Here is a 56,274-nt window from a genome sequence, read left to right on the forward strand (position 1 = left end):
GCATTGAATATTGCAGGACGGGGCAACCGCCAAATGCAGCCGCCCGAATTTATGCTGCGCTTCCGGAGAATAGCAGGGATGCTCGGCAATTTTCCGCCGCGTCTCATCGCTCATACAACTTTTCAAAATCATTCACCCCGTTTTTGAATTTTATGTTTTTAAGCCTGACTTTATTTTTTTGGCATTCGTTTTATGTTTTTACAGTTGTTCGTATATGTTTTATGTTTTAGCTTATGCTTCATCTATGTCTTGTGTTTATATTAATTGTTTGCCGATTTCTCTTGCTTTTTCCAACACACTTTCGTCTTTTAAAAGTTCGTCCGTGTTGTGAACGCCGGCGGCAGTCACGGTTCCGACAGGAACAAATCCGTATCCCTGAAATATGTATTCGATCCGTTCCGGTGTTTTTGCATAATGTTCCGGCATCGGTGCGCCCTGCGTGATGACAACCGCTAACTTTTTGCCGGCGGGAATCAATGAATTGCGTTCGGCATCTTTTAAAGCAAAACAGCGGTCGATGAACGTTTTCAGCTGGCCGGTCATTTCGCCCATGTAAATCGGCGTTCCGATTACAACGGCATCCGCTTTTTTCAGCTCGTCGTAAAGCAGGTACATATCGTCTTTACGAACACAGGATCCGGTTTTTCGGCAGGATTCGCAGCCGAAACAGCAGCCGATATTCATCTTTGCCAAATTGAAAATTTCAGTTTCGACACCTTTTGTTTCGGCACCTTTCGCTTCAGCTTCTTTTGTTTCGGCACCTTTTGTTTCGACACCTTTTGCTTCGGCTTCTGTCGCTTCGACTTCTTTCATCATTTCGTTCATTAAATATTTCGTACTGCCGTTTTCGCGGGCGCTGCCCAAAATTCCGATAACCCTCATTTCTTTTCCTCTCTAATCTTTGGTTTTTGATTTGCCGATTTTGTCCGTCTCTCCGGCAAGTCTTCTCTTTTATCGTTTTTCATTTATATTATACTTCTCTTGGCGAATATTGTATTTCAAAAAGCAGAAGTTTATGTCATATTTTTATAGTTGTTCATATAATTATATCTAAGCTTTAAAAACGATAAAATGGTAAAAACGAATCTAAAGGTGTTATTTTGTCAATCGAGTATCTTTCAAATCCCAATCTTCCGATCATTAAAAACGGGTGGAAAGGAAATCCTGTCCGAAACGGCTCTTTTTTAAATGATCGCCCTTCCCAGATCAGCATAACGAAATTTGCGAAGTCCAGATTGTATAATCCGCAGCGGACAGAACGCAAAAATGATACGTTTCGTCTCGGGTTCTGCCCGAATGATGATTTTTTCAAATCCGATGAAGACATGATTGTCTGGCTCGGCCACGCTTCTTTCTTTATCCGGCTCGGCGGCGTCACTCTTCTGACCGATCCGTCTTACAACAGTTTCCCGACACGCCCGCGTATGGTTCCGATTCCCTGCGACGTGGATGTTTTCAAGTATGTCGATTACGTTCTCATCTCTCACATGCATCATGATCATGCCGATATGCGCTCGCTTCGGAAAATTTTCAAAGGAAACAAAAAAACGCAGGCGCTTTTGCCTTTGGGCGGTCATAAATATTTGAAATATTTCACTTCCAATTGGCAGGAAGCCGGCTGGTACCAGCAGTACCGGACCGTTCCCGAAATCGAAATCTATTTCCTTCCCAGTTTTCATTGGTCGCGCATGGGTCTTTTTGACAACAACAGCACGCTTTGGGGCAGTTTTATCATTCGCGGCAACGGCAAAACCATCTATTTCGGCGGCGATACGGCCTGGAGTTCTCATTTTGAAACCATCTCCGAACTCTTTCCGTCAATCGATTACGCGATTCTGCCCATCGGCGCTTACACGCCCCGCTCCATCGCGGGAACCGCCCACATTTCTCCCGACGAAGCCGTCAAAGCCGCCGGGATTCTCGGCGCGGAAAATTTGATTCCGATGCATTACGGCACTTATAAAATGGGACAGGAGCCGCTCGGTGAACCGTACCGCAAAATCTGCCGAATGAATGAAGACGGCGAAATCTGCGGCTGTTTGAATTGTTTGGATGTCGGCGAAGAATTTTTGATTTGATTCGATTTGGTTTGGTTCGATTTGGTTTGGTTTGATTCGATTTGATTTCGGATCAAATTCATCTTCTCGAATCTGCTTTTCCTTTTTTCCGATAGGTTTATAATGTTATCTTCGTTCATTTTGAATAATGATTTTTAAATAACAGGAACATTTGAAATGACGGATGCAGAAAAACAAAAAATTCAATACATTTTTTCGGATATGGACAACACGCTTTTTGATTTCGTTCACGCCAAAGTCAAGGCCTGCGCGGCTGTTGTCGATCATATCGGAACCGGGGATCCGCATGAAATGCTTTCTTATTTCCTGCGCGGTATTTACGGATTTGAAAATTTGGAAAATATCGAAGATTTCCTGAAAGAAAAATATGTTTTTTCCGAATCTCTTTTTGAAGAATGCTGCTGCATCTATGAAGATGTCAAAGTCGAAAATGTCGAACTCTACGACGGCGTCCGCAAAACGATTGAAACCGTCAAAGACATGGACCGCTCTTTTATTATTGTGACCGACGCGGATACGGAAAACGCTTACCGCCGGATGAAACGCGTCAAGCTGGACGGCCTGGTGGACGACGTGATTGCTTATGATATGTCCGGCAAAAAGAAACCCGATCTCGGCGCCTTTGAATTTGCGCTGAACCGTTCCGGCGCGAATGCTTCCGAATCTATGTATATCGGCGACAGTCTCAGGCGCGATATTGCGCCCGCCAAAAAAATCGGCATGGTAACAGCGTACGCCGCTTACGGTGACCGAAACGACCATGACCGTGATTTCTATTTTGAACCGGATTACAAATTGGGCAATCTCGGCGAAATCATTGACATTATTCAAAAAAATCCGCAAAAAACTTCACGGCAGCCGCAGAAATCATCCGTTTCAAAACAGGCCGATGAAAAGGCAGCCGTTTCGGAAAATTAATTTTTTGTCTGATCGGATTGTTTTTCTTTTGTGTTTTTGCTTGTCTATTTTTGATTTGCTTGTTTTTGATTTGTTTGTTTTTGATTTGTTTATTTCTCTTTCATTTGATTCAATGTATATTATTTTACAAAGTTATTCTTTTAGAGAATGTCTCATTTAATTTTTGATCCGTGCATCAGATATATATAGGATACTCGATTTCTCAAATTTATGGTGGAACTCATCTCTAATTTTGGTTTTTTGGCGGTTATCTATCTTGTTTTAAACATTATTGCATTTGCCGCATATGGTTTGGATAAGACGAAAGCATCGCTGAACAAATGGCGCGTCCCTGAAAAAACACTCTTGATTCTGGCTTTTTTCGGACCTTTCGGGGCTTATGCCGGCATGCTTGTTTTCAGACATAAAACACAAAAGAAGCCGTTCACATGGGCTGTTCCTTTGTTTATGCTGATTCATTTGATTTTAATCGGAATTTTTATTTTTTTCTAAAAATTCCTTATTAATTTTTTAAATTTATTATGTCATATTACTTCATGAGTATTACTCATATATCTTAAAATATTCAGTATGTTCCTAATAAACTTTATATATCTTTGACTATTATGTTTTTGATATACTTTCAAAAACGAATTATTGTACAATTCATATGAAATTTCATTGTCGGTAAATAATATGCTGTCTCAATTCAAATTTTGCCTCCTTTTTATTTTGCTTTTATCCGTTTTCGGAACGGGACTTGCAGCGGCAGCGGATGATTTTGATCCCGATAAAAATTCTTTAAACTCAATTCTGAGCGGAAATCTGCATATTCTGGATTACCAAGAAACCATATACGTCAACGGAGAAACCGTCACAATTGTAAACAATTTTGAGTCTGTCAGAGACGGTAATATGGTTCGAACTTACAACGGAGCCACATATTCCGCAAATTCCGGCATATTCAATGTTCTTGCCGTGAATGTTATTCAATTTAATTTGTCTGATATAACTTTAAACGACGACGGCCAATTTGTCATTTATTTATGCGGTTCTTTCAATGAAACCGATACGAATGTCACTCATCTTGACCGCGAACTGACATTTAAAGTCGAATCAAAAGAAGTTGAAAAATTAAATACGGAAGACCCTGAAAATGCAGATCCGGATGTCAAAAAGATTGTTTATCCGGTTACCGGCGGATTTACACACGATTTTAATAAAAAACCGTATTATATTATTGATTTTTCAACGTATTTCAATGACGGCTCTTCCGTCTATCCCGATTTTAAAGAAACAGTCTTGTATGAAAATAATATGATTTACTCTTTTGAACAAGGCTGTCTTCGAATGATTTATTGGTATGAAACCGAAGACGAAAACGAAGAACTTGAAGACGGTGATGCAAAAACAGATTTTATTCCGTATGAACCGGAATTTATTATGAACTTATCTTCGCAAAATTCATTTTCTCTGAACCACGTTTTCATTTGTCCTGTTCACGATTCTTATATCGGATATGATTCCGATTCCCGAACTGAAAAAGTGAATGTGGCCGGCACTCTTCTTTCCGAATGCTCTGAAACATATCAATGGAATATTTTGATTAACGACGACGAAAAAGACGGTTTGAATTATTTATGCACATATCAGGATTCTCATACGGATGAAAATTTAAATGACGATTTTGAAGAATTACCTGATGTGAATGATGAAAATGCTGCATTGTATCCGCATTTCATGTCTTTGAATTCGGATGCGTTGAGAAGCGATTTGCTGAAAAACCGCAATTTGGCCGTCACTTTCTATCCGTATAAAGTGATTCAGACGGATGACAATACGCCTGATGAAAATGCAGATCCGAATGAAATCGGCAATGAAGACGAAAAAGAAAATGTCGTTTCATATCACGATGCTGCTTATTCTTTTACATTTAAGCGTGAATTCCGCAAAATTTCATTTAATCCTGTCATTGAAGACGGAAAAATCAGTATTTCCGTTAAAAATGATTTGTCTTCTCCCGAAGTTTCCGGCTTGTCCGGCATTTCTTTCCCGGGAAGCGAAGCACTTTTGGAAGTGCTTCAAAATTCCGAACTGATTGTTGAAAATTTAAATTCGGAAGTCTTGAAAAGTATTGAAAACGAATATCTTGGAGACGAAACACCTGTTCATGCGGTTGTCAATATCGATTTCAGCAACAAAGATGAAATCAACGCGATATTGTCTGAAACTGAAGGCAGGGTTCTGCTGGAGTTCGAAGTTCCGATGATTGATTCGGAAGGAAACGTCATTGAAAGAGATGAATTAAACATCTTCCACATTGTCGAAGAAAACGGCGAAACAAAATTAGTGCCGCTTAAAATTGAAAGTGTTTCCCGGATGGATGATTACTATATTGTAACAGCGGGAACGCCGAGTTTTTCTTCTTTTGCGGTGGCATCCCTTGAACCTGAAGCCAAAACATCCCGTTCAGGCTCGAATTCATTCGGTTTTGCCGCGGAAATTCCCGTAAACGAACCTGAAACAAAACAGAACGACACACCGGAGCCTTACAGTATTGATATCCCGCAAAACCCTGTTACCGATATCATTCAAAAGGTGCAGGGACATTTGTCCGTTTTCTCAATATTGGTTGTTCTGACATCCGGCTTGTTCATGTGGGATTATATCCGCAGAAGAATTTAATTTCTTCATCCGATATTCTTTTCATTTGATTTTCTGCTTTCTTTCTCTTTTTTTCTTATTCTTCTTTCTGTTTTTTTCTCTTTTCTCTCTGTTTTCTTTTCTCTGTTTTTCTCTTCTCTGTTTTTCTCTTCTCTGTTTTTCTCTTCTCTGTTTTTCTCTTCTCTGTTTTTCTCTTCTCTGTTTTTCTCTTCTCTGTTTTTCTCTTCTCTATTTTTCTGTTTTCTTTCTGCTTCCTCTCTTGAAATTTTCATCATCTTAAAATAGAAAGCCGTTATTCATTTTGTATTCGATTTAATTTAATCCAATTAAATTTATTTAATTTCATTTAATTTTTGAGATGATATTTTGGAATCTTTTAAAAATACGGCATTAACGGTTATCGGCGGCGTCGGATATGATTCTCTGTCCGAAGACGGCGCGGCGCGGTCTGAAATTAAAACACCTTACGGGACTGTTTCTGTTTCCGCCTTTTCAAAAGACGGTTCGGATATTGTTTTTATTTCCCGTCATCAGGGAAAACAGCATGTTCCGCCTCATAAAATTAATTTTTTGGCGCTTGTTGACGCGGCCCGCCAAATCGGCGCTCCTGTTTTGTCCGTCAATTCCGTCGGATTAATGAGAAGCGTGCCGCTGACCGGGAATTTCGAAACAAAAGACCGGCTCAAAGACAAGCCGGCCGTATCCCCTGAGAACTTTTTGGATTTTCCTTTTTTTGTCCCGACCGATTTTGTGGATTTGACGAAAAACAGAATCAGCACATTTCATGATGAAGACACGGTTCATGTCGACATGACGGACCCGTACTGCGTGTACATTCGAAGTTTGCTGTACGGCATTTTAAAAGACAGATCTGTTTCTTATTCGGAAGGGGTCTATTTGTGCACGGAAGGGCCCCGGTTTGAAACAAAAGCGGAGATTCAGATGTTTGCTCATTACGCGGATGTTGTCGGCATGACGGGCATTCCCGAGGTTGTCCTGGCAAAAGAAGCCGGCCTTTGTTATGCTTCGTTTTGCACGATTACAAATCCGGCGACCAGTCTCAGCGGAAATATGGTGACGGCCGATGAAGTAACAGCCGCCGTTGAGAAAAACCAAAAAACTGTTTTTGAAATTATATTCGCTTTAGCATCCGTTTTATCGGATTGCAGAAATCATCCCGATCAAAACAAATGTCATAAAAACTGCCGGTGCCAAAATGCAGTCGTCGGCGGCAAACTTTGATTGCCCCGATTTTTGATTTTGATTTTTAGCTTTGATTTTTACTTGAAATTTCGTTTTGATTTTTATTTGAAATTTCGTTTTTGATTTTTACTTGAAATTTCATTTTGATTTTTATTTTTGAATTTCGTTTTTGAAAAAAGTGTGTTTTGCTTTCAGATTTTGTCTGAAATCTTAAAGTTAAGTTTAAATTTAAAATCAGCTCAATTTCGTTTAAACCGAATTGATATCGAATTCGGGTTTGACAGATTCAATCGGCTGCGCAAACCAGGCAAAAGCCGCCATTGCGCCGATGATGCCGTTTCCGTCTAAAATGATGTCCACGTGATTGTTTTCAGCGGTTTTCAATGTTGTTTCGCGGGAGACGCGCATTGTTCTTCCCTGCCGGCTGTATTCCCTCAGGTCGTCCGTGACGTCAAAACCGGTGTAGACAAGCATTCCTGTATTTTCACTGACGCTGTATTCCAAAAGAAGTTCTTTGATGCCGGCAATTAATTTTTCTTTGGCCGCTTCGGTTGTGCAGCCGAATTCCAAAACCGTTGACATGCAGTTTTGTGTTTTTTCGGGAACGGGGAATAATTGAACGAGCGCCTGTGACAGATAAACAGCGTTTTCATTGCTCACTGCTTTTCCGATATTGTGCGTCAGTGTCCAGGTGGCGCCTTCGTCACAGGAATCTGTGTCGTCGATTGCGATTAAAACGCGCTGCCGTTTCGGGACAAATATCTTTCCGGTTGCCGTTTTTCCGCCGCCGGATTCTGAAATATCGTATCTTAAAACACCGTCGGCATAAGCCCGGCATTTGGTTGCGCCGATGCCGCCGCCGCCGATTCCCATGTAAGTGATTTGAACTTCATTTTTGGAATCGTCGCAAATGACGGATTCAATTCCGGCTGCCGCAACGGATGATTTTAATTCAAGGGTTGAGGGTCCGGTTTTAACAGAATAGCGGATACATTCGCCCAGCGCCCGGGCGCTTTTGACTGCCGGGGATTTTGCATAATGATGCAGAGACCAGCAGGCACCGCCCCAGCAATTTGAATGTTCGATAATTTCGGCGTTTTCACCGTTTTCATCGCAAATTGCATAGATGCCTTGATAAGGAACTGTATACGGCTCGTCCATTAAAGATATACCTCCGGCATGTTTCTTTTTGTAAAAGAATCAGCCTGTTATAAATGATGTGGTGACAAGTGTCTTTTTTTATTTTTTTATTCCACTTTAAGGCAAAATTATATTATTTTCACTTCCTTCTGACGTGCATTTATCCTTTTTGTGCTTTTTTTGCTTTTGTGCTTCTTTTGCTTTTGTGCTTTTTTACTTTTTGTGCTTCTTTTGTTTTTGTGCTTTTTTAAAAATTCTTTTTTCCGATTCGTTACCCGATATACTCACTTTCGTTCATGCTGACGTAGCAGCCGTCTCCGATAATTAAATGATCCCACACACGAATTCCCAGCAGTTTACCGTTGTCGATGATTCTGTTGGTGATGACAATGTCTTCCCTGCTCGGTTCGGGATCGCCCGACGGGTGATTGTGAATCAGCACAATCGAGGCGGCCGATTCCAATAAAGCAGCTTTGAATATCTCCCGCGGCTGAACAATGCTGCAGTCAAGGCTTCCGACAAAAATCGTGACATCTGAAATGATTTGATTTTTCGTATCCAAGCAGAGAATCATAAATTTTTCCTGTTTCTCTTCCCGGATTTTCGGATAAATGTATTGAAAAATGTCATCCGGGCCGTTTATTTTTCTTTTCGGTTCTTCCGAATAAGTTTCCAGCCGCCTTGAAAGTTCAAAAACAGATATGATTTGGCAGGCCTTCGTTTGGCCGATTCCCGGAATTTTCATCAGTTCGGCAGCAGAGCTTCGGCTCAGTTTTTTAAGCGACATATTTGAAAATATGTGTCGGCAGACGGTGACAATGTTCATCCCTCTTGTTCCTGTCCCGAGAACGACAGCCATCAGTTCCGCATCGGAAAGCGATTCCGGTCCGTATTTTAAAAGTCTTTCACGCGGCCGTTCCGTTTCCGGCAAATCTTTCATTCGAATTTCTGTTTTCAGCATAATGTCGAATTTTCCCGCAAAGCATATAACCGCTTTTAAAAATTTAAAAACCAAAACATTATATAGGGATGTAAAAAAAGAGTCAGGCGCCGGAATTATAACCTAAATAAAACCATTTTTTTGTCATTCAGTCATTATCATTCGGTCATTGATTCCATTCTTATTCATCATTCAGTCATTAAAAAAGAAACCCGGCGCCGGTTCAATTCATTTTTAATTTCTTCAAAAAACACGCCGTATCCGGCAACGGTTTTATTTTCCGGGGCGTTTCCGTCTTTGACGCTTGTCGTCAAAACCCCGCAGGAAGGACTTTTGGGCATCCCCTTTATTATAATCGCATATCCCTCTTCGGAAAACATTTCAATCATTTCGACAGAAGGCGCAAGCAAATTCCGGCAGAATTCTCTGTAATCCGGCGTGTCATAATCTTCCCGCGCTTTTTTATCGCGGTCCGGCCCGGCATATATCAGTTCGGGACAAGGCAATTGAATGATCTTTTTATCCCGGGCGTCAAACAAAGACGGTTGCCGGATGCCTTTGACGCGCGCGGCAGGATTTAACAGACAATGGGCGACAACGTATATGTTTTCTTTTTGATTCATGTTCCGGCCTTTTGTCCCTGCTTTTTGTCTTCCGGTTTTTGTCTTCCGGCTTTTGTCTTCCGGCTTTTGTCTTCCGATTCTTTATCTTTTGAATTTTTTATTCAAGATTTTCTTTTCTGTTTTCTTTTCTTCCTTATTTGCATCAATTTATTTCAATGAATGTATTAATTCCAAATCATGTGTTTCCAAATTCATGTGTTTCTAAATCACGTATTTTCAAATTTATATGTTTTTAATAATTAATATTGTTTTTTCAAAAAAGTATATAGATTTCAGCAGAGTTTTTATATTTGTACTTATATATCTCTAAGTGTTGCTTCCGCAACAAATAATCATTTATAAAAAACAATAACGGAGAGTTAAAAACATGGCAGATATCAATTTCATCCTCAAAAAAGGATTTGACGACGTCAAAAAAAACCCAATAATGGCTTTACCATTCATCATTTTAGGCTTAATTGAATTTATACTTGTGACACTATTCGGCGTTTATTTTACCATTTCATTTTTTGAAAAATCGGGCATTATGACTTCCATGATGGAGAACCCCGAGCTTTACATCGACCCGGATTATATTTTAAATATGTTCGGAAACATTCCGTCGGGAACAATAACCATGTTCTTTGTTTTAGGACTTGTGATTTTGGTTGTTGTTGTTTTGGCCACGGCTTTCCTTCGGGCCGGCTTAATCGGAATGTCTAAAGAAGCTATCCTGAGCGGAAAAACGAATTTTTCCGACATGATGCGTTACGGTAAAAAATATTTCCTGAAAGAACTCGGCTTGTCCGTTCTGATCTATTTGATTTTGTTTATTCCGTCCATTCTGATCGGAATTATCGGAGGCGCTGCCGCGGTTTATGCAAGCGTCGCTTCGACAAGCATCATATTCATGCTGCTGATGATTCTTTATTTCGTTTATCTTATCATTTGCGCATTCCTTTTCTATTTCGCAGAATACGCTTTGATTTACGATGATTTCGGAATTATTGACAGTCTGAAAAGATCCTATCACATTTTCACGGAAAACAAATCCGCTGTCGTTATTTTTGTGCTTGTGATGCTTATCGTTTACTTCGTTGTCAGTCTTTTAATGTGGCTGCTCGGCATCATTCTTGCTTTCATTCCGATGGTCGGCATTCTGCTGTACGGCATCATTGAATTGGTTGTTTCCGCATTCATCCTCGCGCTCGTTGCCGCATGGTCCGGCCGCAAGTACATCGATTTAAAAATCATGGACAGACTGGAAGACGGCGTCACAAGACCCGTAATTGTCGAAGAAACAATTTATGAAACATACAGCGATGGAAAAGAAGATTAATTTCAATTTTTTGAAATCCGAGAGATTAAACTTTTGAAACCGGTCCCGTTTAAAAGACTGAATTTTAAAGTTTAATCCTTTTACTTTTTACTTTTTACTTTTTAATTTTTATTTTTTATTTTTTTATTTTTTTATTTTTCATTCTTCTCATCCCTTTTTATCCCTTTAACTCTTTATATTCCTTTAAATCTTTTTCAATCCTTTCAACTCTTTTATTCTTTTATTTTTTAATTTATGTCTTAAAAATATTTTTTCCTTTTCAGGAATCCGATTTTGACGAGTTTGAACCAAATTATCTTTATTTAAAGAACCTTATTCTCTTTTACTTCGAAATTTATTTTTAATTCTTTGAAATAGTTGAATTATTTGGAATTGTTTGAAATTCTTTGAAATTCTTTGAAATTCTTTTATTTCAAAACATTTCATTTCTGAAGAAATCCCATTTTTGTCGGTGCGCCTATGATTGAAAACATATTCATGACAATTGTTAACGGGTTGAAAAATCTGAAAAAACATCCGGTATTGTTCGCGCCGGCCGTCCTTTATTATCTTTCTTTCATTTTTTTGCTGATTCTGTTCAGCATCCTGCTGACGCTTGATTTGAAAAATCAATGGGGGTACCAACTGTTCACCCTGTTGTCCGTTGCTTATCTTTTTCTGATTTTGCTGCTCTCCTCATTTGCGGCGGCCGGTTCAATCGGCATGGCCAAAGAAGTCGTTGAAACGGACGGCACAAAACTTTCGCATATGCTCCGCTTCGGGAAAAAATACACATTGAGATTGGCGGCAGCATCCGTATTTATTCATTTGCTCCGTTCAATTTCCGCTTTATTCTGGACGCCCGTTCTTCAGATTTTCGGAAACCCCGAATACGGGACGGATTACGTTACCGACGCGCTGACAAACGACCCTTCCCTGCTGATTCCCATGATTCAAGAATTGGCGGCGCCCGTCCTTTTTGCGACGCTCATCTCTGCCGTTTATTTGCTGATCGTCTCTTTTATGTTCTATTTTGTTTCATACATTATCGTCATCGATGATGCGAAAGTGTTCAAAAGCTACCGGAAATCATTCCGTCTGCTCCGGACGCATCCGATCCGCATTGTTTCATTTGTGCTGCTGATCACAATCATTGAAGTTTTAATTTCTTTTATCGGCATTTTAGCAGCGGCAGCGGCAAACTATTACGCTTTGCCTCTTTATTTCGGAGCGTCCGTTCACCTGATTCTTTTTCTCTTTTTGACAGCGGCGGCGAACATTTGGACGGCGCGGTTTTATATCGTTCTTTCCGAAGGTGTCACGGCGCCTGTTGATTAAAAATCATGACGAAGGTTTTTATAGGCGAGCGTTTTATTTTTTATGCATTAACATTGAATTATAAATGTTAAATTCAGGATAAACGGCAGCTTTCGGGCCGGCGCGAATTAAGCGGCGGCGGCTCAATCAGAATTTAGTTTCTGTCTGTTATTTGCCGTTTTGTAATTTCCTGATTGTTATTTTGGTAAACGGATTTTTAAATTCGAATTTAAATTCTAAAAATGGAGTTTTTTTAATGACCGAGTCTATGAATACACTTCTTTCAAAAGGCTGGAATGATTTCAAGGCAAATCCTGTTTTGCTGATTCCGTCTTTACTCATTATGATTTTGACTTACGCATTTTTGTTTGCGGTCTTTTTCGCATTTTTCGGCGATTCACTTCCTTTGGGAATGATTTTCGGCTCTGCCGTAATCGATCCTGCATTTGTTGAAACATTCGACCCGAGTTCGATTGATTTCGGCAGGTTTTTCCTAATCATGATCGTTTCAACGATTGCTTTTTTCATCCTTTCCGTCTTTTTGACGGCCGGATTAACCGGCATGGCTAAAGAAGCCGTTACGACAGGTTCGACCAAATTCGCGGATTTGATTTCTTACGGCGCCCGATATTTCTTCAAAATGCTTATTCTTAACATTTTGCTGATGCTGATTATTCTGGCTTTCTCAGTCGTTGTCGGTATCATCTGCGGCGTGTTAATCGCAGTTGTCGCGCTTTTATTCTCTTCAACGGCAGGCATTCTGTTCTCTTTGCTTTTGCTCTTCATTCTGATTTTCGTCATAATGGGCTTGGCAATCATTTTTTCGATGTTTATCTTCTTTGCCCAATACGCGCTTGTTTTGGATAACCTCGGCGCCGTTGACAGTTTGAAAATGTCTTACAATCTTTTCATGAACAACAAAGGCGATGTCTTTGCTTTTGTCCTGATTATGATTTTGATGTCTGTTGTTGTCAGCATGATTCTGCAGTTCGTCTCAGCCGTTCTTTTGTTCATCCCGATATTCGGTTTGGTTCTGACGGCGGTTTTGTATGTTGCTTTGATGTCAATCGTTTCAACATTGGTCACTGTTTGGTCCGTCCGTAAATATTATGATTTGACGCAGGAAAAAACAGAAGAGCCTGTCATCGAATCCGGCAGCGAATTCTCCGAATACGCTGAAATTGAAAAAGGCATTCTTAATTCCGACGGCAGCATCGTTTCCGAAGAAATCATTGAAGAAACAATTATTGCAGAAGACGAAACCAAAATTGATTGAGAACACTGTTCTCTCTCAATTTTATTCATTTTATTCCTTTAACATTTTTTGATTTTTTCGTCTTTTGATTTTTTCGTTTTTGATTTTTTTCGTCTTTTGATTTTTCGTTTTTGATTTCTTTCCTCATTTGATTCTTTTTTCGTTCTTTTTTTTGAATTTTCAGAAAATCAAAACATCGAATTTTCATAGATTATTAAACCCGAACCCGCAATAAAACCCGAAAAAAGAAAAAAAGAATTGAAAAGAAAATCAAGCAAAAAACGTGGTTCGTTTTTCTTTAATTTTAAAAAAACGATGTTTCATTTGTAATATTTTATTTTAAATCTCAACAACCGTCTTTTGTGAGCGCAGCAAGCATTAGGAGGATTGGAGATTCGCTCAATGATTCTCAATTAAAACAAAAAATCGTCTTTCAATTTGTTCTCCTGTGCTCCTCAATGCCCGTCTTTGCTTTTCTTTGCTTTTCTTTGCGTTTTTGCCACTGTTTTCATGCTGTCATTTCTGCTTGCGATGCCGGATGCGTTTTTGCGTGCATCATCTCATTCTTATCACATCCGCTCGCTGCGCGAGCGTGGGCACAGATTACCTCCTGTTTTCCGTTTTCCACTGCTGCCTTACTGTTTCCGTTTTCCACTGCTGCCTTACTGTTTCCAAATACAGCTGCCGACTTGCCGGCCTATTTGCTGCCGCGTCCATGTCGCGCGCGAGCTGCACGTTTTTCAAAAAAACTCTTAATCTGCCCTTGTTTTTTGAATTTTTCTTTTTTTTCGTTCAATTATATTTTTCATTTTTGGGAAATATTTTTATGATTCAAAACAATTGAAAATATTCGGATAGATTTGATTATTTGATTTATTTTCTTTATTCTCAAAAATGAATTTGTGATTTTATGGAAAAAACATTCAAAGGAAAAGTTTGGAAATTCGGCGACGACATAGACACCGATGTGATTATTCCCGGCAAATATCTCCGGACAACGGATATGCAGGTGTTTGCCGACCACGCGATGGAAGGCGTTGATCCTGATTTTTCAAAAAACGTTCAAAAAGGCGATATTCTTGTCGCGGGTGACAATTTCGGCTGCGGCTCGTCCCGCGAACAGGCGCCGCTCGCATTGAAATATGCCGGCGTTTCCTGCATCATTGCAAAATACTTTGCCCGCATCTTTTTCAGAAACGCGATTAATGTCGGTCTTTTGATTATTGAAGCCGATGTCGAGGCTCAAGACGGTGACTCGATTGAAGTCGATCTGGAAAACAATTTGATTCGCGTCATCCCCAAAGACGCGCCCGATGAAATCAGAGAATATCCGACCGGCAAGCTTCCCGATTTTCTGCTGGAAATTTTAAACGACGGCGGATTGGTCGCGCACCGGAAAAAAGAAAGCGCGCCGCAAAATCCGGAATCGTTCAGGTGATTTAATGAGAGCGGCAATTATTGAGGGCGACGGAATCGGAAAAGAAGTCATTCCCGAAGCAGTTGCCATTTTGGATTATTTTAACGAAACATACGATTGGGGCATTGAAAAAGTTCCCGTTGAAGTCGGCCTCGGCAAATGGGAAAAAACAGGTTCTGCCATCACCGATGACGATATTTCTCTTCTCAAAACCTGCAATTTAATTCTGTTCGGCGCGATTACAACCGTGAACGACCCGTCTTACAAAAGTGTTCTTTTAAGAATCCGTAAAGAGTTGGATTTGTACGCCAATGTTCGGCCGATTCTTCCGATTTCCGGCATTTACAAACTTTTGAAAATCAAGGATCACAAAGAAGAAAATGTAAACATTGTTATTGTCCGCGAAAACACGGAAGGTTTGTATTCGGGCGTTGAAGAAATCGGCGCCGAAAAGTCAATGACAACGCGCGTTATTACCAAAAGAGCATCCGAAAGAATTGCCGCATTCGCTTCGAATTTGGCATCGGCGCGCAAAAACAAATTGCTCGTCGTTCACAAATCCAATGTTTTGAAATCCGACAAACTTTTTTTAGATACTTGCCGGCAGACCGCCGAATCCCGCGGCGTTGATGTTTCCGATAAATTAGTGGATATTTTTGCTTACGATTTGATTATGAATCCCGAAAAATATGATGTCGTCGTCACGACAAATCTTTTCGGTGACATTTTAAGCGATCTCGGCGCTGTTCTTCTCGGAAGCATCGGCCTTGCGCCGAGCGCGAATATCGGTGACAATCAAGCCTTTTTTGAACCGGTTCACGGCAGCGCGCCCGATATTGCGGGAAAAGGAATCGCCAATCCGATTGCCGCGGTTCTCAGCTTAAAAATGATGTTTGATTACATGGGAAAAACCCGTGAAGCCTGTTTGGTCAGCCGCGCGGTTACGGCTGCGGTTGCCGATAAAATCGTCACGCCTGATCTCGGCGGCAAATATTCGACAAAAGAGGTCGGCGATTTCATTTTAAGCAAAGTCCGCCAGCTGGACGCGGCTTCTTTTTGTTTGGAAGATCCCGAGGATATTTCAAAATTGAAGCCTTAAAATTGAAGTTTTAAAATTTAAATAAAGCTTTAAAATTTAAAATTCAGTTTTGAAATTTAAATTCAGTTTTGGAATTTAAATTCAGTTTTGAAATTTAAATTAAGTTTTGAAATTTAAAAATAAAAATGGAATGAACAGGTTCATTCCTCACATTTTTTTGGAATAATAGTGGAATAAAATAATTCCCAAAATGAAAGAAGCGGCAAGAAACAGCCATAAAATGTAGGTGATTGTCAAATCAACGCCTGCAAATATAAAAATCATATTCAAGACAAATAATCCGGCCATCATCCACCCGTAAGCGGCTTGGCCTGATTTTTGACGAATCATAATTTTTCTTTCATCTGAAAATCTTATTTTTTCTTCCTGAAGCAAATTTTCATGCGCTTTTTTGTTTTTATTCCAATACAGGAATTTGGCCAAAACAACAAAATCTGCAAAAATTAACCCGACACCGATTGAAAAGATCATTCCGGAATGAACAAATTTGTCCGAAAAAACGGTGCCGAGAATGATGCAGACAACACTTGCGGCAAATATCAGAGGTATGCCGATTGTATAGGATTTTAACGCTTCTTTTCTTTTTTGATCAATATATTCACTCATTTTTTTCCTCCTCGTAAATGAAAACGCTTTCAATATCCGTTTCAAAATACCGCGCAATTTTAAACGCGAGAATGATAGACGGATTGTAACGCCCGTTCTCTAAAGAACCGATGGTCTGCCGGGAAACTTCTAAGGCGGCTGCCAGTTCTTCTTGATTTATTCCTTTTTGTTTTCGAAGCTCTTCTAATCTGTTTTTCATTTCTTGTCTCTCACTTTTGATTCCGGGAAATGATTTTGAAAATAATGGAAAGTATACTCTACAAAAGGAAAGTGTGCTTTCCATTATATATACTTTTGTTTTAAATTAAAAGTTCTGAAAAGGTCAAATGAAATATTAAAAATAGGGGCAGTTGTGCTTAGTTTTGTCGTTTTTGTTTTATTTTGCCGTTTCGTATGCTGTTTTTTGTCCGGTTATCTGTGTTTTTGCCGTCCGTTCTGCTTGTGTTTTTGCTGTCCGTGCGCTTGTGTTTTTGCTGTCCGTGCGCTTGTATTTTTGCTGCCCGTGCGCTTGTATTTTTGCTGCCCGTGCGCTTGTATTTTTGCTGCCCGTGTGTTGTCTCCCATTTGCATCATCTTATTTTTATCACATCCGTTCGCTACGCGAACGGGGGCACAGATTACCTTTTTGTTTCCGTTTGCACGGCTACCTTCCGTTTTCCGTTTGCACGGCTACCTTCCGTTTTCCGTTTGCACGGCTACCTTCCGTTTTCCGTTTGCACGGCTACCTTCCGTTTTCCGTTTGCACGGCTACCTTCCGTTTGCTGTCGCTGCCGTCGGACTGCTGTTACTGCGCTGCCGCCGTGCGCGCGAGCCGCATCAATTAAAAAAGGATTGAAAAGCTGAAATCGGGTTTGAAATTGTTTGAAAATCGTGGTCCTTCTTTTTGTTTGTTTTTCAGTTGTTTTCCTGTGTTTGCGGCATTTGTTTTTCTTTCCGGTTTCCGTTTTTATCAAAATGTTTCTTTAAAGCAGATTCGGTAATCGGTATTGTTAAAACAAAAACAATCGTTTGCACTGTCAGGACAGCAATGCTGAGAACGGCAATTGTATCGGCATCGGCCGACCAATAATGTCTTATTGAAATCAATGTCGGAATGAGCAAAACAATGCCGAGAATCAGATAAAGCCGGGCGGAATAAACATGCGCAAAATTCCAGGCTTCCGGACTTGACGTCGACCGGGCTGTCCGATATCCGTAAATGCCGTTGATTTGTTTCGGCCCGTTCTTTCGCCAAAGAAAACCGAGTCCGATCATCAAGGCCGGCAGGATCAGCATCGAAAATAAATAAAAAAGATTCATGCCGCTTGTTTAGCGGCTTATGCTATAAAATCGTTTAAAAAAACTAAAAAAAAAAATCTTAAAAATTTAAAAAAATCTTTAACAAACCTTAAAAAATCTTTAACAAGCCTTTAAAAAATCTTTTAAAAACCTTTTACATTATTCTTTTTCGGGCTCGAACTCAAGCGACAAAGAATTCACGCAGTGACGGATGTTTTTGGGCGTCAGATATTCGTCTTCAAAAACGTGTCCCAAGTGCGCGCCGCAGTTGGCGCAGATGATTTCTGTCCGAAGACCGTCTGGATCGGGGGAACGGTCAACGGCGCCGGGGATTTCGTCGTCAAAAGACGGCCAGCCGCAGTTTGAATCGAATTTGTCTTTCGAATAATAAAGCGGATTTCCGCATTGCTTGCATTTGTAAACGCCTTTTTCTTTATTGTTCAGCAAGGCGCCTGAAAACGGCGGTTCGGTTTCTTTGTACAGAATGACTCTTTCTTCTTCGGGCGTTAACGTTTTGCCGTATCCGGATTTCTCGTTTTCGGTACCGATGATTTGAGCGGCTTTGTCATTCGAAACTTCGTTGTATAATGTGTCTGTGTTGACGGGTTTATAAGTTGACATACTTATTATTATATATTTGCTAATATAAATATTTAAAGCCCGATGAAACAATACTTTTTTATGGATTTGGCGAGGAAATGAAAGAACTTTACGAATTAATTGAAATTAACAAATTGGTAAATTTAAATTAAGAATTTGTCAATTCAAATTATAAATTCAAATTATAAATTCAAATTTCAAATTCAAATTTCAAATTCAAATTATAAATTCAAATTATAAATTCAAATTATAAATTCAAATTATAAATTCAAATTTCAAATTCAAATCATCAAATCAAAAACAAATTCAAGGGGATTATCATTTTGGGAACGATCAGTGAGAAAATATTCAGCCGCGCGGCCGGAACCGACGCTGCTGCAAATGATTTTGTTTCGGCGGATGTGGATTACGCCATGGCGCACGACGGCACAAGTGTTCTTGCCGTTAAATCTTTCAGAGAAATGGGCACCGAAAAAGTCTGGGATTCTGAAAAAATCGTCATTCCTTTCGACCATCTGATTCCGGCAAGTACGGATGTCGCGGCCGGTCTTCAGAAAGATATTCGGGAATGGGTTAAAGAACAGAAAATTTCTCACTTTTATGAAGGCGGGGAAGGAATCTGCCATCAAGTGCTGCCGGAGCAGGGCTTTGCGCTTCCCGGAAAACTGATTGTCGGCGCCGATTCGCACTCCTGCACCTACGGGGCGTTCGGCGCGTTCGGAACCGGTGTCGGGGCAACCGATATGGCGGAAATTTTCGCGACCGGAAAACTTTGGTTCAAAGTTCCCGAAACCATTAAAATGACGGTCGACGGCACTTTGAATGACGGCGTTTACGCCAAAGACTTAACGCTTTATCTGATCGGAAAAACAGGTATTGCCGGCGCCACTTACAAAGCCGTCGAATTTTACGGCGATGCGATTGCCGATTTGTCCGTTTCGGGCCGAATGACGCTCTGCAATATGGCCATTGAGATGGGCGCAAAAGCCGGCATTGTTCCGCCTGATGAGAAAACATTCGCCTATCTCAAAAACCGCTCACAAGCCGATTTTGAACCGGTTTACGCGGATTCTGACGCAAGTTACTGCCGCGACGTTTCCTATCACGCCGACGACATCGAACCGCAGATTGCCTGCCCGCACGAAGTGGACAATGTCGTTCCCGTCGGAAAAGCTGCCGGGACACATATTGACCAGGCCTTCCTCGGCACCTGCACCAACGGGCGCCTTGAAGATTTGGAAATTGCCGCCGGTATCTTAAAAGGCAAAAAAGTCACGGTCCGAACGATTGCCGCCCCTGCTTCAAGAACAATCCTTTTGGAAGCTGTTCAAAGCGGCATTTATGAAACGCTTGTCAAAGCCGGCGTCAGCTTCATTACGCCCGGCTGCGGCCCGTGTCTCGGCGCGCACCAGGGAATTATTGCCGAAGGCGAAAACTGCATTTCCACCGCCAACCGCAATTTCAAAGGCCGGATGGGCAAAGGCGGATTCATTTATCTGGCGTCACCCGCAAGCGTTGCGGCAGCGGCGCTGAAAGGCGAAATTGTTGATCCGAGAGAATATCTCTGATCATTTTTTATTTTACAATTCCAATGCTTACAATTCCATGCTTGCTTCAATTCATTAAAATTCGATGAATTTCATTGAACCGTTTTGTTTTTTAAAATTGAAAAAATGAAACATCGTTTTTCATTAATCTAAAAAAAGCGAACGCCCCTTTTTATCATTTTTCTGTTTTAAAGGCGGCGTTCGGGTTTGAAAAGTGAATCAAACCGATGTTTCGGTTTTTTGATGTTTTTATCTTTTTCTGATTTGATTCTTCTTTTTCTGATTTTTGATGTTTTCATCTTTTTCCGTTTTTGTTATTTTCATCTTTTTCTGATTTTTGGTTTGATTCTTCTTTTTTTGCGAACGAATCAGATAATTCCCAAATCTCTGAGCCGATCCGGCAAATAAGTATCCGTTACGAAATCCAAACCTTTGCCGGCAAACGCTTGCTGTTCGGCTTTCTTGCCGATTTCAAGCTGCAGATTAATCTGCTCTTTCCAGTAGCCTGATGCAAAACGCGGGTCGGAAAGCTCGCTTCGAAGCGCCGCGATATCCTGCTCCGACAATTTGTCGGTCGCCAGCTCGTATTCAACAATATCGGACGGCTGAACGCCGATGAATTTGGCTTCGGGCGTTGCCATGTATTCGGAAAGGTGCGCGCTTTTAATCGCCCCGTACGCAATCGATGAAAAAATACGGTACGACCACGGGTCGCCGTCCGTAAAAACGGTTGCGGGAATGCCGAGTTCCGTATTCAGGCGGCGGATAATCCGGCGCGTCGACCGTGCCGGCTGACCTTTGAGGTGAACCAAAATCGCATTGTATTTTTCGTCAAATCCGTTTTCAATCAGACGCGCGTACATACCGCCCGTCTCAACCGCGATAATCATTGACGCATCATGCTTTAAAAATTCAATATTTTCAACATTGAACGGAATCTGATACCCGCCTTCGCCGATGTCTTTCTGACAGTGAATGTCGCGCGACCCGCGCTTTGTTTCTTCACGCAGAAGCAGCGGGCCGTACATCGTTGCCCCGTCTTCTTCCGGCCGGACGTGGAAAAACTCGCGCTGCGCGCCCGTAATAATTTCCAAATCCTCAATCAGCCGGTCACTCTCAGACTGCGCGTGGAATTTGGCCGCGCCCCAGCCTTCCGAGATGTAATACAACTCTCTTAACGTTGAGCTGCGGTTGTTTTTCAAGTGTTCCGATACAACGAAGTCCGAGACCGAAACCGTTCGAAGCAATTGATGAGCGCCTTTCACGGTTTTGGCGGAGCGCTCGCTTTCAATGTCGCCGTAAACCCAAACCTCGCTTTCGTCGCTGTACGCCAAATTCTTTTTCGTACGCGACGGCATTAAAACGTGCGGCACCTGCCCGTTGTCAAACTGGTCGTAAAACGTTTCGGCAAGCCCGATGAGTTTGCGTTTCGTCCATTCGTCATTTTCAAGTTTTTTGTCGGCGACTTTCTTTTTGTATTCTTCCGAATTTCTGTCAGCCGGCATCGACTCCGCTTCCAGCCGCTTCAGCGGCGCGGTGTCGTCTTCAATTCTTGATTTCAATTTGCCCGACGCGTCAAACAAATCCGGCTCGGGTTCCAAAAACTCCTCATCTTCGTCGCTGCCGAATTCATCCTCTTCGCCGTCGCCGGCATAACTTTCAGCTTTTGCCGACTGATACGAAGATAAATCGTCTTCGCCGCCGTCATACGTTTCGTTTTCTCCGTAATCGTCAAAAGCCTCAAACTCGGCTTCATAATCATCAATATCCGAAACATAACCGTCGTCTTCTTCACCGGATTTTTCTTCTCCGAAGTTTTTTCCGCCGGATTTTTTTTCTCCGAAGTTTTCTTCATCGGAATTTTCTTCTCCGAAATTTTCTTCTCCGGCATCTTTTTCGTTTCCGATCTTTTCTTCAGTCATTTCTTCGGATTCTTTCTTGCTCTTGCGGACCATTTTCATCACCTCAGAACATTTCATTGAGGGCTTTTGCGCCCGTTACGTCTTCTTCGTCCATTCCTTCGACAATCACTTCGTCCATGTGCGCCAGTTCATTGTCATCCGCGCCGTCCAGCGTAAAGCGGAAAACTTTAGACGCGCCCGCGGCCAAACTGACTTCCCAAATATAATCGTAGCTGCTGCCGAGATTGACAACAGACGACGGCGGCGGACTCGGCGACGTGATTTCGCACGGCAGAATCTGGTGGACTTTGAATTTCCGCTGTGCTGTGCCGTAATTGCGGACCGCAAGCGATACAAAATTTAAATGCGACTGGCTGCCCGTTCCCGCATCAATCGTTCTGTTCACCAGCAAATTGCCCATAATGTTGGCAACCGCCGGCTGAATGTCCGGGACCGGCTTTTCAACCATTGCGGCGACTTTTTCGGCCATCTGCGGCAAAAGTTTGGTAATGATGACTTCCTTCTCGCGGCGCTTTGCCAAGTCGCCCTGCTTCCCGAGATATGTTTTCAGCTTGCGGGCCACTTCCTTGACGGCCAGTTCCGTTTCTTCCCGAATGATATCAATGTCGGCAATCGCATCTTTGGATTCGGAGGTGAACGGCACATTCGTTGACGCGATGTGAATCAAAATCACAAACGGGCCGAACGGAACGCCGCCGCCGGGTTGGCTGATGCCGTATTGTTTCCATTTTATGCTCTCAATGGCGCGCGTTGACGCGCAGGCGCCCTGCTGATACAAAAGCGGAACACGGTTGGCAAAACGCATAATCTGCGCTTTGTCATCTTTGGGGAAATTCCCGCCGTAAGCCACGCCGACTTCAACAACGAACGGGTTGCCCGAATAAATCGCGGGCTTTCTTGAAGCCGTCGCGATAAAGTCAACGCTGAATTCCTTTTTCAATCCCTGATAAATCAAATCTTCCGTAATCGGCGACAGACAACTCGTCGACGGCACCGCGATTTTCGTTTTCTTAAACGCGTTTAACAGCTTCACCGCGTCGTTTCTGTCCAGATTGTGCGGGTCTGCTTCCTTGTCAAGTCCGGCCGCATCACAAATCTCATCCGCCGTCTGAAGGCCGATTTTTGAAAAAGAATAGCGCAAAAACGGCGCCAGCTTCTGACGGTCCGTGTTCTGAAGCATTTTCATCAGCGTTCCGAGCTCCATGCCGTGCGGGTGCGGCAGCACTTCTTCGGCTTGCTTCGGAATCTGATCCGTTGCGCGTTCAAAAAGGATTTCGTTGCCGTCGGGCTCGACCAGCCGGATGCGCGCGTGCGGGTTGATGATTGCCGTTGATTTCAGGTATTCGGAAACGGACTGCTTGCGGCCTTTAACGTAGGAGGCGGCCATTTCAATTTCAATGCGCGTTCCGTGCGCATTGGGCCAGTCCACGATTTTGTCTTCCAGAATGGACGGCTCGTTCGTGCTTGTGTCAATCATTAATTCATAATAATGGGCGGGCGACTTGTGATCCACTTTGGAAATGATTTTTGTGAATTTGCCCGTTGTGATCTGAGAGTATAAAACGGCGGCGGAAATGCCGATACCCTGCTGACCGCGGCTTTGTTTCAGCGCGTGAAAGCGGGAGCCGTAAAGCAGTTTGGCAAAGACTTTCGGAATCTGCTCTTTAACAATACCCGGACCGTTGTCCTCAATGACGATTTGAATATAATCGCCTTCGCTTCGGCTGACTTCGACCAATAAATCCGGCAGAATACCCGCTTCTTCACAAGCGTCCAGCGCATTGTCAACCGCTTCCTTGATTGTTGTAATCAATGCGCGGGGGGCTGAATCAAAGCCGAGAATGTGGCGGTTCTTTTCAAAGAACTCGGCGACGCTGATTGATTTTTGTTTTTTTGCCAGTTCTTCGGCAATCGGGGTTTTATCGAATTCTTCCATAAAAAACTCCTTTTGAAAAAGTTGAATGTGTCATAAATTAAATAAAAAATGGAATAAGATGAATTGTAGAAGATGTTATTGTTTTTAAAGTAATGCTTTAAAGCTTTAAAGTAATGCTTTAAAGCAATAACTTCATGCGGCGCAGGTCGGCGGCAATCATGTCCGCTTTGGACTTTTCAATTAAAATATTGCCGCCGGTCATGATGTATGACGGAAACACACGAATATCGCCGTAATAAAATTCTTCATGTCTTAATTTGTAAGTCGACCCCGTGGGAATGACATTCTTTTTGGTCTCTTTCTTCGCGATTGCGTTAAACGCTTTTTTGGCGACATCGCCCATCAGCATCACCGCTTTCAAATTCGGAAACAAATGAAATTCCGCTTCCAAGATCGGAACGTGTTCCATAATGGTTTTTGTTTCAATCGCGTATTCCGATTTCGGGGTTTTAACGGCGTTTGTGACATAAATTCCCATATTCAGCAAATCTTTTGCTGTTTCGATACGAATGCCGGCAGAGTCAAACAAAGCTTGAGCGGATTTCAGATAGTCCGGCGTTTTGCCGTCTCCTTTTCCGTAAAAATCATCGGCCGCGTTTTTCGGGGAAACTTCGTTAATCATCATCACTTTTATTTTTTCCGGAGAAACAATTACGTCCGGGAGAATTAATGTTTCCGGATTTTCAAAAAGACGGTTTGACGCAATCAAATCACCCAAATACAGTTTCATGTCAGCTGTCATAGAAATCCTTTCAAACGATGATAAATATATTAATTAATGCTTTGTATAGAGAGTGAAAGTATTAAAATTCAAAACCGATTCAAAATAAACAAAAAACAAACTAAAAAAAACAAACTAAAATCAAACTTAAAATTAAATCAAATTTAAATCAAATTAAAAACAACCCGACTCTGATTAAAATGACTGTTTCCCGTTCACTTTTTCCGATACTTTCCGAAACGGATGTATCCGATTCCGATCCAACTCTTCAAATTGAAAATTTAGGTTTTCGTCCGTCCGATAATATTTATGCAAAAATCAGAACGGAGGAAAACGCCGAAAAAATATTTCGCCTTTCCGTTTTTTTAACGCATTCGGGAAAGCTTCTTTTCACGGTTCCCGCGGGGCCCGACATGAATACAAATTTGGATGAGCTTGAATTCTGCGCCGAAATCGGGGGCGCCGTTATTGAAAAACTCGGAATCCGGTCCGACATCGGCATTATTTCGGGCGGGCGCGCCGGCGACATCGGGCGAAATCCGGTTGTCGATCAAACCATCCTTGACGCCGAAGCGCTGGAAAAAAAGCTGAACGGTAAGGGAATTCTGGCGAAGCATTACACCATTTTAATCGAAGATGCCGTCAAAACCGCAAACTTTTTGATTATACCCGATTCGCTTTCGGGTGAAATGATTTTAAAAACCGTTGCCGGTGTCGGAGACGGCGCTGAAATCGGAAACATTCTTCTCTTAAAGCGGGCGGATGAAAAAAAGGCGGGCGGCGGGAAAATTTATATCGAACAGCTGACGAAAAAAGCGGATCCGAATGATTTAATCATTTTAAAAGATGCGCTGACGGCAGCATTTTCAAGACGGAAAGGTGAACAAAAATGACGGAAACGATTCGGCCTGACGGTTGGAATGAATCTGATTTTCAAATGGTTCTTTCGATTTTTGAACAAATTTCAAGCATTCCGCGCTGTTCCAAAAACGAAGAACAGATTGCCGCATGGCTTGAAAAATTCGGCAAAGACCGCGGTTTTGAAACCAAACGCGATCACTGCAACAATGTTTTAATTTCAGTGCCGGCATCGGCGGGAATGGATAATCTGCCCGCCGTTATTTTGCAGGCGCACACAGACATGGTCTGTGAAAAAGAGTCCGGAACAAATCATAATTTTACCGCGGATCCGCTGAAACTTCAATATTTCAAAGAAGAAGGCATTTCCTGGCTGACGGCCGAAAACACAACGCTCGGTGCCGACAACGGCATCGGGATGGCGTACATGCTGGCCGCAGCCGCATCCGACAGCATTGCACATCCGCCGCTTAAATTGCTTTTTACGACGGACGAAGAAATCGGGCTGACCGGGGCCCAAGGAATGGATTCGGATTTTGTTTCCGGGGAATACATGATCAATTTGGATTCGGAAGAAGAAGGCACAATTATTGTCGGATGCGCCGGCGGCACGCAAATTTGTTTTAAGCATTTGGTGGATGTTGAAAACGCGTATGATTCGGACGATTCCGATGACATCGGCGGCAGCTCAAGTATAGATTCCGCTGCTGATTCTGTTGTTGATCTCGTTGTTGCTTCCGATGATGATTCTGTTCCAGCCAAACCTTACACCATTGTTGTTTCCGGCCTGCTCGGCGGCCATTCGGGGACTGATATTCACATCGGCCGCGGGAATGCCAATCTGATTCTGATTCAGTTCTTTAAGCGGCTGACGGAAAGATATACGCAGAATGTAATTAAATTGATTAAAATCAAAGGCGGAACCGCCGCAAACACAATTCCGAGACGCGCGGAACTTTCGTTTGTGACGGACATTCCGGCCGATTCCTTGAGAGCAGAGGTGGCTGATTATGTCATGCTGATTTCATCCGTTCCGAGTTTCAATGACCCGAATGTTTCGGTTGAAGTCGCCGATGCCGATTTATCAAATATTAAAAAGTCCGGTTTAAAATCATTTTCCGCAAAAAACACGGGACGGATTCTGAATTTTTTAATCGCGATTCCGAACGGTGTTTTTGAAATGTCGGCGTCTATTCCGGATTTGGTTTTAACGTCCGGAAATTTGGCAATCATTAAAACCCGGTCAAACGCCGAATATTTCAAAGGCGCGGAAAAAGAAGCGGAAAGCTCGGACCTGGATATTTACACCGAAAAATCCAAGCGCGAATTGGAAATCATTTACAGCCTCCGTTCCGGAAACGAGCTGAGGCTCAAAGAAAAAATAAAAGAAATGATGGCGCTTTCGGAAAAGCACCATTTCAATTTTGAAATCACGCATACCTATTCCCCGTGGGAGCCCGATTTCAATTCAGAATTCCTAAAGAACTGCGCCGAAATTTACCGAAAAACATTCGGAAACGATGTCCGGATTTCGGCGATTCATGCGGGTTTGGAATGCGGCGTTTTTCACAGACAGTTTCCTTCAATGAAAATGATTTCAATCGGCCCCGACATAACGGCGGCGCACACGCCGGGCGAAAAACTGAATCTGGATGCCGCCGAAAAAGTTTGGATTTACTTGAAAGAAATTTTGAAATCGTTCGGTGAAATGCCGCAGTCGGATGGAAATGTGACCGAATGAAAACACAGCTGAACAAAAACAAGCTGAATGAAAACACATCCGATAAAACACAATCAAATGAAAACAATTAAATGAGAAGCGTGTCGTTTCCGTATCTGAGGAAGAATTATGGGTGAATATAAACAAGTCATCGTCATGCGGACGGATTTAAAATTGTCTCCGGGAAAGCTTGCGGTTCAGACGGCGCACGCGGCGGTGTCGGCGGCGGACTGGACGGATAAAAGGGAGCTGGACGCCTGGAAAGCGGGCGGCCAAAAGAAAGTCGTTCTCAAAGCCGCGAATTTGCAGGAACTCTTCGAACTGAAGGAAAAAGCAAGACGCGAAGGGTTGCCGACAGCGCTTATCACAGACGCCGGCCGCACGGAAATCGCGCCCGGAACGATTACGGTTCTCGGCATCGGCCCCGCGCAGGAAGAAAAAATCGATAAAATTACAGGGCATTTGAAAATGCTTTAATTCAAACGGCCTATTGCAAAATAAGAACGAGAAACATGACAGAAATAAATACAAAAGTGCCTGATTTGGAGAAAGAAATCGGAATCAGTCTTTATTCGACGACAACGCCGGGCGTTTCGGGCATTCTGCGCCACCGGCCCGACGATTTCATTGTCCGGGAAATTTCAAATTATCCTTATGAAGAGAATGATGTGATTGACAAAAACCGCAAATATCTGATGGTGGAAGTCACAAAGGAAAACTGGGACACCAATCACTTCTTAAAAGCGTATTCAAGTGCGCTCGGCATCAGTCACAAAAGAATCACTTATGCCGGAACAAAAGATAAAAGAGCCGTCACGGTTCAGAAAATGAGTCTTTACGATGTGCCGAAAGAAAACGTTGAAAACGTTCATCTCAAAGACATTTCCGTTCGCGTCCTCGGCCGCTCTCAGCAGCCGATCGGCCTCGGCGACCTGGAAGGAAACGAATTCAAAATTGTCATCCGCGACATCGCCCTCTCGGCTGATGAAACAAAAGCCGCCGCCGACAAAACAACCGCCGAAATCATCAAAGCCGGCGGCGTTCCGAACTTTTTCGGCATCCAAAGATTCGGTTCCAAACGCCCCGTCACGCACCATGTCGGCGCCGACATTTTAGAAGGCGACTTGGAAAAAGCAATCATGCGCTACGTTTCCGAAGTTTATCCCGACGAGCCCGAAGACACAAAAGACATCCGCCGATACATCGCAGAAACCGGCGATCTCAAAGGCGGCGTTTCAAAACTTCCCGACTATCTCGGACATGAAAAAGCCCTTCTCAATCATCTCATCGCACGCTCCGGCGACTTCAAAGGCGCGTTCATGATCCTGCCGAAAAACCTTTACACCATGTTTATTCACGCTTACCAGTCCTGGCTTTTCAACCGCATCATCTGCGAACGCTTAAAAGCCGGCCTTTCCTTAAACCAAGCCGTCGTCGGCGACATCGTCTGCTACCGCGCAAAAGACAAAACCCCCGACCCGTCCCGTTTGGAAAAAGTCGATGAAGACAACATCGACGGCATCAACGCCCTTTTAAAACGCAGACGCGCTTTTATCACCGCCCCGCTCTTCGGGACCGAAACACCGCTTGCCGAAGGAGTCCCCGGCGAAATCGAACGCCGCCTCATCGAAGAAACCGGATTCACCGCAGAAGATTTCAAAGCCCCCGCGTTTCCCGAAGTTGCTTCCCGCGGCCTTCGAAAAGAAATTCTGCTCGAGGTTGAGCCCGCCGTCACCGTTGAATCCGATGATCTCTTTGACGGAAAAACAAAAATGACATTGGAATTCAAGCTCCCCAAAGGCAGTTACGCGACAACCGTCCTTCGGGAATATATGAAAACCAATCCGCTGAATATGAGCTGATAAAAATCAGTTTTCAGCATTTTCTTTTTTTAAAAACAAATTTAATTCTTTTCAATTTCTATTTTTTGAATATTAAATTCAAATGCTAAAATTCGAACACTGGAAATCCGAGCGAAGCGAGGGGAGGCAAAGCCTCCTCTCAATCGCGAAGCGATTCGCAAACACCTGATGAAATCGGCGGCGAAGCCATAAAAAATTGCGAAGCAATTTTTTCTGCAAACACCGCCCTCCCCCCGCCCCTGAAAAATTCCGAGCGCAGCGAGGAATTTTTTAATACATCTTAGCGATATACACGATCTGCTCGGCGTCTTTACCGCAGGCCGGACACTTGCCTTTTCTGATTTCGGTGTCCATGTTCGGTGTTCCGAGAATGCTGGCATTCGTTTCTTCTTCGATTTTCATGCCGCATTCTTCACAGCCGCACCACGGAATCGTTGCAACGCCGCCTTTAATTTTTTCGGTGACTTCATCCAACGTTTCGCACGGCGTAATCATGGATTTCATCTTTTCGTCGGCTTTGGCGTAAAGGTCGTCGCCCATCTGTTTCAATTCGGCCGTAACGGTTTCGGCAATGCCGTCTAAGGAAACAAACTGTTTTTCACCTTTGTCTCTTCGAACCAAAACGGCGGAATTCTTTTCCAAATCACGGGGGCCGATTTCAATGCGCAGGCAGCTGCCTTTGAGTTCCCATTTGTAGTATTTGGCGCCCGGGCGCAGGTCGCTTGCATCCATTTCAACGCGAATGCCGGCCTCTTTGAGAGAGGAAACGACATCATTGCACGCTTTCATGACGGCTTCCGTTGTGTCTTTAAACAAGACCGGAATCACAACAACCTGAGTCGGCGCAACAGCCGGCGGCAGCACAAGTCCTTTGTCGTCGCCGTGAACCGAAATCAATGCGGCAATCGAACGCTCGGAAATGCCGTAACAGGTCTGGTTGACATATTCCTGCTCGCCCTCTGCGTTTTCATACATGATGTCGTACGTTTTGGCAAAGTTGGTGCCCAGGTGGTGCACGGTTCCGATTTGAAGCGTTTTGCCGTCGGGCATAATCGTGTCAAGCGCAATCGTATAATCGCCGCCGGGGAATTTGTCCCAGTCGGGGCGCTTTGAAATCAAAACGGGGACGGAAAGTTTTCTGTAAATATCCGTGTAAAGGCCGACAGCTTCGTCCACCTGATTTTTGGCATCTTCCCAGGTCGCGTGAACGGTGTGCGCTTCTTTGAATGACGTGATTTCGCGCAAACGGATCAGCGGGCGGGTGTGCTTGGTTTCGTGACGGAATGTGTTGACCACCTGATACAGTTTCAGCGGCAGATCGGCATGCGATCTCACCCAAAGTTTGTACATCGGATAAATCGCGGTCTCGCTCGTCGGGCGAAGGGCCAGGCGCACATCCAAAGGCGTGACGCCGCCGTGAGTGACCCAGAAAACTTCGTCTTCAAAGCCTTTGATGTGGTCGGCTTCTTTCATGAATTCTGTTTCGGGAATCAAAAGCGGGAAGAGTGTTTCCTCGTGTCCCGAATTGTCCATGATGTCGCGGATGATGCCGTAAACGCGCTTTCGGATGCCGAAGCCGAACGGATACCAGACATAAAGGCCTTTGACGGGATAGCGGACGTCCATGATCTGTCCGATGTCGATAATTGAATTAAACCACTCGCTGAAATCGGATTTGGGGGGCAGAACCGCTTCTTTTGCATCGGTTTTGCCGGATTCTTTTTTATTTTCTGCCATAAATTCACCAATAATGATTCGATTATAATTGATTAGATTGTGATTAAATTGTGATTAGGTTGTGATTAGATTGTAATTGATTTTATGAATGGAATGAGATCCCGGAATTAAAATTCAAAATCAATCGCCGCTCTTTCTTCAACGGCTTTTTTGACGTAAATCGCAGCTTCTTCGTGAAGCGGATTCTTTTGATAAGCGGTCATCGTTTCAAAAGTTTCGAATTCGGCAATGAGCGCGATATCGTAATTTCCGGCGCCTTCAAGCGTATTTTTTTGAACCTGAATACTTTTAATTTCCGGAATTTTGCCGTAAAGCCCTTCCAGCTGCTCTTTAATAATGCCGGCATTTTCCTCGGCGGTCTTTCCTTCGGCCGCGGGTTTTAATTTCCACAAAACGATGTGTTTAATCATGTTTGACAAAACGGGTTTTTGATATATAAGGTTTTGAGAAAATCTGCGCTGTGCTCCGCGCGCGAACCGTACATATTTATCAAATTCAAATCGGATTCCCGGTTTTAAACCTTTTCTTCACGGACGGTCGGTCCTCTCAGATAAGACAAAACCGCGCCGGCCAGACAAAGTCCGGCGCCGATGAGAAACGTGGTTCTCATGGCGGTCAGGAAAAGCGGAATCGTATCCGTTCGAATCATTTCCGTGCTGCCGAGGAAAACGGCAATGACGCACATCGCAATCGCCATTGACAAAACCATTCCCGATTGGCGCATAATTGAGAGAGACGCGCTTGCCGTGCTGTAATCTTTTTGGCTGACGCATCCCATAATCGTCGAGGTGTTGGGCGACGCAAAGAACGCGAAACCGATGCCGACGACAATTTCGCAAATCAACAGATACAAAATCGAAGAATCCGGGCCGAGGAAAGCCAATCCGATTAAACCGCCTGTCAGCAGAAGCATTCCGAATGTCGAAAGATAGCGGCTGTCAAAGCGGTCGGACAGTCTGCCGACAAACGGGGAGAAAACGGCCTGAAGCAGCGGCTGCGCCAGCAGGATGAACCCTGCCGCAGCTGACGGAAACATCTGGACGCGCTGCAAATACAGGCTGAGGAAGAACACAATCGCATAGGTGCCGGCATAATTCAGAAAGGCCGCCGTGTTGGATCGGGAGAAATGTTTGTTTGTAAAAAACAAATCGACTTTCATAATCGGGTACTGTTGTTTTCGCGTGTAGGCGATGAAAATGGGAAGGGTGATTAATCCGACGGCAAGCAGCCCGAACGCCCAGGTCTGCGGCAGATTGCTGAGGCCGAATAAGGCGAAGAAGACTGTAATCATGTACAAAAGCGCGCCGGTTTTGTCAAACGGTTCGCCTTTGCTTTCGATAAATTCAATTTTCATGGCGCGCGCAACCAATACCGCGCTTCCGGCCGCCAGCGGAATCAGCAGCAAAAACAAACTGCGCCAGCCGAAATACTGTGTCAGGATGCCGCCGACAACAGGGCCGAGGGACGAACCGATGTAAATCACGCTGATATTGATGCCGAAAACGGATCCGCGTTTGGAAGCCGGGTAGATGGAGCTGAGAATCGGGAGCGATGTCGCAAAAACGCATGACATCGAAAGTCCGTCCAGCGCCCGAAGAAGAATCAAAACCGCGAAACTCGGGGAAAAAAGCTGCAAGGTTGCTGAAATTGTCGCCAAAGTCATGCCGGCCAAAAATATCTTTTTCCGGCCGACCAAATCGGAAAGGCGCGCCATCGGAACTAAAAACAGAACGGATGACAGCAAATAAGCGGTTGAAATCCAGCCGAGCGCATGGGCGCCGACATTGAAATCGGCGCTGATCTGCGGCAAGGATAAATTCAGCATGGAAACGCCGAAGGGCGTCATAAAAGAAGCGAGTGAAATGCCGATGAGAACCAGTGTTCTTTGTTTGGGCGTCAAAGATGTCATTTTTTCGGATTCAGATGTCAAAGAATTCGAATCAGAATTGAATTCTGTCTCAGCCGTTTTCGTCATTTCAATCGAACCTGGAAAAAATAAAATGAGACGGGGCAAACAAAATGTTGTGCCCCTGCGTCAGTTGAAGAGTCAGCTGAAATTCGTCCGTTTCAAAAACATGGACAAAAGCAGAATAATCGCAACGATGAAGCCGCCTGTGATCAGCGCTAAAATGATTGTTTCGTCAAAATTGAAAATGGATTCGATGTCCGTAATTTGAATATAGACAAACATGGCGACCAAGATGGCAATGAGCAGAACCGATACGAAAAATGATATTTTTTCGGCGGACGAGAGCGGCTCCATTGATTTGGCGGGCTTGTATTTTTCGGAGTTGGAAGACGAGCGGGCGGATTGTCCGGACTTTTTGCCGGCTTTGGCGTTCCAGTCTTTTTTAACGGAAAAAGACGGCGCTTGTTTCTTTTGCGTCACGTCGCCTTCGTCGTCCTCATCCCGGACAAGCTGCGCGCGGTCGGGGACGGGCTGAATCATCGGTCCTTCCGGGCGGTAAATGTCTCCGGCCGGATTGTCGGAAAGCCGTTCGCCGGACAAGTCGCCGGAGTCCGACAATGTGGAAGATCGGACTTTGTCGGAACCGACGGAAAGCTTAAAGCCTTTCTTTTGGGCGCCATAGCCGGTCACGACATAAAACATGCCTTCCGCCGCGGGCTTTGCGTTATACGGAATGCGGATGACGATGCGGACGTAATCGTTGTTTTGAATGTGGTGTTTGCTCGGAACCAAAATCAGATAATCGCGAATGGAATCGTCGGGCAGAAAAGTGATGTGCGTCGGCGCGGCGAAGTTTTTGATGAAAATTTGAAACTCGCGGTCTTCGCCTTTGTAAAGCGGCACTTCGATTTCATCATATTTGAATTCAATCGAATCTAAAGACAGGCGCCCGATGTAAATGTCTTGAAGAACTTCTTTCATTAAATCCCTCTGAATCGAAGATATGTGTTAAAATTTCTAAGTGTTAAAATTAAATTATTAAGTGTTAAAATTATCAAGTGTTGAAACTGTAAAATCTAATTCAATGTTTGTTTCTATAGTTGTTGTTATACTTTTATGAGTTAATAAAATTATTCATAAACTCAATTAAAAATAAATTCAGAACGTATCGCGCAGTTCGGGCGGAAGCATATTGGCGATTTTATCTTCAATCGGGTAGTAAATGCCGCAGGCACCGCAGTGCAGATTTCCCGAAATAATCTCGGCATCGGTTTCAATTTCAGATTTTACGGTTAATTTTCCGCGGCAGGCCGGACAAACCAAAACGGAAAGCGTTTCTTTTTTCATAGTTATCCTTAAGGCGTATTTGCTATAAGTGTTTCGATTGCTGTCGTATTTATCGCTTCTGCATCTAACGCTGTGTTTACTGCCGCTGCTGTGTTTGCTGCTGTGTTTGCTGCCGCCGTTCCCGCTGCGGCCGCCGCCGAATCGGCCGAGGCGTTCAGCGGTTCCACGAATTCCGCGAGCAAATTCCTCAGCAGATCCGTTATGTAATTCTGAAGTCCCGTCATGATCATGCCGACGGCGAGTGCCGATAAAAGCAGTCCGAGGAGACGTGTTATCACAAGCATTCCTGTGTAGCTGATGCGTTTGCTGATGGCTTCCGAGGAGCGGAACATGAGGTAAGCGATTGAATAAACGGTAATGATTGCAACCAATACGATTAAAACGCCCCAAATGTCCTGACCGCCGGTTAAAATAATCACCGTCGAAATCGTTCCCGGCCCGCAGAGGAGCGGAATGGCAATCGGGAATACCCAAAAGTCTTTATCGGTCGACTCGGCGATTTCCGTTGACGAAACAATCGGATTCACTTTTGCCGTCATCATATTAAAGCCGACGGAAATCAAAATGATACCGCCCGCAATTCGGAGCGCGTCAATGTTAATGTTGAACAGGTTCAGCACAAAAGAACCGGCAACGGCAAAGAAAAGCGCCATGCCCATCGCGAGCAATATGGACTTTTTCGCGTACAGGTTTTTTGATTTTTGCTGATAACCGCTGGTCATGGACATAAAAGTGAACAAACCGCTGAGCGGGTTGACGATGACGAAAACGGCGGTAAAAGCAAAAATAAACGAAGCGATGATATTATCCATTTTCTGCCACCGGGATTTGCAGATATTTCTGCATTGTTTTTACAGTATAATTCTGTGTTGTTTTTAGATATATTCTGCATTGTCTTCACAAATATTTCTAATCCTGCAATATGATTTTGATAAAAGATATGTTTTGTAATATATAAATGTAAAGCATTTTTAAAAAAATAAATTTAAAAAAATTTTAAATTTTAAAAAATAAATTGTTTGAAAACTGATTAAAATAATCAATAAAATATATATTGTTTACTAATTTATGAAAATTAATAAAATGGAATGAATTCTAATCCATTTTATTTAACTATTTATTTAACTGAAACAAATAAAAAATAAAGTCGTTAGGAGGCTATAACTATGACCGGTGAATGGGAAATTATAGAAAATGAAGCATGTCCGCTGCCCCAAAAAATTGCAACAGGATTTCATGACGCATTTAAAGATTATGTTGGCGCATCATACAAACCTGTATTGTATATTGCAACGCAGCTTGTCAACGGCACAAATCATATGTTCATTTGTGAACAAACATTGATTACAAACCCGATTCATTTGGGATATGCTAAAGTCATTTTACACGAAGATTTAAAGGGTGTTTTTACTGTCGGACCCATTGAAACAATCGTTTAATTTTCGTTGAAATGACTTTAAAAATCTAAAAATAACTGAGCATTAATAAAAATAATGAATCTGTCAAAGGCTCATTATTTTTATATTTTGCTTCCTCTTGTTTATGTTTGTTTTTTCTATATTTTACGTTTGGTTTTCTGTTTTACATTTATTTTTTCTGTTTTGCATTTGTTTTTCTGTTTTGCATTTATTTTTTCTGTTTTGCATTTGTTTTTCTGTTTTGCATTTGTTTTTCTGTTTTGTTTAACTTATTTCTGTTCAATTTTGTTATTGTTTCGTCATTTCCGCTGTTTGATTTTTACAAATTCACCGGACACGAACACATTTCAATCAGCGCTTCTTCGCCGGAGTGGGATCCGCGCGCGATTAAGACATCGTTTTCCTGGATCGTGATTCTGCCGCTGATGGAATAGAGCCAGCGGTTTTCTCTTTTGATTGCCAGGACATGGATGCCGGTTTCGGTTTCCAAGCGCAGGTCTTTGAGCGTTTTTCCGATAATCGGGGAGCAGTCGGCAACTTCGACTTTGATGATCACTTCATCGGATTCGCGAACGGCCATCGCAATAATCGGGTGAAGCTCGATTTCGCGGATCACGGGGTCGGCGATGTCCGAGGCCGCATTTGAAATCTTTTCGGAAGCGCTGGAGAAGATCAAAAGGCCTTTGTAGTCCGTCAAATCTTCATCTTCGTTCGCAGAAGACGCGGCTTCCAAAACCAAATCCTGAACTTCATATTTCATTTGATCCAAATGCTGCTCAATCGCCTGAACTTCATGAGCGATGTCTTTGTTGTTGAACAAAAGCGCGGAATACGCCAGACCGACGGACAGTTCGCACATGTTTTTCATCTCAACGATGATTTCGATGGAGCGGTCGAATTCGGCGGGATCATTGTAGTCGATGACTTTTCTCGGCGTGTAAATTTTGTTCGTCGCTTTCTTAAAGAAAATCGGAACGCCTTCGTCATGGCCGCGGGCGATTAAAACGTCTCCTTGGCGAAGACGTGTTTCGCTGTTGGGCGCGTAAATCCATTCGGAGTTGCGGCGCATGGCAATAATCCACATGCCGGTCTCAACATCGAGCTCCAAATCGCCGAGTGTCTGGCCGACCATTTCGGATTCTTCGTTCAGGCGGACTTTGACAATCGTTTCATTCGCGTTTCTGAGCGCGACTTTCAGCCGGTCGGGGATGGAAATGTCCATCAAAACGCATTTTGAAATTTCCATCGCGGCGTTTGCGATGTATTCGGAGGCTGCGGCAACTTCCAAAACGCCGAGCAGCTGTTCGGCTTCTTCGATGCGGCGCGTGCTCAAAATGGCGCCCATCTTGATTTGGTAGTCAAGCATGTCCATGTTTTCTTCTAAATGCATCACTTCTTCGGCAATGTCTTCGTCATCGTAAATCATGGCCGAGTACGCCAAATCAACCATGAGTTCGGACGTGTCTTTCATTTCAACCAGCAATTCCTTCAAATTGCGCGGTTTATATTGATATCGATTTTTAGCCATACAGCACAAACCATCCTTCTTCGTATCCCTATATTGTTGCCGTTTCAAGACGGCGCTTAACTTATTTTATATCTCTTGCGATTGAATTTTAAGTGAATTTTAATTAAATGATAATTTTGATAATAATTTGATGATATTTTGGTGATTCTGATAATATTTTGATGATTCTGATAATATTTTGATGATAATTCCAGTCATTTTAAATAACAACCAACCCGAAAGCGATAACTGCAATCATAATGCCGATGACGCCGACCAAGTCGCCCATGCTGGCAACAATCGGAATAACGACATCGTCCGGGTCCAGGCCGATTTTGTGAGACAAAGCGGAAAAGCCGACCGCAACGGTATATACAATCAGAATGTCGAGAATGACAACGATGAAGCTGACGCCGAAAATTAATGCGGCGGAAGTGCCGTATCCTAAGGCGAGGTTGATCAGATAAACAACGGTGCTGACAAAAACGGATGAGACGGCGGCAACGATAATTGCGGCAATCAGGCTGTTTTTGACGACCGGGTTGTTGAGAATTTTTCGGCTCAAACCGAGGTGGAACGCGGATGAGAGGCGGGAACCGAGCATGCTTCCCGTGTCGCCGCCGATTTTTAAAAGAACCGGCATAAGTATGAGAAGCGTCGGATATTCGATTAAAATATCCTCCTGATAACCGAGCAGGAGGCCGACAATGATTGCCATGAAGCACGTCACAATTAAAATCGGAAGTCCGCCTTTGACAAGGCCGCTGATGGTGTAGTAGCTCATAGCATCAGCACCATCCTGGCGAATACGAAAATCATCATCACGGAGATGATATCGCCGATGGTTGCAATCGACGGCGTCACAACGTTGTCGGGATCAAACCCGAAGCGGAACGCGCCGATTGAGAGATAAACGGAAATGAATGAAAGAATCAGGCCCGAGAAAAATCCGGAAAGCAGGGAAATGAGAATCAGTTTTAAAAGGCCGGCGCTTCCGAATCCCAAAAAAACGGAAACGTAATGGCCGAGAAATCCCAAAAAAACGGAAATAATGATTGTCAAAAGCATCGACCCGATAATGTTGTTGGTCAGTTCGCGGTTTTTGAAATCGATTTTTGTAATCAGACCCATGTGAATGGCGCTTCCCAATCGGGATCCGAGGGTGGATGAAATGTTGCCGCGAAGGCCCATGACGCCCGGAATGATCACAATGAGTCCCGGAATCATTTCCAGCTCGTTTGTCATGCCCGATAAAATCACGCCTGAAATAATGCCTCCGATCACCGCGACAAGTTCAAAAGGCAGCGCCTCTTTGACAATTGAGGAAACGCTGGCATATTCTCCCAAGTACTGCTCAACGTATTCGGATTCCGCGTCTTCGCGTTCACGGTGAGGCATAAATACGTATTAAGAGAGCAAAAACATATAAATGCTGTTATGCCGGAATCGATTTTGAAAGAAACCTATTTATAGGAAGTTTCCGTTTTTTTCGAAGTTGGGCTCGTGGTCTAGATGGTCATGACACCGCCTTTACACGGCGGAGGTCCTGAGTTCGAATCTCAGCGGGCCCATGAAACATTATTGTTTTCATCGGCGGAAACGTATAAAAACAAAAACATCCAATACAACTTACTTGACGCATTTGCTTATCGCAGTGTTTAATTAATACAAATTGATAAAAACCGATAACTTGCGAATATTACTTGGGCTCGTGGTCTAGACGGTTATGACGTCGCCTTCACACGGCGGAGGTCCTGAGTTCGAATCTCAGCGGGCCCATTTTACATTTAATTGTTTCTCTTTTTTAGTTTATCATTCTCTTTTTTTAGTTTATCATTCTCTTTTTTTAGTTTATCATTCTCTTTTTTTGGTTTATCGTTTCTCTTTTTTGGTTTATTGTTTTGTTTCGTTGTTTTATTTTTGTTTTGCCGGCTGCCGCCGCGCGCGGCTCGTCATTTTTGAAAATCGGCCAAAAGCACGGCCTGTTTTTATTTTCGTTTCCGTTTTTCGTTTACGGAAGCGAATTCTTTTATATCAGCAAAACCTCTTTTTTTGATATGGAACTCGCTGACATACCTATTTACGTGTATCCGATTCTGTTTATTTTGCTTGTCATTATTGTCGCTGTCGTCAGTTTATTGGTCGGCAAGCGCAAATACAACAAAGATAACGGTATCGTTAAAGAAAAGAAAGTCAAAGAGCCGAAGCAGAAAACCGGCAAAAAACTGAAGCGCGCCGAACCCGAAACGGCGGCACGCTATACGGACGAATTTGACTCCGACGAAGATTATGACAACGCCGTCGAATCTTTAAAAGCAAAACCGGCGGCAAAGCCGAAGCAGGAAGTTGTCGAAGGCCCGGTCATCGTTGTCGATGAAAACAAAGTCAATGAAGAAGAAGTCATTGAGTGGAAACCGCCGGCCGACGATAAGAAAGCCGTATCCGAGCCGACCGCGACAGAATCCGTTCCGGGCGAATCTGTTCAGAATTCAAACGGCGAACAAGTGAGCGATAACGCTTCTTCCGCAGCAGATTCGGAAAACAGCGGGAATCTCTCTGCCGCAGGTACAGGTGCCGCCGTTTCAGCGGCTGCCGCTGTTCTGCCGGATGAGCCTTCCGAAAGTGACTGGAATGACGAAGATCTGGAACTTTTTGAAGCCCGAACTTATGCTTTTGACGAAGAAACCCAATCCGGATATATGACCGACAAAACGGAAGCAAAAGACAAGAAACCGGAAGAATCTCCGGCCGAATCCATCTATGCGTTCCGCGAGAGAAAAGAGCCGAGCCGCAATCCGGCCGATGACGAAGGTGTTCAGATTATTGAAGAAGAAAAGCCCGAACCGATCAAACCGACTCCCAAAGAAGCTCCGAAAGTCAGCAATTCAAAATACGCTTACTTTGACGCCGTCATGGAAAAAGAAAAATCGGAAAATGTAAAGGCTGAAGAGCCGGAACAGAAATGGCAGCCGCCGCAGCAGAGAAGCGCGGACGCGCCCGCATCCGGTACTTCCGCATCCGAAACGTCTTCCAAATCGAAAAAGAGTATGCAGTATATCGAATTGGATTTGGACGACAAAGAATAATTTTAATTTTCAATTTTTAATTTTTTAAACAGGCGGCCGGTCTAAAATCGGCTGCCTTTTTTTTGGTTTAGAGCTGCTTTTTTGGTTTAGATTTGATTTGATTTCCTTTTTAGATTTGATTTGATTTGATTTCCTTTTTTGATTTGGTTTTAAATTGTTTTTTTGGACTCGTTTTAATTTCTTCTTTTGATTTGTTTTCACAACTGTCTTTTTCAGTTTGGATTTGACTTTTTTTTGATTTTGTTAAAAGATGAAAAAGACAATAAATTTAATACATATAGATGATTATCTATGTTTCGTGATTAAATGAATACAAATTACAATGAATATGCCCGATTTTTTAAAGCCTTGTCCGATCCGAACAGGCTTATGATTATCGATATGCTTTCCTGCGGGGAACTTTGCGCCTGCGTTATTTTAGAGAAATTTCAATTTACGCAGCCGACATTATCCCATCACATGAAGACGCTTTGCGACTGCCGGCTGGTGAACGGGCGCAAAGAAGGGAAATGGACATACTATTCGCTGAATGATGAAATTGTGCAAAATTTCAGGGTGTTTTTAGAAGAATTGACGACCGCGAAAGAAAATTGCATTTGCCGTAACGAAGGAAATTGCTGTGAATAAATCACCTGCAATTGACGTTGAAAAGTAAAAGGAAATAAAAGAAAATAAGAGAAAATAAAACTAAAAAATAAAGAATGAAACCGGAGAAAAGAAAATGGATGACATTATTGAAAATGTAAAAGACTATTACAGCAAACAGCTGCAAAGCAAAAATGACTTGAAAACAAATTCATGCTGCTGTTCGGAAAAACCGCCGGCTGAAATCAGAGAAATCGTGCCTTTAATCGCGGATGAAATTCTGGACCGTTTTTACGGCTGCGGCTCTCCTTTGCCGCCGCTTTTGGAAGGAATGACTGTTTTGGATTTGGGCTGCGGAACGGGCAGAGACGTTTATATCGCCTCCAAACTGGTCGGCGAATCGGGGACGGTTATCGGTGTCGATATGACCGCGGAGCAGATCGGGACGGCAAAAAAATATCGGGAAGAACAATCCAAACGGTTCGGATTTAAAGCGTCCAATGTCAAATTTTTGCAGGGTTACATCGAAGATTTGAAATCGCTCGGCATTGAAGAAAACAGCGTCGATGTTGTGATTTCGAATTGCGTGATCAATCTTTCTCCCGCCAAAGAACAGGTTTTCAAGGAAATATACCGCGTTCTCAAACCCGGCGGCGAGCTGTTCTTTTCAGACGTTTTTGCCGACCGCAGGATTCCCGAATCATTGACGACAGATCCGGTTTTGCGCGGCGAATGTTTGGGCGGCGCATTGTATATTGAAGATTTCCGCCGGCTGATGGCCGAGTGCGGATGGGCCGATTTCAGATATACAAGTATCAGCGGTATTGATTTGGGAGATGAAGAGATTGAAAGCAAACTCGGCTTTGCTTCGTTCTCGTCACGGACGGTGCGCGCTTTCAAACTCGACACGCTGGAAGACATCTGCGAAGATTACGGGCAGGCCGCTTATTATGACGGCAGCATTCCCGGATTTCCGCATTTCTTTGATCTGGACGACCATCACCGCTTTTTTACCGGAAAACCGATGCTTGTCTGCGGAAACACTGCTTCCATGATTTCCGAAACACGATACAAAAAAGCGTTCAAAGTCATCGGCGACCGGTCGGTGCATTACGGTAAATTTGACGGCTGCGGTTCTGACGGCGGCAGCGAGCTGCCTAAAACAGGATCATCGTGCTGTTAAAATATTTAAATTGAAGAAAATGAAATTTGAAAAATTAAAGTAAAAAAGAAAAAATAAAGGAAAAATTAATGAAAAAATAAAGGAAAAATTAATGAAAAAATAAAGGAAAAATTAATGAAAAAATAAAGGAAAAATTAATGAAAAAATAAAGGAAAAATTAATGAAAAAATAAAGGAAAAATTAATGAAAAAATTAGAAAAATTAAAGAAAAAATTAAAGAAAAAAGACAAAATGAAGAAATAATTTTAAAAAAATCAAAAAAACGAAACTTATTTTTTAAAATCCGAATTCTTCGACATGAATTCTGTTTTTATTCACTTTTTGTTCTTTCAGCATATCAATCATTGAACTGAGCATTTTCGGCGGTCCGCAGACAAAGAAATCTGCCGTTTCGTAATAATGTGTCATATTCGTCTCTTCAAACTGTTTATGGGAAATCCTGCCGTAAAGATAGCCGTCTTTGTCTTCTTTGGAAAGTGAAATCTTCAGATTAAAATTCGAAAGCCGGTCATTTAATTCGTTATAATACGCCTCGTCAAAAATATCTGCCTGCGTCGAAGCGCTCCAAAAAAGAACAATTTCTCTTTTCGACTTCATCTCAAGCAAATAATGGAAAATGCTGATCATCGGCGTGATTCCGATGCCGCCGGCCAGCATGACGACGGGCGTTTCTTTCGCCTCGGCAGCTTCTGAAAACAAATTTCCGTAAGGGCCTTCCAGCGTGACACTGTCGCCGACTTTTAATTTTGAAATTTGATTCGTAAAATCGCCCGACTCTTTAATCATCATCGAAACCGATTTTTTGTTCAGCGGCGACGATGTCATCGTAAACGGATGAGCTTCAAACGGCAGCGCCGATTTCACCGGACGGAAAAAAGCAAACTCTCCGGCGCGGTAAGAAAGTACGTTTCCGTCCGCCGGCTCCATCTCAATTTCGTAAACATCGCGCGTCAAATTCCGAATCGAAGTCAGCCGATATTTCGGAAGAGTCAGAATTTTTAATTTGTAAACATAATAAATCAGCAATGTCCCCGCAAAATAAATCGTAAACACAATCATGAAAGGCGTATTGTTTCTGACAAAGCCGAAATACACTGCATGAAGATAAACCAAAACAAACGCAATCATAACAAGCCTGTGAATCAAAAGACCGCTTTCACGATTGAATTTCGTTTCTTTCAAATTTGTCAGAAACGCGGAATATTTAACGAAAGTCGTTGACAGAACAAATATTCCCGTTAAAACTGCCGCCAAAAACAAGAGAAACGCCGGCATCCCCGTCAGAAACGGGATTGACGTCATCGAATCGCCCCAATCATATCTCAAATAAACATGATAGGCCGCCGCCAAAATGCCGACGGCTGCAAAAACAGCATGAATGTTGTAAAGCCGCAGAATTCCCGTTTCTTTTTCAATCCGTCTCGGGCGTGTGCCGAGAAGAATGTCAAACATAAACGCCGTAAAAGCGATAACTGCCAGCCCGATCGGGAGCGCCGCGGCAAGACCGTTTCGAAACATGCCGCCCCTGTACAAAAGCGCCAATAACAAAGCGGTCAGCAAAATCCAAACACCGCCGCAGAATAAAACAGATTTCCATTTCATGATCTATCACCAAAAATATCGTCAAAATAAAATCAAATCACATAATATATAAAATAAAGGATAAATTCAAGGCATTATTAAAGCACTATTAATGAAGAATTCGAGCTGCAATTCCTCCGAAAATCTGAAGTTGAAAATAATGCCGCTCGTATGCGGTGTGATACGGTATGGCATGGTTCGTGATGCAGTGTGATGCGATGTGATGCGATGTGATTCTGTGTGATGCGATGTGATTCTGTGTGATGCGATGTGATTCTGTGTGATGCGATGTGATTCTGTGTGATGCGATGTGATTCTGTGTGATGCGATGTGATATGGTGTGATATGGTGTGATGCGATGTGATTCTGCATGATATGGTGTGATTCTCCCGCCCGCTCCAATAATTTCGCAGCAACATTTTATTAAATGAAAGTGAATTCTTATGAATTCATATTAATCCGTAAAAACTGCAAAATCGTGACATCCATGGCCGTTACAAAAATCGCATCCGACACTCTTGATTTCATTTTGGCTTCCTGCAAAGCTTCTCATCCGCGCGAATTCGGCGCTCTTTTAGAGGCTGACGGCGACACCGTTATCAATGTGATTTATTTGCCGGGGACGGATTCAACGAGCCGGAGCGTCAGCTTAAAAACATGGATGATGCCGAACATGCCGCACGCCGGGTCTGTTCACAGCCATCCGAGCGGCGCCGTCCGCCCGTCCGAGCAGGATTTAATTTTTTTCAGAACCAACGAAGTGAATATTATCGTCGGCGAGCCGTACACGCGCGAATCCTGGAAAGCATTCGATAAAAACGGGAATCTGACAACACTTGATGTTGTCGATTATGAATTTGATGACACAGAGTTTGAAGAGACTGAATTCGAAGAAATTGAATTTGATGACTGAATTTGGTGACTGAATTTGGTGACTGAATTTGATGACTGAATTTGATGACTGAATTTGATACAAATCTTTTTTAAACGGAAACCGACAGCGAAATCCGGCCGAATTTCCTGCGAATCGAATTTTAACTGAACTGTCTTAAACGAAGAAACAAATAAATAAGACCTGCTGAGAATGATATTTATTATTTGATTTTAATAAACGTATGGAACAGAAATGATTGACTTATCCGTAATTCCGACATCCAGCGGCTGTTATATTTACCGCGACAAAGAGGATGAAATTATCTATATCGGCAAAGCAAAAAATCTTAAAAAACGTGTTTCCAGTTATTTTCAAAAACGTGATCTTGATCCGAAAACGCGCCTTTTGGTCAAACATATTCAGTCCGTTGACTTTATTGTCACGGCGAATGAAGTTGAAGCGCTGATTTTGGAAAACACGCTGATTAAAAAGCACAATCCGAAATACAATATCGATCTGAAAGATTCCAAGAGCTACGCGTTTATTCATATCAGCGGCGATGATTTTCCGCGCATCGGCATTCTCAGAAAAGCAACGGCGCAGGGAAAACTGTACGGGCCTTTCGTTTCGGCCAAAGAACGGGATGAAATTTTGGATGTCGTAAAACGGACATTTAAGCTCCGGTCCTGCCGGAACATGCCCAAGCGCCCGTGTCTGCGCTATCATATCGGCAACTGTATGGCGCCGTGCACCGGGAATGTGTCAAAGGAAGATTATCAGAACGCAATCGGTAAAGCAGATTCCGTTCTTCGCGGAAATTCCGAAAAGCTTGCGGAGAAACTTCGAAAGGAAATGGAAGAATTCGCTAAAAAACAGGAATTTGAAATCGCAAAAGACATTCGGGATCAAATTTATGCGCTGGAATATCTGAACAACCGCCAGCATGTCGCCCGCCAGATCAATCACGACGAAGACGTGATTAATTACATCATCCGTGACGGAAAAATTTACATCATGGTTTTCAATGTCGTGAAAGGAACGCTCATCGGCAAAGAAGAATTTTCATTTCCGTATCATCAGAATTTCCTGGAGGAGTTTTTGGTCCGCTATTATTCGGGACATGAAACGCCGTCTGAAATTATTCTGCCGGACGCGTCGGAAATTCAGGAAGAAGAAGCTTATACGGTCTCGGAGGATGTTGTCCGCGAAACGCCTGCAGCATCGGAGACTCAGCAGTTCCGGCAGCTGTATCACGAAAATGTCAGCCGGTCTTTGATTGATTTCTTGTCGCAGCGCCACGGCAAAACCGTTAAAATTACGATTCCCAAACGCGGCGACAAAAAAGATTTGCTGATGCTGGCCGAGAAAAACATTGAAATTGCTTTCTTCAGCGCGACATCCAAGGTCGAAGCGCTCGGCAAACGCCTGATGCTCCCCGAGCCGCCGCGTGTGATTGAATGTTTTGATATTTCTCATCTCTCCGGAACGCATACGGTTGCGTCCATGGTTCAGTTCCGCGACGGAAAACCGGACAAATCCAATTACCGCCGCTTCAAAATCAAAACCGTCAAAGGAATCGACGATTTCGCTTCCATCGCCGAAGTTGTCGGCCGCCGCTATTCCCGGTTGATTGAAGAAGAAAAGCCGTTTCCCGATCTGATTATGATTGACGGCGGCAAAGGGCAGCTTTCATCCGCCGTCGGCGAACTCAAAAAACTCGGCGTTAAAACGCCGGTCATCTCCTTAGCCAAGCGCGAAGAAGAAGTTTTTGTCCCGGGCTTGTCCGATCCGATTCCGATTAAAAAGAATGAAAAAGCGTCCCTTTACCTTCAGGAAATCCGAGATGAGGCGCACAGATTTGCGATTACGTTTAATCGGCAGCTGAGGGAGAAGGCGCTGACAGATTGAAAAGACATCTGAACGTTTTGTTTAAATCTTTCGATTTTAGAAATTTCGGCAGTGTTATAAATTTTCAACATTTTTCAGTTATTATGATTGCCGTGTCTGAAGATTCAATTATTGAAATTACAAAAGAGTTGAGTCTTTATTCTTATGAAATGGAGGAAAAAAGGGAGCAAAGTCTTTTGGACCAAGCCGGGAAAATGCTTATGGCAATTTCCGTTTTTACGGTCGCTTTGCTGGCTTTTATTTCGTTGGAAGAATGCGGCTTAAAGAATAATCAAATTTTAATGATTTCAGCTTTTACATTTTTACCGCTCGGAGCCAGTTTCATGCTTTCGATCCGAGCTCTTTGGAGACATTCTTATTAGTCGATTCAGTCCGTCAGTGAAATTAACACGGTTGTTTCGGGCATGATTTTGGAATCGAAAAATCCGAAAACATTGGTTTTGAACACACTTGATGATGTTCAAATGTGTAAAAAAGAAGAAAATGACAAAAACGGAAAGTATATTAGGGCGTCCACGATATTGTTTATTATATCATTTATATCGGCGTTTGCTGCAATTATTTATTGTTTGTTTTGTAATTATAATTTTTAACAAGAAAGGTGATAAGCATGGAACAAAAAACAAAGGCTAATTGGCAGGCTGAGGATGTAAACCGTAAATCTTTAGATCGTCCGGAACGAAGAAGTGCAGCGATGCTTAGAGATTATTCTTCTCCAAACTCAAAAACGAATTGGCTGTCTCGGATATTTAAGAAATTTTATTGAGAATTTAAAATGAGTTTAATTCTCTCCTTTTTTAAAAAATGTAAATTGATTCAATTTCAAATAATCAATCATTTAAAATCAATCTTTTAAATCAATCTTTAAATGAATCTTAAAAAACATTAAAAAATAGAAAAACGGATTATTCACAATCCGTTCCTTCAATTGAAAGCGCCTGATGCGGGCACATGTCAATGCATAAGCCGCAGCGAACACATTTTTGCGTATCCATTGCCAAGCTCCAGTCTTCTTCAAATGAAAAGACTTGAGACGGGCAGACGGAGATGCAGGCGCCGCAGTCAACACATTCGGCTTTTTTCCGGCAGATCAGCGTGTCCAAAAGCGTGACGGATGCGCCGCGCGATTCGAATTCGTCTTTGATGGTTTCATAACTTTTGTCAAGAACCTCTAAAATGATTTCGCCGCCTGCGGAATCCACGCGGGAAGAGACGATGCTGACAAGAATGCCGGTTTTGAGAATCACTTCCGATAAAATCGGTGATTTAACCCGTTCTTCCGGGAAATTGACTTTTAATTTCATTCGTGTTTCCCCCTCGTGAAAAGTTTACTGATATGATCGCTGGTCAGCATGCCGAGAACTTTTTGATTGTCGTCGATGACCGGAATGGCTGAAATTTGGAATTCCGCCAAACGCTTGGCAACCACGTCGGCCGTTTCATCCGGCGTGCAGGTGATGACATCCCGCGTCATGCATGCTTCAACGGTGTCTGTTTTTCCTTCGGCCACCGCTTTTGAGATGTCCCAGGATGTGATGATGCCGACCAATTTGTCGTTTGAAACGACGGAAATGTGGTTTCTGCCGTTTTGTTTCATCAGTTTGGCCGCGTCAATAAAGCTTTCAGTCTGCTCGACCGTTATCACTCTTTTGCTCATGATGTCGCCGACAACAGGGGTTTTGTTTGTCTCTTTCATCGGCTTCGTCGATTGATTTGTCGGAAGCGCTGTCGTGTTTGCGCCGAGGAAGAATTTTCCTCCGACGATGCGTTTTTTCAGTTCTTCGGCCACTTCGCGTGATTTTTTAAAGCTTGACATGCAGGAGGTGGCTGTTTCTTTGCCGTTGATCTGAATGCTGCCCGACCGGAGTTCTTCATAATTTGCTTTTCGGACGACCGGCCTGTCGCGTTTTCCGATGCTGTAATCTTTGATGCTGATTTCAATGTCGGCATCGCGGACAGCCGCTGCCTGCGCCATTTCCGCATCCAATATCGGAATCGGAATGCCAATGCCGAGGAACAGGGACGTGCCGTATCCTTCAAAGCTGGCGGCATTGACGTATTCTTTTGTCATCTCTTTCAGATTTGCCGTTGTCATGAGTGTCGCAAATCCGGAGGCCGTTGAGCATTGCGTGCCTTCGCCGACAATGGTTCCCTCAGCGCCGCCCATGAATATTTTGGTGCCCGCGCCGATTGTCCGGTAAGTCGGATCGTTTGAGAGCGGGGATAAAATGCCGGCGCCGGAATAGGTGACATTTTTGAAGTCCGGGAGCAATTTGCCCATGTACGTGTGAATGGTCTTCTTGGATCCGTTCGTTGCGGCGTCATAGCGCTGATAAGCGTTTCTCGGGTTGACCATGATGGCCTGGTTCAAGTCGTCCAGCGTGATTGTCGTCGTCAGCTCTTTTCGCGGGTAGCAGTCCGTTCCGTAAGAACGGGCCGTCACTTCGACTTCTTTGCCGCAGATTAAATCTTCAATCACGTGCGCGCCGCCGTATTGAATGCCGCGTTTTTCCGATATTTGCGTAGCGCCCAAATAAGAATCAACGGCCGCAATTCCGCTGTATGCTTCAACGTCGTTCATGAACATTTTAGTTATCTTAATCGGGATGTCCGAATGTCCAAAATTGAGGAAAACGCCTGACGAACACATCGCGCCGAAAGTCCCCGTGGTCACCACGTCAACTTCTGCAGCCGCCTTTTCGGCACCGATATCATCGACAATGTCGGACATTTCTTCTGCCGTCACGACACAGACACTACCGGATGCGATTTTTTCATTGATTTCAGCAATCGTTTTCGCCATATATTCGTCTCCTTTTCAATTGACTGCACAGCAGTCGGGTTTTCAGATTTTTATTCAGACCGGTTTTTAACGGATTCCTTTAATCGGATTCCTTTGATTTGTTGATCGGATATTTCCGATGTGAATCGGTATTATATTGGTATTAATGTTCGTATTAATATTGGAATTAATCGGTGTTAACCCGTTTGATATGATTTTTTAAGATACTGTTTCCGGCAGACCGCCCGAAAATAAACTGCCATAACAAAATTATGAATATTTATCGCAATTTGGAATTTTGCCAATTTTGGAATTTTGCCAATTTTGGAATTTTGCCAATTTGTTTCCAATTTTGAAGTTTTGCCAAGGAGTTTTATCACATCTTGGAATTGTATTATTACAGTGTTTTCCGTTTATTAAATCTGCGGAAGTTATATCTTTATCGCAGGCATAAACAAAAGCAATAAGCAATATTATGCCGGCAAAATATTGAAACGGTGTTATCTTATATAAATCTAGCTAATAAAAAACGCTTCAAATTATAACCTCTGGTTATAATTTGACGTTTTAAACGAGTATTAAATGATTGCTTACGGCATTTTTTTTAATTATGCATCAGTGATTGAGGATTTTACCGCATTTTCTGAAAAATATTTGGAAAAAAGATTTATAATTCAAAATTAGATGCAAATCAGATGCAAACGCCGGATGTAAGGTTAAAATACAAAATGAAATGTAAAATAGATTAAAATAAAACCTGAAAATATACATTTGTCGGCAAAAGGTAAACCAATCAGATTAAATAAAATGTTGTCGTGATAAAATAAGTTTTGGAGTTACATCTTTAACGGTGGTATGAATGGAGTTGAATGAAAAATACCCTGATGTCAAATTATTAAATCCGGACGGTTCCATCCTGGATATTTACACGGAGCGGTATTTGATGCTCGGGCTCCGTTTTTATGATTTGTTTAAGCATGATCTTAAAAATCATCAGAATGCTGTTTTTATGGCTTTGGATTTGTATAAACTGAAGCGCGATGAAAAATATTTGGATATGATTGAGGAAGCTTCTCAAAAAAGCATGGAATATATCGATATTATCAAAGCAATCGAGCCTTTTGTTTACAACGGCGGCAAACCGGGTTTTTATTCTTTTTATGCTTGCATGGAAGGAATTATTGAAAATTATCCGGATCGGGAATTTGAAATTATCGGAGACGATGTCGTTGTTTTTGCCGACGCGGCGCTTCCGAAACTTTTTGATCTCCTGATTCAAGTGACGCTCGGCCAAGAAAAAGAGAAACATAAATTGGCTTTTATCATTTCAGAATTCCAAGAGAACGGATTAAACAAATGCAACATTGAAGTTGTCATTCATGATATGCAGATTTCGGCCCGAACAATTGAAACAATCTTGAACGATGATACGCACAGTGTTACGGGCGACATGCCGAGTTTGACTTTTTACATCGCGAAAATGATTCTCTACAGATATTCGGGCGATTTGAAGTTAAGCCGATCCGGCCCGAATGAAACGAGATTGACGGTCTCATTCTTAAAAGAAGACAATCCGGCTTCAATTTGGAGCGATTGAGCTTTCAATTTTTTAATTTCTTTTTTCTTTTAATTTATTGTTTGTTTTTATTGTTTGTTTGCTGTTTGTTTTTTATTATTTGTTTGCTGTTTGTTTTTTATTATTTGTTTGCTGTTTGTTTTTTATTGTTTGTTTGACGTTTGCTGTTTGTTTACTGTTTGCCTTTTGGTTTGTTTTCATTTCTTTTTTTATGTTTTCATTCATTGTTGGTTCATTTTTATTTTATTCATTTTTCATCTTTTCACTTTCATCTTTTCATTTTCATCTTTTCATTTTCATCTTTTCATTTTCATCTTTTCATTTTCATCTTTTCATTTTCATCTTTTCGTTTTTTCAATCTTTTAAGGCCGTATTTTCCGGTTCGGATAATTTTTTATTCCTTGTCGGACTTTGATTGAGCAGGTGACAATGAGTGACGCGTGTTTTGGCGACAGGGACTTTTGATATTCTTCATCCGGGCCATGTTTATTTTTTGGAACAGGCAAAAGCGCTCGGTGACGAACTTTATGTTATTATCAGCCGTGATGTCAATGTGAATCACAAACCGAGGCCCGTTGTTCCCGAAGACCAGCGTCTGAAAATGGTCGCGTCTTTAAGACCCGTTGATTCTGCCGTTCTCGGAAGTTTGACGGACTATTTTGAACCGATTGCGGAAATCAAACCCGATATCGTTGTTCTCGGTTTTGATCAGAAATTTCAGGAAGCTGAGTTGAAGAAAGCTTTAAACGGCCGCGGATTTTTCCCCGAAGTCGTCAGGCTGCCGCAAATCAGCGGGGAATTTTACAGCAGCCGCGCAATCGCGGCCGAAATCGCGGAACGCAAAAAAAAGCATTTGCCGATTGATTGATTTTGATTCTTTCTGTTTTCTTTTTTGCGGAATTCAAAAGAGGAAACATCGTTTTTGATAACTTTTCAAACCCGAACCCCCTCTTCCATGAAATAAAGAAATAAAAAAGGGGGTTCGTTTTTCTTTAACTTTTGAAGAAAACGATGTTTCGGTTTGGAAATTATTCGTTTAATCCCAGGAACCGTCCCTCCAATCTGAATTTTGTGAGCGCAGCGAGCAAAATGAAGATTGGAGATGGACCAAATAGTTTCAATTAAAACAAAAAACCGTCTTTTTTCAAAACATATTACTGCATCTACATACTGTGCTGCTGCTATTGCCACTGTTTGCAATGCGGATAGCGTTCCCATGTGCATCATCTCATTCTTATCACATCCGCTCGCTACGCGAGCGTGGGCACAGATTACCTTACTGTTTCCGTTTGGCACAGCTACCTTACTGTTTCCGTTCACGGTCTGCGTTGCTTCCCGCGCGCGAGCCACACAAATTTAAAAAAAGCAAATAAAACAAGACGGACGGGTTTGAAACAAAACAAAAACAAAAATGTAAACAAAAAATAGAAACAAAAAACAGAAAAAAGATTATTGAAATTAATCAATAATCATTGACGACATATCGCCTTTCATTTCTGATGCAATCAGTTCTTTAACTTTTTCATATTCCAAGTCCTGACCGAGCAGCCACATCAATTTGACCAAAACCGATTCGGTCAATTGGTCTGCGGCTTCGGCAACGCCGGCTTCTCTCATGGCAAGGCCTGTTTCATAAGTGCCGAGTGCCGTGCTTCCGTTGATGCACTGGGAAGTGACGACGACGGGGATTTTCTGATCGGCGGCTTTCTTCAGGGACGGGACCCAATTGTCGGAAACGTGGCCGAGGCCGACGCCTTCTAAAACAATGCCTTTGTATCCTTTTTCAACGTAATAATCAAAAATTGCGGGATCCGCGCCGGGTGTGAATTTGACAATCGCGCATTTTTCTTCAAGCGTCGGGGTGATTTTAAGTTCGTTTTCCCCGCGCTTGGCGTAATCGACGAAATCGGATAAAAAGGTCAATTCGCCCGTGAAATAATCCATGTTGGCAATCGGGAACATGTTGACGGACTTGAACGTGTCGCGGCGGGAGGTGTGCAATTTCCGGGCTTTCACGGCACGGTGGACGGCGCAGAAATCATCCGACATGGAGCCGTGCATTACGATCAAAACTTCCGCGATATCGCTTGCCGCGGCGCGGGCGGCGCAGATAATATTCATATGATTGTCGCTGCTCGGGCGGTCGGGACTGCGCTGAGAGCCGGTAAAGACGATCGGGACAGGCGTGTCAATCATGTAAGCGGCGGCAGCCGCGGAATAAGTCATTGTATCCGTTCCGTGGGTGACGATGATTCCGTCAGCGCCGGCTTTGATTTCTTCATAAATCGCCTGCGCCAGCTCTTTCCAGTTTTCGGGTTTCATGTTTTCCGATAAAAGGCTGAAAACGTCGCGGATTTTGAAATCGGCAAATCCGTCGAGCTCGGGCACTTCCAAAAGGATGTCTTCGCCCGTAAAAGACGGCGTAATCGTTCCGGTTTCCGGATTCAGATAAGTTGCAATCGTTCCGCCGGTTGTAATAATCGTGATTTTCTTGCCCGACGGCGCGATTTTAATTCCCGCGCCTTTTGCCGTATTTCTGACAACCTGTTTCGGCGGCTCGGGCGGCGCGGCAACGGGAGGCAAAAGCGTGACGGAAACTTCGTTTTCCAAAAACCCGGCAACATATCCGCCGCCGACCATCTTAAGCGTAATGTAGCCGTCCTCTCCGGGAATCACGTGACCCTCGTAAAAAGCACCGTCTTTCTCGACCTTAACAAAATCTCCGGTTTTAAATGCCATGAATTTTCCTCATAATGATTTTTAAGTTACGAAATATTTTGAAATAAATTGATGTTGGAATTATTACTATTATACATATTGCTTTCGACAGGCTGATTCTTAAACTTTTTCAATAATCAATTATAATGACAATTTAATAATTCGATATTAATTCGATATTAATTCGATAATAATTCGAAAAACCGGGATTCGCTTTTATTTGTTTTCAAAAGTTCCTGCGGCTCGCGCGCGGGCGGCAGCGTAGGTCGTAAACGAAAACAGTAAGATAGCTGTGCCAAACGTAAACAGTAAGGTACTGTGCCCACGCTCGCGTAGCGAGCGGATGTGCTAAAAATGAGATGATGCATATGGAAACGCAGCTCTCATTGCAAACGGAAGCGGTGACACACCGGAACGCAGCTCTCATTGCGAATGACAGTGACAGCACACACAAAACAGAAACAAGAACAAGAATTTAAAAGACGGTTTTTTGTTTTAATTGAAATCATTTGGTCCATCTCCAATCCTCATTTTGTTCGCTTCGCTCACAAAACTCGGATTGGGGGGGCGGTTCACGGGTTTTTCATTTCATTTAATTACAAACCGAAACATCGGTTTATTTAAAGTTAAAGAAAAACGAACCCCGTTTTCGATTTCTTTATTTTATGGAAGAGGGGGTTCGGGTTTGAAAAGTTATCAAAAATGATGTTTCGTTTTTAATAAACAAAAACAAAAAGAAAATGCAAAAAAAAACAAGCAAAGAAAATGCAACAAAGAAAAAACAAAAAAATAAAGAAAAAAGTAAGAAAAAAGAGTAAAAATGAAATGAACTATCAAATTCAAATCTCTTTTTTAACTTCTTCCGTTAATTCTTCAAGCGCTTTTTCAACGGCCAAATCCATGTCCCATATTTGTTTTTGGAGCGCAGAAAGTCTTTTTTTCTTGTCCGTCAAATCATCGCGCATTTGAATCGGAGCAGGGCCGCCGACAACCATGCGGCGCTCGACATTGCTCATCGGATCAAGCGCGCCCTTGACTGCCTCTTCCGTTAATCCTTTGTCGGATAGTTTGTATCCGAGAATTTCTGAAGAGACGGCGTCAATTTCGCTCAGCGAAGGATTTGTTGTTGTTTTGCTGAGCGTTCCGACAATCTGATGCGCCGTTCTGAACGGGATTCCGGCGTCGCGCACCATGGTGTCGGCCAGTTCGGTTGCTGTTGTAAAGCCGGCGATGGATTGCGCTTCCATAATATCGGCGTTCACGGTTAACGTTTCCATGATTCCGGTCATCATGCGGACAGAAGTGTCTGTCACGTTGGCGCTTTTGATGATGTGCGGCGTTGCTTCCTGCAAATCACGGTTGTAGCTGAGCGGCAATCCTTTGCAGATGGTCACCAGCGCTGCCAAAGATCCGACAACGGTTCCGGATTTGCCGCGCATAAGCTCGGCGGTGTCGGGATTCTTTTTCTGCGGCATAATCGATGAGGTGGAAGCATAAGTGTCGTCCAGCTCGACGAAATTGAATTCCTGGCTTGACCAAAGGATGAGTTCTTCGGCCATCCGGCTGAGATTAATCATGATATTTGCAAATGCGGCGGCGCACTCAATCAGAAAATCCCGGCTGCTGACAGCATCCATTGAGTTTGTCATCGGCCCAAAAAAGCCGAGACGCTGTGCCGTTACATATCTGTTGATCGGAAAACCGGTCGATGCAAACGCGGCCGATCCGAGCGGGCAGATGTTGACGCGCTCGTAAGCAGACATTAATCGGGCGATGTCGCGCTCAAAAGCGTCGGCGTGAGCGGCCAGGTGATGCGCGAATGTTGTCGGCTGGGCGTGCTGCAGGTGAGTAAAGCCGGGCATCAGCGTGTGAATATGATTTGTTGCAAGCGTTGTCAATGTGTTCTCCAGCTTCATCAGGTCTTCTAAAAGGGACAGCAGTTCGCCGCGAAGCGCAAACCGGATGCATGTTGCCACTTCATCGTTGCGCGAGCGGCCGGAATGCATTCTGCCGCCGGCTTCTTCGCCGATGATGTCAATCAGGCGGGATTCGAGAGAAATATGAATGTCTTCATAGCTGAAATCCAGCTTGTCCATCCCTTCTTCCTGAATCTGCAGAAGACCGAATAATATTTTGGAACAGTCTTCTTTTGAGATAATTCCCTGTTCCTGAAGCATTAATGTGTGCGCCATGTCGACATAAACATCGGCTTCAAAAATCCATTTGTCCGCATCCATCGAAGAGGTGTAGGCCCGCATTTCTTCGCTCGGGCTTTTGCTCAGTCTTCCGCGTCTTAAAATATCGCTCATTTTCGGCATCGTCCTGTGTTTTAAATGGTTCCGTAAAAACCGGATAGTGAACCGGATAATAAAACTGAATTGTAAAATAAAGTCATATCGGATAAAAAGTAGAGTAGTGTTGGGCGTTCAAATATTAAAATAATCCGAAATAAACGCCGAAATAAACCTAAAATCCCGGCATTTTTGAAAACTTTTAAAGAAAATTTGAAAATGTGTGAATTAAAATAAAACTATTTTATCAAAGTAAAAATTTATTTTTAGTAAAATTTTAACAAAGCTATATATATTTGAACCGTGTTATATGGTATTGCAGTCAAAAACTTGCAGTAATAAATGCAATGAAGGCTAAAAAAATGGCACAAGAAAGTGAACAAAAACAACCTCTCTTTGACGAGATCAAAGAAAAAACGAAAAAAGCTTTTTCAGTGGCTGAAAAAGATATGGCGGACTTCAAAAAAGACGCCAAAAACGACATGGCGCAATTCAAAAAAGACATGTCCAAGGAAGAATTAAAAAAACGTTCCGAGGAATGGAACAAAAAAGCGGATGAGAAATACCGGCAGACAAAAGACGATATTTCAAAATCTTGGGACAGCGCCAAAAAAAACTTGAATGATTTTGTCAAGGAAAACAAGATCACAAAAGAAGATGCCCAAAAGTTCTTTGACGATTTGGACAAAGAAGCTCAGAATCAATATGATAAAGCTGAAAAGGAATTTAATGAAATCAAAACTGATATTAAAAAATTCTTTGACAGCCCCTAACCTAAATCCTTTGTAAAAA

General features: G+C 42.9%; 60 protein-coding genes and 2 tRNA genes (1 of these 62 running past the window's edge). 31 read left to right on the forward strand and 31 right to left on the reverse strand.

Features of this window, described 5'->3' with window-relative positions; translation table 11 throughout:
* Nucleotides 1-132: the beginning of a nitrogenase cofactor biosynthesis protein NifB gene (nifB, locus tag MmiAt1_RS02850; RefSeq protein WP_420891269.1), read on the reverse strand. Its footprint begins 783 nt before the window's first position; 132 of the gene's 915 nt are visible here — the first part of the coding sequence; it begins with the start codon at nt 130-132; the stop codon falls past the left edge of the window.
* A gap of 123 nt (nt 133-255) precedes the next feature.
* Nucleotides 256-882, reverse strand: a complete 627-nt coding sequence (locus MmiAt1_RS02855) for a flavodoxin family protein (protein WP_318785385.1) — start codon at nt 880-882, stop codon at nt 256-258.
* A gap of 218 nt (nt 883-1,100) precedes the next feature.
* On the opposite strand from MmiAt1_RS02855, the gene MmiAt1_RS02860 reads away from it, so the two are divergent.
* From MmiAt1_RS02860 to MmiAt1_RS02875, 4 genes are all read left to right on the forward strand, one after another.
* Nucleotides 1,101-2,078 carry an MBL fold metallo-hydrolase gene (locus MmiAt1_RS02860; RefSeq protein ID WP_318785386.1) on the forward strand — a complete coding sequence of 326 codons (978 nt, stop codon included), beginning with the start codon at nt 1,101-1,103 and terminating at the stop codon, nt 2,076-2,078.
* A 156-nt stretch (nt 2,079-2,234) separates the two neighbouring features.
* Nucleotides 2,235-2,996 (forward strand): HAD family hydrolase, encoded by a 762-nt coding sequence (locus MmiAt1_RS02865; RefSeq protein WP_318785387.1) that lies wholly within the window; start codon nt 2,235-2,237, stop codon nt 2,994-2,996.
* Nucleotides 2,997-3,206: 210 nt separating this feature from the next.
* On the forward strand, nt 3,207-3,488 hold the full coding sequence (locus tag MmiAt1_RS02870) for a DUF1294 domain-containing protein (RefSeq protein ID WP_318785388.1): 282 nt from the start codon (nt 3,207-3,209) through the stop codon (nt 3,486-3,488).
* A 183-nt stretch (nt 3,489-3,671) separates the two neighbouring features.
* Nucleotides 3,672-5,660 carry a hypothetical protein gene (locus MmiAt1_RS02875; protein WP_318785389.1) on the forward strand — a complete coding sequence of 663 codons (1,989 nt, stop codon included), beginning with the start codon at nt 3,672-3,674 and terminating at the stop codon, nt 5,658-5,660.
* A 5-nt stretch (nt 5,661-5,665) separates the two neighbouring features.
* Here MmiAt1_RS02875 and MmiAt1_RS02880 read toward each other — a convergent pair whose 3' ends face one another.
* On the reverse strand, nt 5,666-5,914 hold the full coding sequence (locus tag MmiAt1_RS02880; RefSeq protein ID WP_318785390.1) for a hypothetical protein: 249 nt from the start codon (nt 5,912-5,914) through the stop codon (nt 5,666-5,668).
* 91 nt (nt 5,915-6,005) lie between these two features.
* Between MmiAt1_RS02880 and MmiAt1_RS02885 the strand changes: the two genes are divergently transcribed.
* Complete coding sequence (locus tag MmiAt1_RS02885; protein ID WP_318785391.1) at nt 6,006-6,881, forward strand: MTAP family purine nucleoside phosphorylase; 876 nt, start codon at nt 6,006-6,008, stop codon at nt 6,879-6,881.
* A 210-nt stretch (nt 6,882-7,091) separates the two neighbouring features.
* On the opposite strand, the gene mmp11 is transcribed toward MmiAt1_RS02885, so the two are convergent.
* The 3 genes from mmp11 to MmiAt1_RS02900 all read right to left on the reverse strand — a co-directional run bounded on the left by mmp11 (nt 7,092) and on the right by MmiAt1_RS02900 (nt 9,545).
* Nucleotides 7,092-8,003: a methanogenesis marker protein 11 gene (gene mmp11, locus MmiAt1_RS02890; RefSeq protein WP_318785392.1), complete on the reverse strand. Its 912-nt coding sequence runs from the start codon at nt 8,001-8,003 to the stop codon at nt 7,092-7,094.
* Between the two features lie 250 nt (nt 8,004-8,253).
* The gene (radC, locus tag MmiAt1_RS02895; RefSeq protein ID WP_318785393.1) at nt 8,254-8,943 is read right to left on the reverse strand and encodes a RadC family protein; all 690 of its coding nucleotides are present in this window, start codon (nt 8,941-8,943) and stop codon (nt 8,254-8,256) included.
* 167 nt (nt 8,944-9,110) lie between these two features.
* Entirely contained in the window at nt 9,111-9,545 is a 435-nt protein-coding gene (locus MmiAt1_RS02900) for a hypothetical protein (protein WP_318785394.1), read from the reverse strand.
* 367 nt (nt 9,546-9,912) lie between these two features.
* On the opposite strand from MmiAt1_RS02900, the gene MmiAt1_RS02905 reads away from it, so the two are divergent.
* From MmiAt1_RS02905 to MmiAt1_RS02930, 6 genes are all read left to right on the forward strand, one after another.
* Nucleotides 9,913-10,863, forward strand: coding sequence for a DUF7847 domain-containing protein (locus MmiAt1_RS02905; protein WP_318785395.1), 951 nt, complete (start codon nt 9,913-9,915; stop codon nt 10,861-10,863).
* Nucleotides 10,864-11,322: 459 nt separating this feature from the next.
* Complete coding sequence (locus MmiAt1_RS02910; protein WP_318785396.1) at nt 11,323-12,180, forward strand: DUF7847 domain-containing protein; 858 nt, start codon at nt 11,323-11,325, stop codon at nt 12,178-12,180.
* 235 nt (nt 12,181-12,415) lie between these two features.
* A complete protein-coding gene (locus MmiAt1_RS02915; RefSeq protein ID WP_318785397.1) occupies nt 12,416-13,435 on the forward strand; it encodes a DUF7847 domain-containing protein in 1,020 nt (339 codons plus the stop codon).
* A gap of 489 nt (nt 13,436-13,924) precedes the next feature.
* Nucleotides 13,925-14,170, forward strand: coding sequence for a hypothetical protein (locus MmiAt1_RS02920; protein WP_318785398.1), 246 nt, complete (start codon nt 13,925-13,927; stop codon nt 14,168-14,170).
* 154 nt (nt 14,171-14,324) lie between these two features.
* Nucleotides 14,325-14,852 (forward strand): 3-isopropylmalate dehydratase small subunit, encoded by a 528-nt coding sequence (locus MmiAt1_RS02925; protein ID WP_318785399.1) that lies wholly within the window; start codon nt 14,325-14,327, stop codon nt 14,850-14,852.
* 4 nt (nt 14,853-14,856) lie between these two features.
* A complete protein-coding gene (locus tag MmiAt1_RS02930) occupies nt 14,857-15,930 on the forward strand; it encodes an isocitrate/isopropylmalate dehydrogenase family protein (RefSeq protein ID WP_318785400.1) in 1,074 nt (357 codons plus the stop codon).
* A gap of 147 nt (nt 15,931-16,077) precedes the next feature.
* Here the strand turns inward: MmiAt1_RS02930 and MmiAt1_RS02935 are convergent, their stop codons facing one another.
* From MmiAt1_RS02935 to MmiAt1_RS02945, 3 genes are all read right to left on the reverse strand, one after another.
* The gene (locus MmiAt1_RS02935; protein WP_318785401.1) at nt 16,078-16,536 is read right to left on the reverse strand and encodes a hypothetical protein; all 459 of its coding nucleotides are present in this window, start codon (nt 16,534-16,536) and stop codon (nt 16,078-16,080) included.
* Nucleotides 16,529-16,735: a helix-turn-helix transcriptional regulator gene (locus tag MmiAt1_RS02940; protein WP_318785402.1), complete on the reverse strand. Its 207-nt coding sequence runs from the start codon at nt 16,733-16,735 to the stop codon at nt 16,529-16,531. The genes MmiAt1_RS02935 and MmiAt1_RS02940 overlap by 8 nt, the downstream gene beginning before the upstream one ends.
* 212 nt (nt 16,736-16,947) lie before the next feature.
* Nucleotides 16,948-17,100: a hypothetical protein gene (locus tag MmiAt1_RS02945; RefSeq protein ID WP_318785403.1), complete on the reverse strand. Its 153-nt coding sequence runs from the start codon at nt 17,098-17,100 to the stop codon at nt 16,948-16,950.
* On the opposite strand from MmiAt1_RS02945, the gene MmiAt1_RS02950 reads away from it, so the two are divergent.
* On the forward strand, nt 17,101-17,379 hold the full coding sequence (locus MmiAt1_RS02950; protein ID WP_318785404.1) for a hypothetical protein: 279 nt from the start codon (nt 17,101-17,103) through the stop codon (nt 17,377-17,379).
* A gap of 51 nt (nt 17,380-17,430) precedes the next feature.
* Here MmiAt1_RS02950 and MmiAt1_RS02955 read toward each other — a convergent pair whose 3' ends face one another.
* Nucleotides 17,431-17,790, reverse strand: coding sequence for an SdpI family protein (locus MmiAt1_RS02955; protein WP_318785405.1), 360 nt, complete (start codon nt 17,788-17,790; stop codon nt 17,431-17,433).
* Between the two features lie 183 nt (nt 17,791-17,973).
* On the reverse strand, nt 17,974-18,435 hold the full coding sequence (locus tag MmiAt1_RS02960; protein WP_318785406.1) for a methionine-R-sulfoxide reductase: 462 nt from the start codon (nt 18,433-18,435) through the stop codon (nt 17,974-17,976).
* Nucleotides 18,436-18,707: 272 nt separating this feature from the next.
* Between MmiAt1_RS02960 and MmiAt1_RS02965 the strand changes: the two genes are divergently transcribed.
* A complete protein-coding gene (locus MmiAt1_RS02965; protein WP_420891274.1) occupies nt 18,708-19,982 on the forward strand; it encodes a 3-isopropylmalate dehydratase large subunit in 1,275 nt (424 codons plus the stop codon).
* 347 nt (nt 19,983-20,329) lie between these two features.
* On the opposite strand, the gene MmiAt1_RS02970 is transcribed toward MmiAt1_RS02965, so the two are convergent.
* The 3 genes from MmiAt1_RS02970 to MmiAt1_RS02980 form a co-directional block, all read right to left on the reverse strand.
* Nucleotides 20,330-21,466 (reverse strand): DNA topoisomerase IV subunit A, encoded by a 1,137-nt coding sequence (locus MmiAt1_RS02970; RefSeq protein WP_318785452.1) that lies wholly within the window; start codon nt 21,464-21,466, stop codon nt 20,330-20,332.
* Nucleotides 21,467-21,926: 460 nt separating this feature from the next.
* Nucleotides 21,927-23,819 carry a DNA topoisomerase VI subunit B gene (locus MmiAt1_RS02975; RefSeq protein WP_318785407.1) on the reverse strand — a complete coding sequence of 631 codons (1,893 nt, stop codon included), beginning with the start codon at nt 23,817-23,819 and terminating at the stop codon, nt 21,927-21,929.
* Between the two features lie 118 nt (nt 23,820-23,937).
* Complete coding sequence (locus MmiAt1_RS02980; protein ID WP_318785408.1) at nt 23,938-24,561, reverse strand: uracil-DNA glycosylase family protein; 624 nt, start codon at nt 24,559-24,561, stop codon at nt 23,938-23,940.
* Between the two features lie 179 nt (nt 24,562-24,740).
* On the opposite strand from MmiAt1_RS02980, the gene MmiAt1_RS02985 reads away from it, so the two are divergent.
* The 4 genes from MmiAt1_RS02985 to truD all read left to right on the forward strand — a co-directional run bounded on the left by MmiAt1_RS02985 (nt 24,741) and on the right by truD (nt 28,980).
* Nucleotides 24,741-25,433 (forward strand): hypothetical protein, encoded by a 693-nt coding sequence (locus MmiAt1_RS02985; RefSeq protein WP_318785409.1) that lies wholly within the window; start codon nt 24,741-24,743, stop codon nt 25,431-25,433.
* Nucleotides 25,430-27,139 carry a M20/M25/M40 family metallo-hydrolase gene (locus MmiAt1_RS02990; protein ID WP_318785410.1) on the forward strand — a complete coding sequence of 570 codons (1,710 nt, stop codon included), beginning with the start codon at nt 25,430-25,432 and terminating at the stop codon, nt 27,137-27,139. The genes MmiAt1_RS02985 and MmiAt1_RS02990 overlap by 4 nt, the downstream gene beginning before the upstream one ends.
* Nucleotides 27,140-27,247: 108 nt before the next feature.
* Nucleotides 27,248-27,595, forward strand: coding sequence for a peptidyl-tRNA hydrolase Pth2 (gene pth2 / locus MmiAt1_RS02995; RefSeq protein ID WP_318785411.1), 348 nt, complete (start codon nt 27,248-27,250; stop codon nt 27,593-27,595).
* A gap of 35 nt (nt 27,596-27,630) precedes the next feature.
* Entirely contained in the window at nt 27,631-28,980 is a 1,350-nt protein-coding gene (gene truD, locus MmiAt1_RS03000; protein WP_318785412.1) for a tRNA pseudouridine(13) synthase TruD, read from the forward strand.
* 270 nt (nt 28,981-29,250) lie between these two features.
* On the opposite strand, the gene proS is transcribed toward truD, so the two are convergent.
* From proS to MmiAt1_RS03030, 6 genes are all read right to left on the reverse strand, one after another.
* Nucleotides 29,251-30,717, reverse strand: coding sequence for a proline--tRNA ligase (proS, locus tag MmiAt1_RS03005; protein WP_318785413.1), 1,467 nt, complete (start codon nt 30,715-30,717; stop codon nt 29,251-29,253).
* A 107-nt stretch (nt 30,718-30,824) separates the two neighbouring features.
* Nucleotides 30,825-31,127, reverse strand: a complete 303-nt coding sequence (locus MmiAt1_RS03010; protein ID WP_318785414.1) for a Dabb family protein — start codon at nt 31,125-31,127, stop codon at nt 30,825-30,827.
* A gap of 104 nt (nt 31,128-31,231) precedes the next feature.
* Nucleotides 31,232-32,692: an MFS transporter gene (locus MmiAt1_RS03015; RefSeq protein ID WP_318785415.1), complete on the reverse strand. Its 1,461-nt coding sequence runs from the start codon at nt 32,690-32,692 to the stop codon at nt 31,232-31,234.
* A 72-nt stretch (nt 32,693-32,764) separates the two neighbouring features.
* Nucleotides 32,765-33,607 (reverse strand): DUF7524 family protein, encoded by an 843-nt coding sequence (locus tag MmiAt1_RS03020; protein ID WP_318785416.1) that lies wholly within the window; start codon nt 33,605-33,607, stop codon nt 32,765-32,767.
* Between the two features lie 177 nt (nt 33,608-33,784).
* Nucleotides 33,785-33,973, reverse strand: a complete 189-nt coding sequence (locus tag MmiAt1_RS03025) for a methytransferase partner Trm112 (protein WP_318785417.1) — start codon at nt 33,971-33,973, stop codon at nt 33,785-33,787.
* Nucleotides 33,974-33,981: 8 nt separating this feature from the next.
* Nucleotides 33,982-34,785: a MarC family protein gene (locus MmiAt1_RS03030; RefSeq protein ID WP_318785418.1), complete on the reverse strand. Its 804-nt coding sequence runs from the start codon at nt 34,783-34,785 to the stop codon at nt 33,982-33,984.
* Between the two features lie 354 nt (nt 34,786-35,139).
* Here MmiAt1_RS03030 and MmiAt1_RS03035 point away from each other — a divergent pair, with 354 nt between their 5' ends.
* Nucleotides 35,140-35,412, forward strand: a complete 273-nt coding sequence (locus tag MmiAt1_RS03035) for a hypothetical protein (protein WP_318785419.1) — start codon at nt 35,140-35,142, stop codon at nt 35,410-35,412.
* A gap of 298 nt (nt 35,413-35,710) precedes the next feature.
* Here the strand turns inward: MmiAt1_RS03035 and MmiAt1_RS03040 are convergent, their stop codons facing one another.
* The 3 genes from MmiAt1_RS03040 to MmiAt1_RS03050 all read right to left on the reverse strand — a co-directional run bounded on the left by MmiAt1_RS03040 (nt 35,711) and on the right by MmiAt1_RS03050 (nt 38,296).
* Nucleotides 35,711-36,919, reverse strand: a complete 1,209-nt coding sequence (locus MmiAt1_RS03040) for a potassium channel family protein (RefSeq protein ID WP_318785420.1) — start codon at nt 36,917-36,919, stop codon at nt 35,711-35,713.
* Between the two features lie 199 nt (nt 36,920-37,118).
* Complete coding sequence (locus MmiAt1_RS03045) at nt 37,119-37,682, reverse strand: magnesium transporter (protein WP_318785421.1); 564 nt, start codon at nt 37,680-37,682, stop codon at nt 37,119-37,121.
* The gene (locus MmiAt1_RS03050) at nt 37,679-38,296 is read right to left on the reverse strand and encodes a magnesium transporter (RefSeq protein ID WP_318785422.1); all 618 of its coding nucleotides are present in this window, start codon (nt 38,294-38,296) and stop codon (nt 37,679-37,681) included. Before MmiAt1_RS03050 ends, MmiAt1_RS03045 begins: the two co-directional genes overlap by 4 nt.
* Before the next feature lie 99 nt (nt 38,297-38,395).
* Here MmiAt1_RS03050 and MmiAt1_RS03055 point away from each other — a divergent pair.
* The 5 genes from MmiAt1_RS03055 (at nt 38,396) to MmiAt1_RS03075 (ending at nt 41,752) form a co-directional block, all read left to right on the forward strand.
* Nucleotides 38,396-38,469 (forward strand) — tRNA-Val (locus tag MmiAt1_RS03055).
* A gap of 134 nt (nt 38,470-38,603) precedes the next feature.
* Nucleotides 38,604-38,677, forward strand: a tRNA-Val gene (locus tag MmiAt1_RS03060).
* Between the two features lie 122 nt (nt 38,678-38,799).
* On the forward strand, nt 38,800-39,984 hold the full coding sequence (locus MmiAt1_RS03065; protein WP_318785423.1) for a prolipoprotein diacylglyceryl transferase: 1,185 nt from the start codon (nt 38,800-38,802) through the stop codon (nt 39,982-39,984).
* A gap of 306 nt (nt 39,985-40,290) precedes the next feature.
* Nucleotides 40,291-40,611: an ArsR/SmtB family transcription factor gene (locus tag MmiAt1_RS03070; RefSeq protein ID WP_318785424.1), complete on the forward strand. Its 321-nt coding sequence runs from the start codon at nt 40,291-40,293 to the stop codon at nt 40,609-40,611.
* Between the two features lie 94 nt (nt 40,612-40,705).
* Nucleotides 40,706-41,752 carry a methyltransferase domain-containing protein gene (locus MmiAt1_RS03075; protein ID WP_318785425.1) on the forward strand — a complete coding sequence of 349 codons (1,047 nt, stop codon included), beginning with the start codon at nt 40,706-40,708 and terminating at the stop codon, nt 41,750-41,752.
* Between the two features lie 276 nt (nt 41,753-42,028).
* Here the strand turns inward: MmiAt1_RS03075 and MmiAt1_RS03080 are convergent, their stop codons facing one another.
* Complete coding sequence (locus MmiAt1_RS03080) at nt 42,029-43,354, reverse strand: ferredoxin reductase family protein (protein ID WP_318785426.1); 1,326 nt, start codon at nt 43,352-43,354, stop codon at nt 42,029-42,031.
* Between the two features lie 66 nt (nt 43,355-43,420).
* The gene (locus tag MmiAt1_RS03085) at nt 43,421-43,705 is read right to left on the reverse strand and encodes a hypothetical protein (protein ID WP_318785427.1); all 285 of its coding nucleotides are present in this window, start codon (nt 43,703-43,705) and stop codon (nt 43,421-43,423) included.
* Nucleotides 43,706-43,760: 55 nt separating this feature from the next.
* Between MmiAt1_RS03085 and MmiAt1_RS03090 the strand changes: the two genes are divergently transcribed.
* The 4 genes from MmiAt1_RS03090 to MmiAt1_RS03105 all read left to right on the forward strand — a co-directional run bounded on the left by MmiAt1_RS03090 (nt 43,761) and on the right by MmiAt1_RS03105 (nt 46,881).
* Nucleotides 43,761-44,246 (forward strand): Mov34/MPN/PAD-1 family protein, encoded by a 486-nt coding sequence (locus tag MmiAt1_RS03090; RefSeq protein ID WP_318785428.1) that lies wholly within the window; start codon nt 43,761-43,763, stop codon nt 44,244-44,246.
* A 213-nt stretch (nt 44,247-44,459) separates the two neighbouring features.
* Nucleotides 44,460-46,115, forward strand: coding sequence for an excinuclease ABC subunit UvrC (gene uvrC, locus MmiAt1_RS03095; protein WP_318785429.1), 1,656 nt, complete (start codon nt 44,460-44,462; stop codon nt 46,113-46,115).
* An 83-nt stretch (nt 46,116-46,198) separates the two neighbouring features.
* Nucleotides 46,199-46,477: a hypothetical protein gene (locus MmiAt1_RS03100; protein WP_318785430.1), complete on the forward strand. Its 279-nt coding sequence runs from the start codon at nt 46,199-46,201 to the stop codon at nt 46,475-46,477.
* A 248-nt stretch (nt 46,478-46,725) separates the two neighbouring features.
* Nucleotides 46,726-46,881, forward strand: coding sequence for a hypothetical protein (locus MmiAt1_RS03105; RefSeq protein ID WP_318785431.1), 156 nt, complete (start codon nt 46,726-46,728; stop codon nt 46,879-46,881).
* A gap of 139 nt (nt 46,882-47,020) precedes the next feature.
* On the opposite strand, the gene MmiAt1_RS03110 is transcribed toward MmiAt1_RS03105, so the two are convergent.
* A complete protein-coding gene (locus MmiAt1_RS03110; RefSeq protein ID WP_318785432.1) occupies nt 47,021-47,419 on the reverse strand; it encodes a 4Fe-4S binding protein in 399 nt (132 codons plus the stop codon).
* Nucleotides 47,416-48,918, reverse strand: a complete 1,503-nt coding sequence (locus tag MmiAt1_RS03115; RefSeq protein ID WP_318785433.1) for a homocysteine biosynthesis protein — start codon at nt 48,916-48,918, stop codon at nt 47,416-47,418. Before MmiAt1_RS03115 ends, MmiAt1_RS03110 begins: the two co-directional genes overlap by 4 nt.
* An 838-nt stretch (nt 48,919-49,756) precedes the next feature.
* Between MmiAt1_RS03115 and MmiAt1_RS03120 the strand changes: the two genes are divergently transcribed.
* Together MmiAt1_RS03120 and MmiAt1_RS03125 are read left to right on the forward strand one after the other, a co-directional pair.
* On the forward strand, nt 49,757-50,494 hold the full coding sequence (locus tag MmiAt1_RS03120; RefSeq protein WP_318785434.1) for a hypothetical protein: 738 nt from the start codon (nt 49,757-49,759) through the stop codon (nt 50,492-50,494).
* Nucleotides 50,495-50,906: 412 nt separating this feature from the next.
* Nucleotides 50,907-51,341, forward strand: a complete 435-nt coding sequence (locus MmiAt1_RS03125; RefSeq protein ID WP_318785435.1) for an FAD synthase family protein — start codon at nt 50,907-50,909, stop codon at nt 51,339-51,341.
* A 65-nt stretch (nt 51,342-51,406) separates the two neighbouring features.
* Here MmiAt1_RS03125 and MmiAt1_RS03130 read toward each other — a convergent pair whose 3' ends face one another.
* Complete coding sequence (locus tag MmiAt1_RS03130; RefSeq protein WP_318785436.1) at nt 51,407-51,691, reverse strand: hypothetical protein; 285 nt, start codon at nt 51,689-51,691, stop codon at nt 51,407-51,409.
* Here MmiAt1_RS03130 and MmiAt1_RS03135 point away from each other — a divergent pair, their 5' ends adjacent.
* Nucleotides 51,692-51,901: a hypothetical protein gene (locus tag MmiAt1_RS03135; RefSeq protein WP_318785437.1), complete on the forward strand. Its 210-nt coding sequence runs from the start codon at nt 51,692-51,694 to the stop codon at nt 51,899-51,901.
* Between the two features lie 30 nt (nt 51,902-51,931).
* Here MmiAt1_RS03135 and gatD read toward each other — a convergent pair whose 3' ends face one another.
* The 3 genes from gatD to argH form a co-directional block, all read right to left on the reverse strand.
* A complete protein-coding gene (gene gatD / locus MmiAt1_RS03140) occupies nt 51,932-53,212 on the reverse strand; it encodes a Glu-tRNA(Gln) amidotransferase subunit GatD (RefSeq protein ID WP_318785438.1) in 1,281 nt (426 codons plus the stop codon).
* Between the two features lie 158 nt (nt 53,213-53,370).
* Nucleotides 53,371-53,559 (reverse strand): hypothetical protein, encoded by a 189-nt coding sequence (locus MmiAt1_RS03145; RefSeq protein ID WP_318785439.1) that lies wholly within the window; start codon nt 53,557-53,559, stop codon nt 53,371-53,373.
* A 471-nt stretch (nt 53,560-54,030) separates the two neighbouring features.
* Entirely contained in the window at nt 54,031-55,500 is a 1,470-nt protein-coding gene (gene argH / locus MmiAt1_RS03150; protein ID WP_318785440.1) for an argininosuccinate lyase, read from the reverse strand.
* A gap of 344 nt (nt 55,501-55,844) precedes the next feature.
* On the opposite strand from argH, the gene MmiAt1_RS03155 reads away from it, so the two are divergent.
* On the forward strand, nt 55,845-56,255 hold the full coding sequence (locus tag MmiAt1_RS03155) for a hypothetical protein (RefSeq protein WP_318785441.1): 411 nt from the start codon (nt 55,845-55,847) through the stop codon (nt 56,253-56,255).
* Nucleotides 56,256-56,274 lie beyond the last annotated feature (19 nt).

Source organism: Methanimicrococcus hacksteinii, from assembly GCF_032714515.1.
Taxonomy (GTDB): Archaea; Halobacteriota; Methanosarcinia; order Methanosarcinales; family Methanosarcinaceae; genus Methanimicrococcus; species Methanimicrococcus hacksteinii.

Bases quoted from the DNA above. Each gene is read 5' to 3' on its own strand.
- MmiAt1_RS02855 (WP_318785385.1), bottom strand. From the start codon at position 882: ATGAGGGTTATCGGAATTTTGGGCAGCGCCCGCGAAAACGGCAGTACG.
- MmiAt1_RS02865 (WP_318785387.1), top strand. From the start codon at position 2,235: ATGACGGATGCAGAAAAACAAAAAATTCAATACATTTTTTCGGATATG.
- MmiAt1_RS02870 (WP_318785388.1), top strand. From the start codon at position 3,207: ATGGTGGAACTCATCTCTAATTTTGGTTTTTTGGCGGTTATCTATCTT.
- MmiAt1_RS02875 (WP_318785389.1), top strand. From the start codon at position 3,672: ATGCTGTCTCAATTCAAATTTTGCCTCCTTTTTATTTTGCTTTTATCC.
- MmiAt1_RS02880 (WP_318785390.1), bottom strand. From the start codon at position 5,914: ATGATGAAAATTTCAAGAGAGGAAGCAGAAAGAAAACAGAAAAATAGA.
- mmp11 (WP_318785392.1), bottom strand. From the start codon at position 8,003: ATGGACGAGCCGTATACAGTTCCTTATCAAGGCATCTATGCAATTTGC.
- radC (WP_318785393.1), bottom strand. From the start codon at position 8,943: ATGCTGAAAACAGAAATTCGAATGAAAGATTTGCCGGAAACGGAACGG.
- MmiAt1_RS02900 (WP_318785394.1), bottom strand. From the start codon at position 9,545: ATGAATCAAAAAGAAAACATATACGTTGTCGCCCATTGTCTGTTAAAT.
- MmiAt1_RS02905 (WP_318785395.1), top strand. From the start codon at position 9,913: ATGGCAGATATCAATTTCATCCTCAAAAAAGGATTTGACGACGTCAAA.
- MmiAt1_RS02910 (WP_318785396.1), top strand. From the start codon at position 11,323: ATGATTGAAAACATATTCATGACAATTGTTAACGGGTTGAAAAATCTG.
- MmiAt1_RS02915 (WP_318785397.1), top strand. From the start codon at position 12,416: ATGACCGAGTCTATGAATACACTTCTTTCAAAAGGCTGGAATGATTTC.
- MmiAt1_RS02920 (WP_318785398.1), top strand. From the start codon at position 13,925: ATGCTGTCATTTCTGCTTGCGATGCCGGATGCGTTTTTGCGTGCATCA.
- MmiAt1_RS02925 (WP_318785399.1), top strand. From the start codon at position 14,325: ATGGAAAAAACATTCAAAGGAAAAGTTTGGAAATTCGGCGACGACATA.
- MmiAt1_RS02930 (WP_318785400.1), top strand. From the start codon at position 14,857: ATGAGAGCGGCAATTATTGAGGGCGACGGAATCGGAAAAGAAGTCATT.
- MmiAt1_RS02935 (WP_318785401.1), bottom strand. From the start codon at position 16,536: ATGAGTGAATATATTGATCAAAAAAGAAAAGAAGCGTTAAAATCCTAT.
- MmiAt1_RS02940 (WP_318785402.1), bottom strand. From the start codon at position 16,735: ATGAAAAACAGATTAGAAGAGCTTCGAAAACAAAAAGGAATAAATCAA.
- MmiAt1_RS02945 (WP_318785403.1), bottom strand. From the start codon at position 17,100: ATGGGAGACAACACACGGGCAGCAAAAATACAAGCGCACGGGCAGCAA.
- MmiAt1_RS02955 (WP_318785405.1), bottom strand. From the start codon at position 17,790: ATGATCGGACTCGGTTTTCTTTGGCGAAAGAACGGGCCGAAACAAATC.
- MmiAt1_RS02960 (WP_318785406.1), bottom strand. From the start codon at position 18,435: ATGTCAACTTATAAACCCGTCAACACAGACACATTATACAACGAAGTT.
- MmiAt1_RS02970 (WP_318785452.1), bottom strand. From the start codon at position 21,466: ATGCCGGCTGACAGAAATTCGGAAGAATACAAAAAGAAAGTCGCCGAC.
- MmiAt1_RS02975 (WP_318785407.1), bottom strand. From the start codon at position 23,819: ATGGAAGAATTCGATAAAACCCCGATTGCCGAAGAACTGGCAAAAAAA.
- MmiAt1_RS02980 (WP_318785408.1), bottom strand. From the start codon at position 24,561: ATGACAGCTGACATGAAACTGTATTTGGGTGATTTGATTGCGTCAAAC.
- MmiAt1_RS02985 (WP_318785409.1), top strand. From the start codon at position 24,741: ATGACTGTTTCCCGTTCACTTTTTCCGATACTTTCCGAAACGGATGTA.
- MmiAt1_RS02990 (WP_318785410.1), top strand. From the start codon at position 25,430: ATGACGGAAACGATTCGGCCTGACGGTTGGAATGAATCTGATTTTCAA.
- pth2 (WP_318785411.1), top strand. From the start codon at position 27,248: ATGGGTGAATATAAACAAGTCATCGTCATGCGGACGGATTTAAAATTG.
- truD (WP_318785412.1), top strand. From the start codon at position 27,631: ATGACAGAAATAAATACAAAAGTGCCTGATTTGGAGAAAGAAATCGGA.
- proS (WP_318785413.1), bottom strand. From the start codon at position 30,717: ATGGCAGAAAATAAAAAAGAATCCGGCAAAACCGATGCAAAAGAAGCG.
- MmiAt1_RS03010 (WP_318785414.1), bottom strand. From the start codon at position 31,127: ATGATTAAACACATCGTTTTGTGGAAATTAAAACCCGCGGCCGAAGGA.
- MmiAt1_RS03015 (WP_318785415.1), bottom strand. From the start codon at position 32,692: ATGACGAAAACGGCTGAGACAGAATTCAATTCTGATTCGAATTCTTTG.
- MmiAt1_RS03020 (WP_318785416.1), bottom strand. From the start codon at position 33,607: ATGAAAGAAGTTCTTCAAGACATTTACATCGGGCGCCTGTCTTTAGAT.
- MmiAt1_RS03025 (WP_318785417.1), bottom strand. From the start codon at position 33,973: ATGAAAAAAGAAACGCTTTCCGTTTTGGTTTGTCCGGCCTGCCGCGGA.
- MmiAt1_RS03030 (WP_318785418.1), bottom strand. From the start codon at position 34,785: ATGGATAATATCATCGCTTCGTTTATTTTTGCTTTTACCGCCGTTTTC.
- MmiAt1_RS03035 (WP_318785419.1), top strand. From the start codon at position 35,140: ATGACCGGTGAATGGGAAATTATAGAAAATGAAGCATGTCCGCTGCCC.
- MmiAt1_RS03040 (WP_318785420.1), bottom strand. From the start codon at position 36,919: ATGGCTAAAAATCGATATCAATATAAACCGCGCAATTTGAAGGAATTG.
- MmiAt1_RS03045 (WP_318785421.1), bottom strand. From the start codon at position 37,682: ATGAGCTACTACACCATCAGCGGCCTTGTCAAAGGCGGACTTCCGATT.
- MmiAt1_RS03050 (WP_318785422.1), bottom strand. From the start codon at position 38,296: ATGCCTCACCGTGAACGCGAAGACGCGGAATCCGAATACGTTGAGCAG.
- MmiAt1_RS03070 (WP_318785424.1), top strand. From the start codon at position 40,291: ATGAATACAAATTACAATGAATATGCCCGATTTTTTAAAGCCTTGTCC.
- MmiAt1_RS03075 (WP_318785425.1), top strand. From the start codon at position 40,706: ATGGATGACATTATTGAAAATGTAAAAGACTATTACAGCAAACAGCTG.
- MmiAt1_RS03080 (WP_318785426.1), bottom strand. From the start codon at position 43,354: ATGAAATGGAAATCTGTTTTATTCTGCGGCGGTGTTTGGATTTTGCTG.
- MmiAt1_RS03085 (WP_318785427.1), bottom strand. From the start codon at position 43,705: ATGCAGAATCACATCGCATCACACCATATCACACCATATCACATCGCA.
- MmiAt1_RS03090 (WP_318785428.1), top strand. From the start codon at position 43,761: ATGAAAGTGAATTCTTATGAATTCATATTAATCCGTAAAAACTGCAAA.
- uvrC (WP_318785429.1), top strand. From the start codon at position 44,460: ATGATTGACTTATCCGTAATTCCGACATCCAGCGGCTGTTATATTTAC.
- MmiAt1_RS03100 (WP_318785430.1), top strand. From the start codon at position 46,199: ATGATTGCCGTGTCTGAAGATTCAATTATTGAAATTACAAAAGAGTTG.
- MmiAt1_RS03105 (WP_318785431.1), top strand. From the start codon at position 46,726: ATGGAACAAAAAACAAAGGCTAATTGGCAGGCTGAGGATGTAAACCGT.
- MmiAt1_RS03110 (WP_318785432.1), bottom strand. From the start codon at position 47,419: ATGAAATTAAAAGTCAATTTCCCGGAAGAACGGGTTAAATCACCGATT.
- MmiAt1_RS03115 (WP_318785433.1), bottom strand. From the start codon at position 48,918: ATGGCGAAAACGATTGCTGAAATCAATGAAAAAATCGCATCCGGTAGT.
- MmiAt1_RS03120 (WP_318785434.1), top strand. From the start codon at position 49,757: ATGGAGTTGAATGAAAAATACCCTGATGTCAAATTATTAAATCCGGAC.
- MmiAt1_RS03130 (WP_318785436.1), bottom strand. From the start codon at position 51,691: ATGGGAACGCTATCCGCATTGCAAACAGTGGCAATAGCAGCAGCACAG.
- gatD (WP_318785438.1), bottom strand. From the start codon at position 53,212: ATGGCATTTAAAACCGGAGATTTTGTTAAGGTCGAGAAAGACGGTGCT.
- MmiAt1_RS03145 (WP_318785439.1), bottom strand. From the start codon at position 53,559: ATGCATCATCTCATTTTTAGCACATCCGCTCGCTACGCGAGCGTGGGC.
- argH (WP_318785440.1), bottom strand. From the start codon at position 55,500: ATGAGCGATATTTTAAGACGCGGAAGACTGAGCAAAAGCCCGAGCGAA.
- MmiAt1_RS03155 (WP_318785441.1), top strand. From the start codon at position 55,845: ATGGCACAAGAAAGTGAACAAAAACAACCTCTCTTTGACGAGATCAAA.